Source organism: Streptomyces sp. NPDC026515 (assembly GCF_055567595.1).
In genome coordinates this window covers 241,537-299,207 of the sequence record NZ_JBVHQD010000002.1, presented here as the reverse complement: position 1 = coordinate 299,207, position 57,671 = coordinate 241,537, and the positions used below count along the sequence as shown (strand labels likewise).

The window sequence follows — 57,671 nt, the reverse complement described above, 5'->3', positions numbered from 1 at the left end:
CCGGATCCAAAAGGATCCGGGCCTTCGACTTCAGTAGCGGGGACAGGATTTGAACCTGCGACCTCTGGGTTATGAGCCCAGCGAGCTACCGAGCTGCTCCACCCCGCGCCGTTGTGTTCAAACCGTACCACGGCGCGGGGCGGTCCCGATCATCCGCCCGGACCGGGGCTGCCGCCGGCGGTGGGACTCGCGCTGGTCCCTGGGCTCGGACTGCCGCTCGGCGAGGTGCCGCCACCGGTCTTGCCGGCCTCGGACTGCGCCGCCTCGGCCCGGCCGAGCGCGTCCCGCAGCTCATCCTGGGCCTTGCCGTACGCCGTCCAGTCGCCCTTCTTCAGCGCCTCCTGCCCCGCCTCGAAGGCCTTCTGGGCGTCGTTCAGCGCCTGTTGGACCGTCGGGTTGCCGGACGTCGGCGGCGTGGTGGTCCCGGTGTCGGAGGACCCCGTGTCCGAGGACCCGGTGTCGGTGCCGTCCGAGCCGAAGACCTTGTCGAGTGCCTCGTCGAGGGTGTTCTCGAAGGCGGTCCGGCCCTCGTACGTCACCAGCACCTTGCGCAGCAGCGGGTACTTGACCCCGGCGCCGCGGACGTAGACGGGCTCCGCGTAGAGCAGGCCCCCGTCCAGTGGCACGGTCAGCAGATTGCCGTACTCGACCTCGGAGTCGCCGCCCTTCAGGAGTTTGATGGCGGCCGCGATGTCCTGTTCGGAGTTGAACTGGCTCTGTACCTGTTTGGGTCCGTCGACGGTCGTACTGGTCGGCAGTTTCAGGATTCTGATCTTGCCGTAGTCCTTCGAACCGGCCTCGGAGTCCACCGACATGAACGCGCTGAGGTTGTCCCGGCCGTTGGGCGTGAACGTCGTCGACAGCGAGAACGTCTGCGCGCTCTGGTCCGGCATCTTCATGCTCAGGTAGTACGGCGGCACCGCGTCGCCCGACTTGTTGGTCGGATCGTCGGGCACCTGCCACACCTCGCTGCCGGTCAGGAACGTCTGGGCGTCCGTCACGTGGTAGCGGGTGAGCAGTTCGCGCTGCACCTTGAACAGGTCCTGCGGGTACCGGAGATGGTCCATCAGGTCCCGCGAGACGGCACTCCTCGGCTGCACCGTGCCCGGGAAGGCCTTCATCCAGGTCTTCAGCACCGGGTCCTCGGTGTCCCACTGGTAGAGCTTGACCTCGCCGGTGTACGCGTCGACGGTCGCCTTCACCGAGTTGCGGATGTAGTTGACCTGGTTCTGCTGGGCCACCACCGCACGCGAGTTGTTGTTCGCGGTCAGCGAGTCCGCGGTGGTGTCACCGAGGGTCGTACGGGAGGCGTAGGGATAGCCGTTCGACGTCGTGTAGGCGTCGACGATCCACTGGATCCGGCCCTTCACCACCGCCGGGTACGCGTCGCCGTCGATGGTCAGCCAGGGGGCGACCGCCTCCACGCGCTCCTTGGGCGTGCGGTTGTACAGGATCCGCGAGCCCTCCCCGATCGCGCCGGAGTAGAGGATCTGCGGCTCGTTGAACGCCACCGCGTACGCGGCCCGGTTGATCGGGCTGGAGAGACTCACCCCGCTCCTGCCCGCGTAGCTGGTGGTCTTCTCACCGCTGTCGTCGGAGTAGTCGATCTCCTTCTGGGGACCGCCGACGATCGAGTAGGTGTTGGTCTTCTCGCCGTAGTAGATCCGCTGCTGGTAGGTCCCCAGGTCGCCCGTGGACGGCAGGTCGGACTCGGTGAAGACCGGCTGGCCCTGGCTGTCGGCCTCGGTGCCCTTGGCGGCGACCACGCCGTAGCCGTGCGTGTAGCGGAAGTGGTCGTTGATCCAGTTGTTCTTCGGGATGCCGGCGAGGTTCAGCTCACGCAGGCCGATGACGGTGTCCTGGACCTTGCCGTCCTTGGTGTAGCGGTCCACGTCCAGATTGGTCGGGAACGCGTAGTAGTTCCGCATCTGCTGGAGCTGCTGGAACGTGGGCGAGACGATGTTCGGGTCCATGATCCGGATGCTCGCCGTGGCGCCGACGTCGTCCCGGAGCCTGGTCTTGTCCGTGGTCGTGCTCTTGCCCTTGTACTCGGTGACCTGGGTGTCGTCGATGCCGTACGCCTCGCGGGTCGCCTTGAGGTTCTTCTGGACGTACGGCGCTTCCTTGGCCTGCTCGTTCGGCTGGACCTGGAACTTCTGGACGATCGCCGGGTACAGGCCGCCGATGAGGATCGCCGACAGGACCATCAGGCCGAAGCCGATGACGGGCAGCTGCCAGGTGCGCCGCCACAGGGTGGCGAAGAACAGCAGCGCGCAGATGACGGCGATGCAGAAAAGGATCGTCTTGGCCGGCAGGTACGCGTTCGCGTCGACGTACCTGAGGCCCGTCCAGTTGTCGGTGGCCTTGAAGTCGCTGGATTTGACGGCCAGTCCGTACCGGTCGAGCCAGTAGGCGACCGCCTTGAGGGCGACGAAGAAACCGAGCAGCACCGAGAGGTGACCGGTGGCGGCACCGGTGGCGCGCGCGCCGGGGCTGGTGACGCGCAGCCCGCCGTACAGGTAGTGGGTGAGCGCGGCCGCGATCAGGGAGAGGATCGCGGTGGCGAAGCCGAAGCCCAGCAGGAACCGGTACCAGGGCAGGTCGAAGGCGTAGAAGGACACGTCGAGGTGGAACTGCGGGTCCTTCTGGTGGAAGGGCACCCCGTTCACCCACATCAGCCAGGTGCGCCACTGACCGGCCGCGGAGGCGCCGGCGATCAGCCCGACCAGCGCGGTGACCGCGAGCAGCAGCCACTTCTTGTACGGCGCGATGCCCATCCGGTAGCGGTCCAGGCTCTGCTGCTCCATGGACATGGCGCTCAGCGGCGGCCGCAGCCGGTGCGCGAGCCAGACGTTGAAGCCCACCGCGGCCGCCATCAGCAACCCGAAGACGAAGAACAGTCCGATCTTCGTCCACAGGGTGGTGGTGAACACCGAGGAGTAGTGCACCGACCGGTACCAGAGCCAGTCCGTCCAGAAGCCCGCGAACATGGTGAACGCCATGCCGAGTACGGCAAGGACGCCCAGTGTCAAGAGCAGGGTCCGGACGCGCCGGGACGGCCGGCCCGCTCTCATCCGCGGCCCCGTCGGGCCTCCGCCGCGGTCCGGCATCTGGAAAGCCAAGGTGCGCACCTCGAAGTTCGCTGTTTGATCCGCTGATGATCCGCTGTTGTTGCGTCAGACCCTCTGGTTCGGGGGCCGGACGTGGCCCCCCGTGATCGTGGGGCCACACCTATGCAACTTACTCACGACTTACTCGGTTCCCGATTCCGGCCATGAACGAGGCAGGATTGTGACCATGTCCAACACTCCCATGGCAGCGAACCCGCTCACCCGGGCCGTACTCGAGATCGACGAGTACGCCTCCGGCCTCGGCTGGGACCAGCCCGCTCGCCTCTTCGCCCTCGTCGACACCGCACGGCTGCGCACCCAGGAACCGGCTCTCGCCGCCCAGCTCGGTCTGGAGGACGAGTCCGCGACCACCGGTCTCACCCCGATCGAGCAGGACGAAGTGCCAACGGACAAAGCGCTGGACGAGTTCCTCGGTACCATCGCCTGGCCGGACGCGGTGGTCGGCTGCGCGCTCACGGTGGAGCGGCTGATGCTGCCGCCGTCCGCCGAGACCCAGGTGCCGGAGGGGCTGAGCGAGGCCAAGCTGGCCACGTGGGTGGCACAGCACCCCGACCGGCAGGAGGTCCGGATGACGGTCGGCGTGCTGCGGGACGGCAGCCGCGACTCGGCGGTCCGGCTGCGCGAGAAGGACTCCCCGACGGAGGTCCTCACCGGCCCGGACCTGGTCCCGGGCCTGGCGGAGGCGCTGAAGTCCACCTTCGCGGACTGAGCCCCTCGCACCCGGCCCGCACCCGGCCCGCACCCGGCCCGTGTGCGGCCGCATACGGCACCGGGGGCGCCCCTCGTCAGGAGGGGCGCCCCCGGGCCTTTCAGGTCCCCTGCGGGCCCTCAGCTCTTGGTGCTGCACTTCGGCAGGGCGGCGGTGTCCCCGTCGCGGATGTCCTTGAGGGCGCCGAGGGCGTCGTCGATCGTCTTGACCTTGACCAGGGTGAGCCCGCCCGGGGTGTCCTTCGCGGCCTCGGCGCAGTTGTCGGCCGGAGTCAGGAAGTACTGGGCGCCCTTGCTGCGCGCCCCGATCGTCTTCAGGGAGATGCCACCGATCGGGCCGACCGTGCCGTCGTCCGCGATCGTGCCGGTGCCCGCGACGAACTTGCCGCCGGTGAGGTCGCCCGGGGTGAGCTTGTCGTAGATGCCGAGCGCGAACATGAGGCCGGCGCTCGGCCCCCCGACGTCGGCGAGCTTGATGTCGATGGAGAACGGGAACGTGTGATCGGTCCCGGCGGAGATCCCGACGATGGCGCGCTTCTCGCCGCCGGTGGAGGTGGTCGTGGTCAGCGTGACCTGCTCGGTCTTGGTGGCCGTCCTGTGCGCCTTCTCGGCGGCGGCCTGTTCCTTGGCCGGTACGACCGTGAACACGACGTCCTCGCCGGGCTTGTGCTTGGTCACCAGCGTGGCGACATCGGCCGGCTGCCTGACCGCCGTACCGTCGACGGCCTTGATCACGTCGCCGGCGTGCAGCTTGCCCTCCGAGGGCGAGCCCTTGAGGACCGTCGAGACGATCACCCAGGACTTCACCGGGACACCCAGCTCCTTCAGGGCGGCGACCTTCGCGCTCTCCTGGGACTCGCTGAACTCCTCGGCGTTCTCCTGGGTGGACTGCTGCTCGGTCTTGCCGTCCGGGTAGAGCGTGTCGTGCGGCACGACCTTGTTGTCGTGCGAGAGCCACCCGTAGACGGCCTCCACGAGGTTCATCTTGTAGTCGGCGCTGGTGACCCGGACCGTTGTCATGTTCAGGTGTCCGGAGGTCGCGTAGGTCTTGTGGCCGGAGATCTGCAGCACCGGCTCGCCGCCGTGGTCCCCGAGCGTGTTCACGGTCGGGCCGGGGGACATCTCCGAGTACGGCACGGTGATGAGCACTCCGGCGCACAGGAGTGCGATCAGCATCAGGGTGGAGGCGAGCATCGTCGCGGTGCGGCGTGGCATGCAAAGACAGTACGGGACGTGTCTGTCAGCGCACCGTCAGGGCCACCCGCCGGGCACGCCTCAGCTGCGGGAGTGGGACCTCTCCATGGCCTCGCGGAACCGCGCGTATCCGTCGAGTTCGGGCCCGTCGCTGCGTGCTCCCCTGGTCCGGTTGGCCCAGCTGCCCCACAGACCGGCGGCGACCGCGGCCACAAGCGGAATCAGCAACCAGACAAGCGCCCCCATGCCGACCTCCCAACCCCATGACCGTCCGCGACTGACTGATCAGCAGATTAATCGTCTGCACTGACAACGCTCACGTGGGGGGTACGGTTACGCAACCGGAGGCCGGACAGGTGTTCTTCAGCAGGCCCCGACCCATTCCTCCGTCCCATCCGAGAACTTCTGGTGCTTCCAGATGGGCACTTCGTGCTTGATGTCGTCGATCAGCTTCCGACAAGCTTCGAAGGCGTCTCCGCGATGCGGACACGACACGCCGACGACCACGGCGAGATCACCCACCCGCAGGTCTCCCACCCGGTGCACCGCGGCCAGCGCCCGCACGGGGTACTCGGCGACGACCTTCTCGGCGATCCGCCGCATCTCGCTCTCGGCACTGGGATGACACGAATAGCCGAGCGCGTCCACGTCGGCGCCCCCGTCGTGGTTGCGCACGGTCCCCACGAACAGCGCGACACCCCCGGCCGCGTCGTCCCCCACGGCCGCGAAGACCTCGTCCACCGACAGCGCGTCCTCCCGGATCCCGATCAGCTTGACGGGATCTTCGGCACCCAGCTCACCGGGATGATCGTTCACAGCAGCCATACCCCCATCGTGCCGCACGCCCGGGAGTAGGGGGAATAAGCCCGACCACCGGCGCACGCGCGCGCACGTTTGGAGACTCCTACGAACTCCCGGCTCGCGGCCCGCGGCCCGCGGCCCGCGGTCAGATCCGCCGTCGGGCCTTGCGTGCCCGCCGGACCACCGCCGCCGCGCCCAGCAGGGCCACTGTGGCGCCCGCCGCGCCCGCGGCCGTCGCGTCCTTGCGGCCGAGCCGCCGCCCGACCACCGTGTGCCGTCCGGCCACCTCCTCCAACAGCTCGGCGAGGACCTCCTCGTTGGTCCATCGCGGCCGCCACCCGGCCTCGTGCAGCCGGCTGCCGCTCACCACCCACGGATACATCGTGTAGGCGAGATCCCCGGCGGGCGACGGCGTCAGCCCGATCCGGTGCAGCCGGGCCGCGGCGCCCAGCGCCACCGCCGAGGGCAGCTCCATCCGCCGGATCCCGCTGAGCTCCTCGACCTCTTCCTGCTCCAGCCATCCGTCGCAGCCGACGGCGAGCTCCCCGTCGACCTGCTCCAGGACGGCGTACTCCAGCGCGCTGCACAGGTCCTCGACGTGACAGAACTGCCAGGCGGGCCGCGAACCGGCGACGACAAGCAGCCGAGGCGACTCGAAATACCTGGTCAGCGCGGTGTCCGTGCCTCCGACCAGCACCGCCGGGCGCACGACGGTGACATTGAGCCCGGGGTGCGCGCGGGGCGCCCGGCGGGCGAGCCGCTCGATCTCCAGCAGGTCCCCCACGCCGGTCGCCTCCGCCGTGGCGCGCAGCTCCGCGTCCTCGGACAACGGCAGCTCGTTGTCCGGGAGCGCGCCGTAGACCATCGCGGAGGTGCACAGCACCACGCGGTGCACCCCGGCCGCCGCCGCCGCGGTCAGCACGGTCTGCGTGCCGCGCACGTTGTAGGCCGTACGGGCGGCCGGATCGGTCTCCAGATCCAGGTCGAGCGCGAGATGCACCACCACGTCCGCCCCGCGGAGCTTGTCCGCGATGGCCGGATCCCGCACGTCGAGGATGTGCCACTGGGCGTCCGCGCACTCCCCGCGCCGCTCGTCGATGGCGATGACCCGCTTGACCCCCTCGGACGCGGCCAGCCGCTCGGTGAGCAGCGCGCCGACCCCGGTCGCGGCGCCGGTGACGGCGACGACGGGCCCGCGCACGGCGGCAGGGGTTGACGGGTTTCGCGCTGCGCGAACCTGCGGATCTGGGGAACTCACCGGGCGTCTCCAGCGGTTGTCTTCAGTACGAGCGTGAGGGACGCGTACGTACCAGGTGGCATCCATCCTGCCGCAGGCCGACTGTCGGCGAAGCACCGAGGCCCGATCGGGTCGAGGTGTCTACGCTGGGTGGTGTTGTCGGGCAGCCGCGCCGCCGGGAGAGAACCGGTGGCCTTACCAGCCGAGGATTCCCGTGAGTGACACCCCATTCGGTTTCGGCCTTCCGCCGGAGGAGCCGGAAGACGGCGACGAGGGCAAGAAGAAGGACCAGCAGAGCGGTGGTGGGCAGGGACCGGCCAACCCGTTCGGTTTCGGCACACCCGGGGCCGGCGGCTTCGGCGGCCCCGGCGCCGACAATCCGTTCGCTGCCATGTTCGGTTCGCTGAACCCCACCGACCTGGGCGCCGCCTTCCAGCAGCTGGGCCAGATGCTCTCGTACGAGGGCGGCCCGGTGAACTGGGACATGGCCAAGCAGATCGCCCGCCAGACGGTCTCCCAGGGCACCTCGGACGGCGTCAAGGACGCGAGCGTGGGCCCTTCCGACCGCACGGCGGTCGAGGAGGCGGTCCGGCTGGCCGACCTGTGGCTGGACGACGCGACGTCGCTGCCGTCCGGTTCCGGCTCGGCCGTGGCGTGGTCGCGCGCCGAGTGGGTCGAGGCGACGCTGCCCGCCTGGCAGGAGCTGGTGGACCCGGTCGCCGAGCGGGTCGGCGCCGCGATGGGCGACGTCCTGCCGGAGGAGATGCAGGCCATGGCCGGCCCGCTGATCGGCATGATGCGCTCGATGGGCGGCGCCATGTTCGGCACGCAGATCGGGCAGGCCGTCGGGGTGCTCGCGGGCGAGGTCGTCGGCTCGACCGACATCGGCCTGCCGCTCGGCCCGATCGGCCGGGCCGCGCTGCTGCCGGCGAACGTCGAGGCGTTCGGCAAGGACCTCGGCGTCCCCAAGGAGGAGGTGCGGCTGTATCTCGCGCTGCGCGAGGCGGCCCATCAGCGCCTGTTCGCACACGTCCCGTGGCTGCGCTCGCACCTGTTCGGCGCGGTCGACGGGTACGCGCGCGGGATCAAGGTCGACACCGCCAAGCTGGAGGACGTGGTCGGCCAGTTCGACCCGCAGAACCCCGAGCAGCTTCAGGACGCGCTCCAGCAGGGCATGTTCCAGCCCGAGGACACGCCCGAGCAGAAGGCGGCCCTGGCCCGTCTGGAGACGGCGCTGGCCCTCGTCGAGGGCTGGGTCGACGCGGTGGTCCACGCGGCGGCCAAGCCGCGCCTGTCGTCCGCCGACGCGCTGCGCGAGACCCTGCGCCGGCGCCGTGCCACGGGCGGTCCCGCGGAGCAGACGTTCGCCACGCTGATCGGCCTGGAACTGCGCCCGCGCCGACTGCGGGACGCCTCCCGCCTGTGGGCCTCGCTCACCGACGCGCGCGGTGTCGACGGCCGGGACGGCCTGTGGGAGCACCCGGACATGCTGCCGACGGCGAGCGACCTCGACGACCCGGACGGCTTCGTGCACCGCGAGCAGCTGGACTTCTCCGAGCTGGACAAGATGCTCGGCGAGGCGGCCCAGAAGCCCGACCTGCGCAAGAAGGACGACCAGGCTGAGGGCGACCAGGCAGAGGGTGACGACACCGAATGAGCCTGTACGACGACGCGGTCCTCGTCCTCAAGGGGTACGAGGACCAGGAAGAGCTGCGTCAGGACTACCTGGACCACCTCGCCGCGCACCCCGACGGCATGTGGAAGGCGTGTCACGCGGGGCATGTGACGGCGAGCGCGCTGGTCGTCGACCCCGAGCAGGGCCGGGCGCTGCTGACCCTGCACCGGAAGCTGCGGATGTGGCTGCAGATGGGCGGCCATTGCGAACCGGGCGACGCCACGCTGGCCGCGGCGGCCCTGCGGGAGGCGACCGAGGAGTCCGGGATCCCCGGGCTGACGCTGCTGGACGGCGGTCCGGTGCGCCTGGACCGGCACCCGATCCCGGCGCCGTGCCACTGGCACTTCGACGTCCAGTACGTGGCCGTGGCCCCGCAAGGCGCCATCCATGCGATCAGCGACGAGTCCCTGGACGTGCGCTGGTTCGCCTACGACGAGGTCGCCGAGGTCGCCGACGGTTCGGTCGTACGCCTGCTGGAGGCGGCCCGAGCGCGGCTCTGAGCGGCGGAGCCGCGCGGGCCTGTGCCGAGGCCTGGGTAAGGGGCGCCCGCCGAGGCGTGCGCCCCTTACCCTGGGGCGTCAGCTCCAGGCGTTCCCCTGGTTCATGCCGCGCGCGCCCTGCTGGCCCATCCCGAACTGGGCGGCGAGGCCCTGGCCGATCTGGGCGCCCTGCGGAGGCAGCAGTTCACTCGGCTGGACCAGCGCGAAGCCACTTCCCATGAAGCTCAGCTCCCAGCCCTCACCGGTGCTGCCGCGACGCCGCCACACGCCCGAGGAGTGCGTCTGGGCCTGCATCTGGACACGCAGCCCGGTGGACCAGGCGACGATCGCGTCGGCGTCGCAGTTGACGTACTTGTCGGGGGTGACCTGCATCAGCAGCGGCGCGCCCGAGGTCATCAGGGCGACCTTGCCGCGTCCGGTGATGTTGAGCTGGTACTTCCCGGAGCCGGAGATGCCGTAGAGGCTGTCCACGGCGACCACCTCGTAGTGCAGCGAGGAGTCCATGGCGAGGACGTAGCCGCTGTCCACGGTCAGGCCCTCCTGCTCCACGTCCAGGACGTGCACGTGCTGGGCGAGGTTGGCGAGGTAGACCGTGCCCTGCCCGTGGCAGCGCATCAGGTCCAGGCCCTCGCCGGTGTACGCGCGCGCGCGTGACTGCTGGTTGTTCGTGTACTCGGCGTCGAACTCGACGAGCCCCTGGTAGGCGACCATCGTGCCCTTGCGGGCGAGGACGTCGTCGTGGCCCTCCAGGACGACCCGCAGCATCTGCTTGTTCTGCAGGCTGTAGCGGTCCCGGGCCTGGGAGTCGTTGAACGCGAAAAGCGGGCTCTGCATGATTCTCTGGCTCCCCCTCAGCCCCGGAAACGAAGGCGGTCGGTGCTGTCCTCGCTGGGCTGGACGACGACGATGCCCTGCCCGGAGAAGGCCATCTGGAAGGCCTCGCCGGAGCCCCGGCCGATCAGGGACTGCGCCTTGAAGCTGCGCTTGCCCTTCACCTTGAGGTTCGGCGACCAGGCGACCAGCGCGTCCGGGTCGACGTACGTCTCGTCCTCGCCGCCGCCGCAGTCGACGACGATCGGCTTGCCCCGGGAGGTCAGCGCGACCCAGCCCTGCCCGGAGATCTTGGTGTTCCACAGGCCCTGGCCGGCGAACTTCGCGAGCCCCTTCACGCGCTCCACGCCCCACGTGAGGTGAGCGTCGAAGGCGAGCAGGTTGGTGGCGTTGACGGAGATGCCGTCGCCGTCGAGGTTGATGACGACGACGTTCGCGCCGTAGTCGGCGAGGTAGAGCAGTCCGTCGCCCGAGCACTTCATCAGCGGCGCGCCCTCGCCGGTCATCCAGTCGCGCGCGATCTGGCGGACGGCCGGCGGGTTGGGCTCGTACTGGACGAAACCCTCGTAGGCGACCATCGACCCCACGCGCGCGAGGAGGTCGCTGCCGGTCTGCATGGCGACCTTCAGCATGTGGTCGCCGTGGTTCTCCATACGGGCGGTGACGGGTGCGGGGGCGTAGCCCGCGAGCGGCTGGTTCATGACGGGCTCCCTCAGACCTCGTACGGCTGGACCACGATGAAGTTGCCGGGGGCGCCCCGGAACTGCAGGTTGACGCTCTCACCGGTGTCGCCGGGATAGGCGTTGCGGCGCATCCGGACCTGGCTGGAGACGATCACCTGGGAGGCCGCCGACCAGGCGACCACGGCGTTGCAGTCGGCGAACGTCGTCGGTGTCACGGGCAGCACGACGGGCGTGCCGTGCGTCTTGACGACGATCGTGCCGGTGCCCTGGAACTGCATCGTGAACAGCGCGCCGCCCGGAATGCCGTGCCCCTCGATGCGACGGACCTCGTACTGGAGGCTCTCGTCGAAGGCGAGGACGCTTTCGGCGGAGACACAGATCGCGTCGCCCTGGAGCTCGATGGGGTGCAGATAAGCGGAGTTCTCGGCGAGGAACACCTGGCCGTTGCCGGTGCAGCGCATCAACTGCATCTCCTGGCCGGTCGCGTTGCCCACGATCCGGCCGGCGAACCCGGCGCCCTTGTAACCGAAGTCGACCTTGCCCTGGTAGAGCACCATGCTGCCCTGCCGGGCCAGCGCGGGCTGGCCGCCCATGCCGAGGTCGACCCGGACGAGCTTGCTGTTCTGCTGCGTCCAGCGCTGCCCGGTGGGCGTCTCCTTGAACTTCTGGAGCGCCGCGCCCACTCCGGCACCGCCCTGGGGAGTGCCTTGCGGGACTCCATAGGTCTGCTGGCCGGGCACCTGCCCGAACGGCGGCTGCTGGCCGTATCCCGGGGGCGGGGCCGGAGCCTGCGGGTATCCGGGCTGCGGCGGCGACGGAGGCTGGCCGTAGCCGGGCGGCACGGGCGCGCTCGGGGCGGGCGGCTGACCGTAGGGCGCCGGGGGCGGCACGGTGCCGGGGCCGGGCGGGGCCAGCGGGGCGATGACGGTGGGCGCGCCGTGCATGTTCGCAACCGGCGCGGGGCCGGGTGCCGGGGGCGGGGCGAAGCCCTGGGGCGCGGGAGCGGGCGCGGGGGGTGCCGGGGCGGGCGCCGGGGCCGGGGCGGGGGCGGGGGCGGCGAACGCGGGCGGCGCGAATCCGGGCGCGGTCCCGGTCTGCGACGGCTGCGGCTGGGGCGCGGCGGGCTCCTCCTCCGCCACCACCTCGCCACCGAAGTTCTTCAGCAGCGCCTCCAGACCGCCGTCGAAGCCCTGCCCGACGGCGGCGAAGCGCCACACGTCCTTCAGGTAGAAGTCGCCCAGCATCACGGCGCGTTCGGTGGAGAACTCCGAGCCGTCGAAGGAGTAGCGGGCCACCTCCTCGCCGCCCGCGACGATCCGGATGTATCCGGGGGCGACCTGCGACATCTGTCCGGCGCCGTCGAGGGTCGCCGTGAACGCCAGCTTCTGGATCTGCGGCGGGATCCGGTCCAGCGTGACCCGGAAGGACTCCGTGTCGCCCGCCTGGGCACCCAGCAGCTGGATGGACTCCTCGGGGGACTTCGGCTGGTTGAAGAAGACGAAGTACCGGTCGTCCGAGAGCCGTTCGTCGGCGTCCAGCCCGAAGCAGCTGATGTCGAAGGACAGTCCGGGCCCGGCGATCTGCACACCTACGTACAGATCCGTGCCCGCCGTCAGGTCACTGATCCTGGCCTTGTGGCCGCGTTGGAATTCCCTGGCCATGCGCTACGACCGTCCCCCATCCCGAATGTGAGTGCGTCGCGCCAGGCTAACGGCTAACGCGGACATCGGAGGAAGTCGGTACAGACCCGGTACACAACCGGACTCGGCAGGCGCCGAAGGGAACGCCTGCGAGGCGTGTCACTCGTCGCGGACGCCGGGCGGGTGGGGGAGCCGGTCGGCGGCTACCACTCCTTCGAGGTAGCCCCGGGCCCGCTCGGTGCGCGGATACGCCTCCAGGAGCCGCCAGAAGCCGGGACCGTGCCCCGGTACCAGCAGATGTGCCAGTTCATGGCAGAGCACATAGTCGACGACGTACTCGGGCATGCCCTGGAGCCGGTGCGACAGGCGGATGCTGCCCTCGGCCGGGGTGCAGGAGCCCCAGCGGGTGTTCTGGTTGGTGACCCAGCGCACCGAGGCGGGGCGGGCCCGGCCGTCGAAGTACTGGGCCGAGAGCCGCTCGGCACGCTCGGTCAGTTCGGCGTCGCCCAGCACGCGCTTGCTCTCCTGGGCGGCGAGCTTGTTGAGCATGACGGTGACCCAGCGTTTCTCCTCCGCTTCGGACATCCGGGCGGGGATCAGTACGACGGTGCGATCGCCCTCGCGGTACGCGGAGACCGTCCGGCGGCGCCGGGCGCTTCTGCGGACCTCGATCGCGCTCACCCCCAAGCCGCTGGGCGGCTGGCTCGTCATGCTGCGCTGTGGGTTTCCGGCGCTGTGCAGTGGGTCGGCGGGCACGCCCCGACGTTACCCGCTGCACAAGGAGGAAGTCCCGGGTCCGGGACGGTTCGATCCCGATCCCCCACCATGCGTTTGATTTGTACGACGAACACCCACCGCCTGTGGACAACTTTCGGCGGCCGCCGAACGGGCCGGGCATGCTGGCAGACGTCGGGGGAGCGTGACCGGCTCCACCCGCAGACGGGGATCTTCCATGACCTTTCGACATCCACGGGGGACCGGCATGAGCTACCACGGAAACTGGCGAGAGCTGCGGGGAACCGGCGCGAGCTGCGGGGGTCCGTCATGCATCCGCTGGTGAAGCCCGCGCTCCGGCGCGGCTGGCGTGATCTCAACACGGTGCAGTTCGGGATGACGCCGGCGCACGCGATGACGCTCGGACCGATGGACACCGCCACCGGCAGCTTCCTCGACCTGCTCGACGGCGCCCGCGGGCTCGCGCTGCTGCGTGCCGAAGGACGGCGCATGGACCTGCCGGACGGGCACGTCGACGCGCTGGTGGAACGGCTGTCACGGGCCGGGCTCGTCGACGACGCGCACGGCGGCGGGCAGGCCGCGGCGGCGCTGCGCGCGAAACAGGAGGTCCTGGACCGGCTCGGTCCCGATCTCGCCTCGCTGTCCCTGATCACTCCGGAGCCGGGCGGGGCGATCGACCGGCTGGCGGCCCGGCGCGTCCTGCGGGTGCAGGTGCGGGGCGCGGGGCGGGTCGGTGTCACGCTGGCCGCGCTGCTGTCGGGGGCGGGTGTCGGTGAGGTGGACGTGCGGGACGTGGGCCGCGTCGAGCAGTGGGACGTGGCGCCGGGCGGCCTGCCCGCGGAGGCGGTCGGCGAGCGGCGGGACGAGGCCGCCCGCAGAGTCGTCCGCCGGGCGGCCCCGGGCCGCGCGCCGCGCCGTGCGGAGCCCGCCGACGAGGAGCCCGGCCTCTCCCTGGTGATCATCGCGCCGCGTGACGACGTCCTGGTGCACGCCCCGGACGAGCGCGCCGCCGAGCCGCTCATGGCCTCCGGGACACCGCACCTCTACACGGGTGTCGTGGAGGGCACCGGCGTCGTCGGCCCGCTCGTCCTGCCCGGCGGGACCGGCTGTGCCCGCTGTCTGCACGAGCACCGCTCGGACCGGGACCCGGCCTGGCCACGCCTGATCGCCCAGTGGCGGTCCGGGCATGCCCGCCGGGTGGGGGCTTGTGATCTGACGCTGGCGACAGCCGTCGCGGGGCTGGCCGCCGCGCATGCCCTGGCCTTCCTCGACGGGGAGTCGCCGTCCGGTACCGGAGTGCGCTGGGAGGCCTCCGTGCCGGCCCTGCACTGGCATGCGCGGCCGGTCCGGCCGCATCCCGCATGCCCGTGCGGAACGGCGGAGAAAGCTAAAGGGGAGCACTCATCAACCAACGAGGCTCCACACGAGACAATGGTGGTGCAACGGCCGTCGGCGGACCGGTGAAGCCACACGGACGCAGCGCGGCCGACTGGGACTTGGAGGGCGCATGTCTGATCTTCCCCGGAAGGCGGTCACCCGGACCGCCAAGCTCGCCGCGCTCCCGCTCGGCATCGCCGGCCGGGCGACCTGGGGTCTGGGCAAGCGCATCGTGGGTGAGTCCGCGGAGATCGTCGGCCGCGAACTGCAACAGCGCACCGCGGAACAACTCTTCAAGGTCCTCGGCGAATTGAAAGGCGGGGCGATGAAGTTCGGGCAGGCCCTGTCCGTCTTCGAGTCCGCCCTTCCCGAGGAGGTCGCCGGCCCCTACCGCGCGGCCCTCACCCGGCTCCAGGACGCCGCACCGCCGATGCCGACCCGCACCATGCACGCGGTGCTCGCCGAGCGCCTGGGCGAGGACTGGCGGGAGCTGTTCCTGGAGTTCGAGGAGAAGCCCGCGGCGGCCGCCTCGATCGGCCAGGTGCACCGGGCGGTGTGGCACGACGGCCGTGTGGTCGCGGTCAAGGTGCAGTATCCGGGTGCCGGCGAGGCCCTGCTGTCCGACCTCGGGCAACTGAGCCGTTTCGCCCGTCTGTTGGGTCCGCTGATCCCGGGTATGGACATCAAGCCCCTGATCGCGGAGCTGCGCGACCGGGTCTCCGAGGAGCTGGACTACGCCCTGGAGGCGCAGGCCCAGTCGGCGCACGCGGAGGAGTTCGCGGACGACCCCGACGTGGTGGTCCCCGCGGTGGTGCACCAGTGCGACCAGGTCCTGGTCACGGAGTGGATCGACGGAATACCGCTCTCCGAGATCATCTCGGAGGGCACCCAGGAGCAGCGCGACCGGGCCGGTCAGCTGCTGGCCCGGTTCCTGTTCTCGGGCCCGGCCCGCACCGGTCTGCTGCACGCCGACCCCCACCCGGGCAACTTCCGGCTGCTGCCCGGTGGGCCGGAGGACGAGGAGGAGTGGCTCCTGGGTGTGCTGGACTTCGGCACGGTCGACCGTCTCGCCGGCGGCCTGCCCGCCCCGATCGGCGACTCCCTGCGGATGACACTGGACGGTGATGCCGAGGCGGTCTACGAGCTGCTGCGCGCCGAGGGGTTCGTCAAGGACTCCATAGAGCTGGACCCCGACGCGGTCCTTGACTATCTGCTGCCGATCATCGAACCGGCGCAGGTCGACGAGTTCACCTTCACCCGCACCTGGATGCGCAGCCAGGCGGCCCGTATCGCGGACCCCCGCAACCCCGCCCACCAGCTGGGCAAACAGCTCAACCTGCCGCCTGCCTACCTGTTGATACACCGGGTGACCCTGAGCACCATCGGCGTGCTGTGCCAGCTGGGCGCGACGGTGCGGTTGCGGGAGGAACTGGAGGGGTGGCTGCCCGGGTTCGTGCCCGAAGAGGCCGAAGAAACGGAAGACGTCGCCGATGCCGTGGCGGCCGAGGTGGTGGAGGCGGCCGCGGAGGCCCAGTAGAAGGAGCGCGGGGCGGTGTGATCACCACCAGGACGAGTCGTGCCGGCCCTCGATCGCTCTGAGGTGCTCCCGGGAGCAGGCGTCGCACAGGAACTCGCGCACGCCGTTCTCCACGGAGCAGGTCCTGGTGGCGGGCGAGGGCCGTCGGCCCGGGGTGCCGCAGCGGGCACACACCGGGGTGGGGGCTCCGTCGCGGAGCCATCGTGATCACTGTCTCCGGGAGGACTCGCCACCCGGCGACGGCAACGCCGCGGCATCGGATCCGCGGGCACAACGCACCGCGGGGGCCGGTCCGTTCGGACGGACCGGCCCCCGCGGGAAGCTTTCTCCTCCCGCAGCCGGGAGGCCACCGCTTCAGGTGTTCGGGATCACTGCATGACGGCCATGGCGAGCGCACGGCGGGCGCGCATCGAGGCGCGCTCGGCCCGGCGCTGCATCCGGCGAGCGGTCGCCAGGCGCGCGGCCCGGTTTTCCCGCTCGGCCTCGTGCAGTCGCTCGCGCATATGCGCACGAGCCAGGGCTTCTGGGATGAGTTGCATTTCGCGGGTCCTGTTCTGACGCGAACCGGTGGTCGTACCGGCGTGGGTGAAGTCTGGGATCGCGGAGCCGGTGGGCTCGCTGACGGACGGCTTCATCGGGGCCTGCTTCTTGGGATCGTGCGTGAGGGGACGGTCGATCGTTCCGTGGATGTTCATGCCGAGACCGGGTTCTTGCGCGGGCGGCCACGCGGCCGCTTGCGGGCGACGACAACACCCTGGACGAACAGCTCGCCACCCCAGACACCCCAGGGCTCGCGCCGCTCCTTGGCGCCGGCGAGGCAGGCCTCGATCAGCGGGCAGGTGCGGCAGAGGGACTTGGCGTACTCGACGTCCGCCGGCGACTCCGCGAAGAAGACCTCCGGGTCGTAGGAACGGCAGGGGACGGGCACGCCGAGGTTCTCGATGGCGTCGTCGAGCGCGGTGAGCGCGGTGAGGGGGATCAAGGTGGAGTCCTCCGTGGAGCCGGGCGGCGGGTTCGTTTGGGAAGGCGGTACGGACGGGGCGTGCGCTTCGAGTTGCACGGCTGTTGTTCCTCGTCTGGTCGTGCCGGTCGGGTTGGACCGGTTGGCGGCTGGTACCGGGTTCTGCTCGTGCCCGAGGCTCCTTCGCCGTTCGTCCCTGTGGTGGGGACAAACAGAAGGGCCGCGGATCCCGGATGGGGTTCCGCGGCCCTGAAGGCGCCGGCCTGATCGATTCAGGCTGGATCACTCCAGGGTTCTGGCCCACGGAAGGCCCACATCAGGTGGTGCTGCGTCGTCTGCTTCCGGCTTCCGGCACCGGCCGCCGTAAAGGCATAGGCCTGGGCCCGTGCCACTACTGCTTCCAGTGCCTCAGTCGGTCGCTCATTGCGCTCACGGACGGGAAGGCCCGCGAGGGAAACGGAGGAGGACGCCGGACGCACGGCAGGAATGCCGGACAGACCGGTGCCCAGGTTCGAGACGCCGAGCATGCACGCGGAGACGGCCGAGAGATCGGTCATTTTGGCCGCACTGATGTTGGTCTTGATGCTGATCACTGGACTCGCCTCCTCTCGGCGTCTGGGGGGACTGGGATGAGCCAGTCCACTCGGATATGCAAGTACAACACGGAACCGGGCCTTCGAGAAGGCCGCCGTTTCCGTGCCTAGAACCTATGGGGATTGCCGGGGCATGCGCAAACTATTTTTTCGACGAGTTGGCATCAGTCCCCCGCTACGGCTCCCCCGGGCTGCCGACCTGCGCAGATGGCCAGAACATCGGCGCCGTAACGGTTGAGCTTGCGCATGCCGACGCCAGGGATCCGGGCCAACTCCCGGTCGTCGTCGGGCGCGTTCTCGGCGATCGCCATCAGCGTCCTGTCGGTGAAGACGCAGAAGGCGGGCTGGCCGCTGAGCCGGGCCTGGTCCGCGCGCCACTCCCGCAGCCGCTCGTAGAGGCCCTCGTCCATGTCGGAGGGACAGTCGTCGCAGCGCATCAGTTTCATCTCACCGGCGTCGGTGAGGGTGCGTCCGCAGACCCGGCATCGGGCGGGGGTGCGCTGCGTACGGCGGGGCGCGGCCACGGGAGCGCCGGTGAAACCGCGCTCGACGCCTCCGGGGCCGGCGCCCGGACCGCGGCCGACGGTGCCGGTGGAGCCGGGACGCAGTCCGTCCAGGAAGTGGCTGGGCTTGCGGCTGGGGCGGCCGCCAGGGGTGCGGGAGAGGGACCAGGAGACATGGAGCCGCTCCCTGGCACGCGTCACGCCGACATAGAGGAGACGGCGTTCCTCCTCGATCTGCTCGTCGGTCTTCGCATAGGTGATCGGCATCATCCCCTCGGCGACACCGACCAGGAAGACGACGTCCCACTCCAGTCCCTTGGCCGAGTGCAGAGAGGCGAGGGTGACACCCTGGACGGTCGGGGCGTGCTGGGCACCCGCGCGCTCGTCGAGTTCCGTGACGAGGTCCGCGAGGGTGGCTGCGGGCCGGGCGGCCGCCACGTCGTGCGCCAGGTTCACCAGGGCGGCCAGTGACTCCCAGCGCTCCCGGACCGCGCCGGAGCCGGCCGGCGGCTCCGTGGTCCAGCCCTCCCCCGAGAGCACCGCACGCACCTGCGACGGCAGGTCGACGGTGTCGTCGAGCAGTGCGTCGTTGCCGCCGAAGCGGGCCGCGGCGCGCAGGGCGACACCCGCCTTGCGCACCTCGGCCCGGTCGAAGAACCGCTCGGCACCGCGCAGCTGGTAAGGCACGCCGGCGTCGGCGAGGGCCTGCTCATAGGTCTCGGACTGGGAATTGGTGCGGAACAGGACGGCGATCTCGGCGGCCGGGACCCCGGCGTGGACGAGTTCACGGATCCGGCGGGCGGCGCCCTCGGCCTCGGCGGGCTCGTCGGTGTACTCGGTGTAGACGGGTTCGGGTCCCGCGGGCCGCTGGGAGATCAGCTCCAGGCGGTGGTCGGCGGCCCGGCCGTGCGCCTGGGCCAGCAGGCCGTTGGCGAGGTGGACGACCTGGGGTGTGGAACGGTAGTCGCGGACCAGCTTGACGACGGTGGCCCCGGGGTGGCGGGTACGGAAGTCGAGCAGATGGTCGGGAGTTGCTCCTGTGAACGAGTAGATGGTCTGGCTGGCGTCGCCGACGACGCACAGGCTGTCGCGGTCGCCGAGCCACAGCTCCAGCAGGCGCTGCTGGAGGGGGCTGACGTCCTGGTACTCGTCGACGACGAAGTGCTGGTACTGGGCGCGGACCTGCTCGGCGATGTCCTGCCGGTCCTGCAGGACGGCGACGGTGAGCAGCAGGACGTCCTCGAAGTCGATGACCCTGCGGTCCCGTTTGAGGTCCTCGTACACCGAGTAGATCTGGGCGATCTCGGCGGCGTCCCGGGGGGCTTCGCGGCCGGCCTTCACGGCGGCGGGCTGATAGTCGGCGGGGACGGTCTGGGTGACCTTGGCCCACTCGATCTCGCCGGTGACGTCCCGCAGCTCGCCCCGGTCCAGGCGGATGCGGCAGGCGGCGGCCGCGTCGGCGACCAGCTGGACCTTTCGGTCGACGAGCCGGGGCAGCGAACCACCGATGGCTTTCGGCCAGAAGAACTGGAGCTGACGCAGTGCGGCCGAGTGGAAGGTGCGGGCCTGCACCCCCTGGGCGCCGAGCTGGCGCAGTCGGCCGCGCATCTCTCCGGCGGCACGGTTGGTGAAGGTGACGGCGAGCACGCTGGACGGCTGGAGGATGCCGGCCCGTACCCCGTAGGCGATCCGGTGGGTGATCGCCCGGGTCTTGCCGGTACCCGCTCCGGCCAGCACGCACACCGGCCCGTGCAGGGCGGTCGCCACCTCGCGCTGCTCGGGGTCGAGCCCGTCGAGCACCGCGTCGGCAGAGTCCGGTACCTGCGGGAAGAGGGAGGAATGCGTTGCTGCTGTCACACGGCCATGCTGCCAGGTCGCCGGAGAATGCCGTGCCGGTTGTCCACAGGCGACCCCTCGCAGTCGTACTAATACGGCAGACGTCACCCGGGGCCGGTGCTGCGGGAATGGCGGACGGGCCGCGTACGTTCCCCTCCTGGACGAACTTCCCCGACCTGCCGAAGGAGCGCGAGCGAGATGCAGGGCACTGTGACGATGTACAGCACCACGTGGTGCGGCTACTGCCGCCGGCTGAAGAGCCAGATGGACCGCGAGGGCATCGCGTACACCGAGATCAACATCGAGCAGGACCCGGATTCGGCCGCGTTCGTGGAGAAGGCGAACGGCGGAAACCAGACGGTCCCGACGGTGCTCTTCGACGACGGCTCGACGCTGACGAACCCCTCGCTGGCCCAGGTCAAGCAGAAGATCAGCGCGTAGTCCCTCTTCGCAACTCCCGCGTTTCCGCGCGTTGTTCTTCGCGTTCTTCGCGCAAGGCGGTCCCTGATCCTGTTCAGGGACCGCCTTCGTGTGTCCCGTCCGGCTTGTCCCACACGAGGGTGTAGCGCCACAGCAGCCGGCGCCGGTACCGGCGTCCGGGAAGCACGTGTGCGGTGGCCCGCCGGACCTCTCTCCAGTTCATGATCGGGTCCTTCACGGGCATGCCGGACGGCTCGCGCTCGCCGCCGCGCCTGAGCGCCCGCAGCGCCAGCGCCACCGGGACCCCGCATCCACTGATCACCCGGTCCAGGAGGGTGCGGTTGTGCGCCAGGCCGACGACGACCAGCCGGCCGCCGGGTGCGAGCAGCCCCACCAGCCGGTCGATCGCGTCGTCGAAGGGGGCGTGGTGGACGACGGCGACCGCGCTGACGAAGTCATAGCTCCCCTCGTCGAGGAGCGAGCCGTCGAGATAGTCACCCTCCAGGAAGGTGACGGTTCCCGCGTCGTCCCGTTTCCGCGCCAGCCGGATCATCTCCGGTGACCGGTCCACGCCGGTCACCGACTGCGCCCTGGCCGCGAGCCCGGCGGCCAGCAGGCCGTCGCCGCAGCCGACGTCCAGGGCGGAGCGGCAGCCGGGCGGTACCGCGTCCAGCACCACCGGGTGGTAGTGGACGTTGTGGTTCCAGTAGGTGTCGTGGGTGTCGGTCATCAGCCGGACCGCCGTCTCAGACGAAGCTCCTCGTCGGCAGCGGCTTGCCGTACCACATCTCGATCAGACGGGCCGCGATGGAGATCCCGTACGGCGGCAGGACGTCGCCGGAGTCGAAGGCGGCGCCCAGTTCGTCGCGGGAGAACCAGCGGGCCTCGTGGATCTCGTCACCGTCGACGTTGATCTCGGTCGAGGTCGCGCGGGCCATGAAGCCGAGCATGAGGCTGGACGGGAACGGCCAGGGCTGGCTGGCGACGTACTCGACGGGGCCGACGGTGACCCCGGCCTCCTCGAAGACCTCCCGGCGTACCGCCTGTTCGATGGACTCGCCGGGCTCCACGAAACCGGCGAGCGTGGAGAAGCGGCCCTCGGGCCAGTGCACCTGGCGGCCGAGCAGGATGCGGTCGTCCTCGTCGGTGACAGCCATGATCACGGCTGGGTCGGTGCGCGGGTAGTGCTCGGCGCCGCAGGCGGGGCAGCGGCGGATGTGACCCGCTGCGGCGATCACCGTGCGCTCGCCGCAGCGGGAGCAGAAGCGGTGGGTGCGCTGCCAGTTCTCCAGGCCGACCGCGTGCACCATCAGGCCCACGTCACGCGGCGACAGCAGCAGTCCGGCCTCGCGCAGCCCGGCCGGGCGCGCGGACTGGTCGATACGGCCGGGCAGGGCGTCCTTCTGGAGCGCGAAGTAGCTGACGCCGTCCTCGTCGGTGCCCAGGAAGTAGCGGTGCGCCTCGGTGAGGGGGGCCTCGAAGGAGGGGGTCATGACGAGTTCGGTACGGCCCTCGGGCGTCTCGTCGATGAGGACCTGACCGCCGGAGACCACGAAACAGCGGGTGTCGGGGTGGCTCCACGCCGCAGCGAGCCAGGCCTCGTCGAGCCGGTGGTGGGCGGCGCGGTCGATGCCGCTCGGGGCGGTGAGCGAGACGGGTCGGTCGGCGGTGTGGTCGGTCCAGGTGGTCACGGGTGCTTCCAACTCCCCCAGTGCAACGGATGTTTCAGCGGGCGGTTCAGCGGGACGAAGGGCGGGAGGAGACCGGGTCGGGCGGGGACGGGGTGGGCGGGGACGGGGTGGGCGGGGCGGCCCTTCCAGTGTGCCCCGCCCGCGGTGCCGCTCCGGACGGCGCCGACGGGTCAGGGGGCATGGCGCCAGTTCTCGGCCAGGTCACCCCACAGGTAGGCGCTGGTCTCGACGCCCTTGAGGAGAAGGTCCAGCTCAACCTTCTCGTTCGGGGCGTGCCAGCCGTCGGAGGGCACGGAAATGCCCAGGAAGAGAACGGGTGCGCCGAGCACGTCCTGGAGGTCCGCGGCGGGCCCGGAGCCACCTGAACGGGTGAACCGGACCGGACCCTCGAAGGCGCGGCCCATGGCGCGCGCCAGTGACTGCAGGGCCGGGTGGTCGAGCGGGGTCAGGCAGGGGCGGGTGGCCGGCAGGAAGGTGATCTCGGCGCGGATCCCGGCGGGGACGCGTTCGGTGGCCCAGGCACGGACGGCCTTCTCGACGTGGTCGGGCTCCTGGCCGGCGACCAGCCGGAACGACAGCTTGACCATCGCCGAGGACGGGATGATCGTCTTGCTGCCGGGGCCCTGGTAGCCGCCGCCGATGCCGTTGACCTCGGCGGTGGGCCGGGCCCAGATGCGCTCCAGGGTGGTGTGCCCGGCCTCGCCCTCGGTGGCGTACGAGTGGGCCTCGCGCAGCCAGTCCTCCTCGTCGAACGGCAGCTCGGCCCACAGCCGTCGCTCGCGTTCGCCGAGCTCCACGATGCCGTCGTAGAAGCCCGGGATCGCCACGCGCGCGTGCTCGTCGTGCAGCGCGGCGACCAGCCGGGCCGCGGCGGTGGCCGGGTTGGGGACGGCACCGCCGAAGGCACCGGAGTGGATGTCCTGGTCGGGGCCGTGCAGGACGATCCCGCACTCGACCAGCCCGCGCATGCCCGTGCACACCGTGGGGGTGTCCTCGGACCACATTCCGGTGTCGGAGACGATCACGATGTCCGCGGCGAGCAGATCCGCACGTTCCTCGACGAGCGCCCGGAAGTGCGGGGAGCCGGACTCCTCCTCGCCCTCGATCAGCAGCTTCAGGTTGACGGCGGGTGCGGTGCGGCCGGTGGCGGCGAGGTGGGCGCGGACGCCGAGTGTGTGGAAGAACACCTGGCCCTTGTCGTCGGCCGCCCCCCGCGCGTGGAGGCGGTTTCCCCGGACGACCGGCTCGAAGGGGTCGCTGTCCCAGCCGTCCGCGCGGGCGGCGGGCTGCACGTCGTGGTGGCCGTAGACGAGGACGGTGGGCGCCTCGGGGTCGCCTGCGGGCCATTCGGCGAAGACGGCCGGGGCGCCCGGTGTCTCCCAGACCTCGGCGGTCGGGAAGCCCGTCCTCCCGAGTTCGGCGGCGAGCCAGTCGGCGCTGCGGCGGACATCGGCGGCGTGCTCGGGCTGGGCCGAGACGGAGGGGATGCGCAGCCACTCCGCGAGGTCGTCGAGGAAGGCGGCACGGTGCTGCTCGATGTACGAACGGACAGCGCTGTCCGGGGTCTGGCTCATGGTCACGAGCCTATCCGCCCGCGCCGACATCCTCGGCGGGCGGTTCGTCACACTCGCCCTGCCCGATGATCAGCCTTTCCAGGGTGGCCCGGTCCGGCAGATCCTCCGGCCGCTCGACCTCGCCGGTGCGCACGTGCACGAAGGCGGCGGTGACCGACTCGGGCGCCACGCCCTGCTGCTCGGCCCAGCCGATCCGGTAGATCGCGAGCTGGAGCGGGTCGGCGGGGCGAGAGCGGCTGGTCTTCCAGTCGACGATCTCGTACGCCGTCCCGTCGCCGTGCCCGGTCCGGTAGACGGCGTCGATCCGGCCCCGCACGACCCGCCCCGCCAGGGCGAGCTGGAAGGGGGCTTCCACCCGGTAGGGCGTGCGGCGGGCGTACTCGGTGCGTTCGAAGGCCTCCTTGAGGGCCTCCAGGTCGCGTTCGTCGGCGATCTCGGCGTCGCTTCCGGGCAGTTCGTCGGGCTCCAGCATGGGCAGCGTGAGCTCTTCGAAGCGGGCCTCGACCCAGGCGTGGAAGCGGGTGCCCCGGCGTGCGGCCGGTTGTGGGGGGCGTGGCATGGGGCGCGCGAGTTCCTGCGCGAGCCCGTCCGGATCCTCGGCCAACCGCATCAGCTGGGTGGCGGAGAGCGTGGCCGGCAGGGGCACGTCGATGACGCTGCGCCGGGCGCGCAGCAGTTCGCCGGTGAGGGCGTCGAGGTCGCGGTCCCAGGAGGCGATGGTGCGGGCCTCCTCGGGGGTGACGCGGGCCTCCTCGGGGACACCGGGGGCATGCTCCGGCGGGCGTGCCTGCGCCGGCGGGCGCGGGGGCGTGCGTTCCGCGGACGTGGCCTGGTGCGGGACCACGGGGCGGTCGGCGCTCAGGGATTCCCAGTCGGCAAGGTCCTCGTCCGGGGCGTCGTCCTCGTAGGGGCCGGGCTCGTCGCCGTAGGGGCCGGGCTCGTCGTCGGGCGGCGGGGGCCAGTCCGGGTCCTCATGGCCCGCGGGGTCGTGGGCGGCCGCCGGGTGGCCGTCCTCCCCTGCGGTGAGTGCGTCCAGGTGGGCGAGGACGGTCTCGGCGGCGGCACGGCGGCGGGCCAGGGCGGCCTCGTCGAGGGGCAGCGGCCACACCTGGTCGGCGCTCACCGTGTGCAGGGCCGGGTTCTCCTCGTCCTCCTCCGGTTCGGCGGCCCAGGCCTCGATCTCGCCGTGTCCGGTGGCGCAGTGGTCGTACAGGGCCTGGAGGAAGTCGGAGGGGCCGCGCGGCTTCTTCTGGCTGGGACCCCACCAGTGGCCGGAGCCGAGCAGCAGGGAGCGCGGACGGGTGAAGGTGACGTAGCCGAGGCGGAGCTCCTCGGTGTGCTGGTGGTCCTTCATCGCCTCGTGGAAGGCCTTCATGCCCCGCGAGTCCCAGGCCTCGACGTCGGGCAGGGTGTCGGTGTCGCCGCGCAGGGCGTGCGGGAGCACCTTGGCCTGGGCGGTCCACTTCTCGCGGCCCTGACCGCTCGGGAAGGTGCCCTTGACCAGGCCCGGGACGACCACGACATCCCACTCCAGGCCTTTGGACCGGTGCGCGGTCAGCACCTTGACGGTGTTCTCGCCGCCTGGCAGGGCGTTGTCGAGACCCTTCTCGTACTGGGCGGCGGTGCGCAGGAAGCCGAGGAAGGCGAGCAGGGTCGCCTCCTGGTCGCCGGCCGCGAAGGAGGCGGCGACGTCCAGGAAGTTGGAGAGCGTCTCCCGGCGGCGGGCGGCCAGTGCGTGCGGGGAGGCGGACAGCTCCACCTCCAGGCCGGTGACCGCGAGGACGCGGTGCAGGACGTCCATCAGCGGGTCGGACAGGGAGCGGCGCAGCTCGCGCAGTTCGGTGGCCAGGCGGGCGAAGCGCACGCGCGCGTCCGGTGAGAACGGCAGGCCGTCGTCCTGCCGCCCGGTGTCGAGCGGCAGCTCCAGGAAGGTGTCCAGGGCGTCCGCGAGCGATATCACCTCGGCCGGGTCGACGCCCTCGACGGCCTCGGCGAGTCTGCGGTCCGGGTCGTCGGCGTCGCCCACGCGCGCGTAGGACACCAGCAGCCGGGCACGACGGCCCAGGAGGGCGAGGTCGCGCGGGCCGATGCGCCAGCGCGGGCCGGTCAGCAACCGGACCAGGGAGGCGTTGGCTCCGGGGTCCTGGAGGACCTCGCAGACGGCGACGAGATCGGCCACCTCGGGCAGGTGCAGCAGCCCGGAGAGGCCGACCACCTCGACGGGGACGTCCCGTGCGACGAGTGCGCCCTGGATCTCCGCGAAGTCGGTCGCCGTACGGCACAGGACCGCGATCTCGCCGGGTGCCGTGCCGGTGCGGACGAGGTGGGCGACCGAGTCGGCGATCCAGTCCATCTCGTCGGCGTGGGTGGGCAGCAGGGCGCAGCGGACCATGCCGTCGCGTTCCGCGCCCGGGGCCGGGCGCAGGGCCGCCACGCCCGCGTGCATGGCGCGCAGCGGCTCGGCGAGGCCGTTGGCGAGGTCGAGGAGACGGCCGCCGCTGCGGCGGTTCTCGCTGAGCGCCTGGCGGGTGGCAGGGCGGCCGTCGGCGTGCGCGAAGTGCTCGGGGAAGTCGTCCAGGTTGGCGACGGAGGCGCCGCGCCAGCCGTAGATGGCCTGGCAGGGGTCGCCGACGGCGGTCACGGGGTGGCCGGTGCCGCCGCCGAACAGACCCGCGAGGAGCACCCGCTGGGCCACCGAGGTGTCCTGGTACTCGTCGAGGAGCACGACCCGGAACTCGTCGCGCAGCAGCCGTCCCACCTCGGGGATGCCGGCCAGCGCGGCGGACAGCGCGATCTGGTCGCCGAAGTCGAGCAGGTCCCGCTCGCGCTTGGCGCTCCGGTAGCGCAGGACGAGTTCGGCCAGTTCACGGCGGGCGGCGGCCGTCTCGGGGACCTTGCGCAGGTCGGCGTTGCCGAGCTTGACGGAAGCGAGGGTGTTCAGCAGGCCGGCGTCCCAGGCTCGCAGGTCCTCCGGGCGTACGAGGTGTTCGGCGAGCTCGGAGTCGAGGGTGAGCAGGTCGCCGACCAGGTCGGCGAAGGAGCGGGTGAGGGCCGGATAGGGGCCGGGGGCCTCGCGCAGCACCCGCGCGGCGAGCTGGAAGCGGGTGGCGTCGGCGAGCAGCCGGGAGGCCGGCTCCAGGCCGATGCGCAGACCGTGGTCGGTCAGCAGGCGGCCCGCGAAGGCGTGGTACGTCGAGACGACCGGCTCGCCGGGCGGATTGTCGGGGTCGATGACATCGGGGTCGGTGACGCCGGCCCTGACGAGCGCCTTGCGGACGCGTTCGGCGAGTTCGCCGGCCGCCTTGTTGGTGAAGGTCAGCCCGAGGACCTGCTCGGGGGCCACCTGTCCGGTGCCGACCAGCCAGACCACGCGGGCGGCCATCACCGTCGTCTTGCCCGACCCGGCTCCGGCCACGATCACCTGCGGGGCGGGCGGCGCGGTAATGCAGGCCGTCTGCTCCGGGGTGAAGGGGATACCGAGGAGCTCCTTGAGCTGCTCGGGGTCGGTGATGAGGGCGGGCATGAAGGGAAAGGCTAGCGGCGGGCACTGACAATCGATGAACCAGCGCTCACTCCACCACGTGCCGCCCCTCGGGCCGTGCGCTGCACGACGCCCGGAAGGCACAGTGCGTGCAGTGCTGTCCGGTGGTCGGCGTGAACCGCTCGTCGAGGACCTTGCCGGCGGCGGTGGCCAGCAGGTCGCCGACCCACTCCCCCTCCAGCGGTTCCTGGGCCTGCACCTTGGGCAGGGTCTCGCCGCCGTCGCGCCGGGCGGCGCCCTGCCGGAGGTGGACCAGTTCGGCGCCGCCGGCCTCGGGGCGCACGCCGTCGAAGGCCTCGTCGACGGCGCCCTCGCGGACCGCGAGCTGGTAGACGGCCAGCTGCGGATGCCGTGCGACCTCGGCGGCGCTCGGGGCCTGCTTGCCGGTCTTGAAGTCGACGACGTAGGCGCGCCCCTCGCCGTCCGTCTCCACGCGGTCCATCTGGCCGCGGATGCGCACCTCGTAGCCGCCCGCTTCGAGGCGGACGTCGAAGTCCTGTTCGCTGGCGACGGGGGTGCGTGCGGTGCGGTCCAGGACGTGCCACTTCAGGAAGCGTTCGAGCGCCACGCGCGCGTTGTCCTTCTCCTGGGCCGACTTCCAGGGGGCGTCGAAGGCGAGCGCGTTCCACACCGACTCCAGGCGCTCCATGAGGACCGCGAGGTCGGCCGGGGTACGTCCGGAGGCGACCTCGTCGGCCAGGACGTGCACGACGTTGCCGAAGCCCTGGGCGGTGGTGGCGGGCGCGTCGGCCTTGACCTCACGGCCCAGGAACCACTGCAGGCTGCAGGTGTTGGCGAGCTGGTCGAGGGCGCTGCCGGAGAGCACGACGGGCTGGTCGCGGTCGCGCAGCGGCACCTTGCTCTCGGTCGGCTCGAACATGCCCCACCAGCGGTAGGGGTGGGCGGAGGGCACCAGGGGACGGCCGTCCTCGTCGGCGAGCGCGGCCAGCCGGGCCAGGCGCCGGGCGGCGGCTTCCCGCAGCGTGCCGGACGCGCGCGGGTCGACCGTGGTCGCGCGCAGCTCGGCGACGAGGGCGGCCACGGAGAGCGGGCGCCGGGGCCGTCCGGTGACGTCCTGGGGTTCGGTCCCCAGTTCGGTGAGGAACCGGGAGGGCTGGTCGCCGTCGTCCGCGGGGGCCTTCACGGCGGTGACCACGAGGCGTTCCCGCGCGCGTGTGGCGGCGACGTAGAACAGGCGGCGCTCCTCGGCGAGGAGCGCGCCCGGGGTGAGCGGTTCGGCCAGGCCGTCGCGGCCGATGCGGTCGGCCTCCAGCAGCGAGCCGCGGCGGCGCAGGTCGGGCCAGAGACCCTCCTGGACGCCGGCGACGACGACCAGGCGCCACTCCAGGCCCTTGGCACGGTGCGCGGTCAGCAGGCGGACGGCGTCGGGGCGTACCGCGCGCCCGGCGAGGGTGTCGGCGGCGATGTCCTCGGCCTCGATCTCCGCCAGGAAGTTCAGCGCGCCCCGGCCGCCGCTGCGCTCCTCCGCGCGGGCCGCGGTGGCGAACAGCGCGCACACGGCGTCCAGGTCACGGTCGGCGTTGCGGCCGGCCGCGCCGCCGCGCCGGGCGGCGCGCTCCAGGCGCGAGGGCCAGGGTGTGCCGTTCCACAGGTCCCACAGCGCCTCCTCGGCCGTACCGCCGCCCGCCAGGCGCTCCCGGGCCTTCCTGAGCAGGCCGCCGAGCCGCTGCGCCCCGCGCGCGTACCCGGGGTCGTGGACCGCCAGCCGCTCGGGTTCGGCGAGGGCCCGCGCGAGCAGGTCGTCCGAGGGCGGGGGCAGCGCGTTGCCGGCCGCCCGTTCCTCGTCGCGCAGGGCGCGGCCGAGGCGGCGCAGGTCGGCCGCGTCCATGCCGGCGAGGGGGGAGGCGAGCAGAGTGAGCGCGGTCTCGGTGCCGAGCCAGCAGCGGGCTCCCGCGGTGCCGTCGTGCCCGTCGCGGCTCGCCGCCTCGCTGCCCGTGCCCGCGGCCGGGTGCGCCGCCTCGGCCGCGGCCACCGCCCTGAGGGCCGTCAGCAGGGGCGCCACCGCCGGTTCGTGGCGCAGCGGGACGTCGTCGCCGTCGATGTCCAGGGGTACGCCGGCCGCGGTGAGGGCCCGGCGGACCGTCGGGATGGTGCTGGACCCGGCGCGCACCAGGACGGCCATGTCGCTCCAGCGCACGCCGTCCTCCAGGTGCGCGCGCCGCAGGATGTCGGCGATGTTGTCCAGCTCGGTGCCGGACGTCGGGTAGGTGTAGACCTCGACGGCGCCGCCGTCCCGCGCGGCGGTCAGTTCGCGGTGGGCCCGCACCTTGTCGGCGGGCAGCCTGGTCAGGGGCATCCGCTGGGTCAGCAGCCGCGTCGCGGCCAGCAGACCGGCGCCGGAGCGGCGGGAGGTGCGCAGCACCCGGACCGGCGCGGGCCGGCCGTCCACGCGCGCGAACGCCGACGGGAAGTCCAGGATGCCGTTCACGTCGGCGCCCCGGAACGTGTAGATCGACTGGTCCGGGTCGCCGAACGCCACCAGCGTGCGGCCGCCGCCGGCCAGGGCGTGCAGCAGCCGTACCTGCGCCGGGTCGGTGTCCTGGTACTCGTCGACGTACACGGCGTCGTAGCGGCCGGCCAGGTCCAGGGCGACCTCGGGACGCTGGGCGAGCAGCACCGCGCGGTGCACGAGTTCGGCGTAGTCGAGGACGCCCTGGAGGTCGAGGACGTCCAGGTACTCGGCGAGGAAGGCGGCCGCGGCCCGCCAGTCCGGACGGCCGAGACGGCAGGCGAAGGCGTCCAGGGCGGCGGGGTCGAGGCCCAGTTCACGGCTGCGGGCGAGGACCGCACGGACCTCGTCGGCGAAACCCCGGGTGGTGAGGCAGGCGCGCAGTTCGTCAGGCCAGCGCACCGGGTCGAGTCCGAGCCGCTCCAGCTCGGCCTGGCCGGCCAGCAGCTCGCGGACGGTGACATCCTGCTCGGGGCCGGAGAGCAGCCTCAGCGGGTCGACGAACAGGCCGCTTTCCTGGTGGGCGCGGACCAGCGCGTAGCAGTACGAGTGGAAGGTGGTCGCCCGGGGCGCGCCGGCCGCGCCGACGCGCAGGGCCATGCGGTCGCGCAGCTCGACGGCGGCCTTGCGGCTGAACGTCAGGACCAGGATCCGCTCGGGGTCCCCGCCGCCGGCGATCCGCGCGGCCACCGATTCCACGAGGGTGGTGGTCTTCCCGGTGCCGGGACCCGCCAGGACGAGCAGCGGGCCGGCCCCGTGGTCAACCACGGCGCGCTGTGCCGCGTCCAGAGGAGGGGGATCCGTGTCGGCGGCCGGAGTCCGCACCAGTCGGTAAGCGCCACGGTTCCCCTGTCGTACCCGGAGGTGCGACAGGCGCCTGGTGGAGGAAGAGGAGCTCACGTGGTTCGCCGGTCCTGGTGGGTGTGCTGGTTGGCTCGCGGTCGCGCGGGCAGTGCGGTGGCCGTGGGGTGAGCGGGACACGCGCAGCCGACGCTACGCCGACGAACCGGGCGGAAGCAGGGCTTCCGCTTCTTCCCGTCAGCCTCGGGTGGCACTCGTGGCACGCGCGCCCCACATCCCACGAACGTACGTCATGCCACGGACGTCCCCTGTGTCCCTCGAACGGGCCACGGGTTCCCCCCGAGCGCCTCGAATGGCGGAAGCTGTCAGGTGTGAGCCTCCGAGTCCGCGTCGCCGTCCCACCGCGCCCGCTTCATGTCGAGCCGCGGCAGATGGCCCTCCGCGGCCCTGCTCGCCTCCTTCAGCGCGGTGCCCTCCGCGCGGTAGTGGTCCAGGGCGCTCAGCTCGTGCCCCGGCAGCAGCACCCCGTCGGCGCGCACCACCCGCCACCAGGGGACGGAGCCGCCGTAGAGGGACATCACCCGCCCCACCTGGCGCGGCCCACCCTCCTCCAGCCACTCCGCGACATCGCCGTACGTCATCACGTGCCCGGGCGGAATCCGCTCGGCGACCTCCAGGACCCGCTCGGCGTACTCGGGCAGCTCGTCCGCGTACCCCTCTCGGGTGTCCTCGGAAAGGTTCCGCTCGCTCATTCGCCCCATCCTGCCGCACCCCACCGACAACCGGTGCGGTCCGCGCCAGGTCTCGTTCTCGCTCCCGGAGGGCCCTTGGGGCAGACTGTGCGCCCCCGCATCTGCACCCTGATGCCCTCGTGTGTCGGTGGGGCATGCCACCATCGTGCGGGCGGTGACTGGTGATACGAGATCAAGAAGAGACGAGCGAGCAGCAGGGCGTGCACCCCGGCGGGGCGACGGGCACCCCTGACGCCGCCGCACGCCCGGACGCGCCCGAATCCGGCGCCGTACCCGCGGAATCCGCGCGCGCGGACGCCGTGGAGCCGGACGCCGTCCCCGACGTCTCCGAGGCGGAACACGTGCCGGACGAGCTCCACACGGACGAGGTGGAGGGCGACGAACCGCTGCTCCCCGCGCGCGTGCACCGCCCCTCCGACCTCATGCGTCTCCTCGTCGGCGTGCTGGCCGTCGCCGTGCTGCTCGGGATCGCCGCGTTCGCGCACGGCACCACCTCCGGGCTCGAACAGGACATCAACAAGGGCACCGGGCAGGCGCCCGACCTGCTGATCAAGATCGCGGGACTGGCCTCCAGCATCGCGATCCTGCTGGTGCCGGTCGCGTTCGCCATCGAGCGGCTGATCAAACGGGACGGGCTGCGCATCGCCGACGGCGTGCTCGCGGCCGTCCTCGCCCACGGCGTGACCCTCGCCACCGACCTGTGGGTCGCCCGGGCCGCCCCCGGCTCCATCCAGGAGGCGCTCACCCAGCCCTCCCCCGGTGACATCCACGCCCTCACCGACCCGGTGCACGGCTATCTCGCGCCCGTGATCGCCTATATGACGGCCGTCGGCATGTCCCGGCGGCCGCGATGGCGTGCGGTCCTGTGGATCGTGCTGACGCTCGACGCGTTCTCCATGCTCGTCACCGGCTACACGACACCGTTCTCGATCATCCTCACGGTGCTGATCGGCTGGACCGTCGCCTACGGCACGCTCTACGCGGTCGGCTCCCCCAATGTGCGCCCCACCGGCCGGACCCTGCTGGCGGGGCTTCGGCACGTCGGCTTCCACCCGGTGGGCGCGGCCCGCGAGGAGGCCCTGGACAGCGAGAACGGCGACCGGGGCAGACGCTACTTCGTCACCCTGGAGGACGGCCCGCCGCTGGACGTCACGGTCGTCGACCGGGAACAGCAGGCTCAGGGCTTCTTCTACCGCGCGTGGCGCAACCTGACCTTGCGCGGCTTCGCCACCCGCTCCAGCCTCCAGTCGCTGCGCCAGGCGCTGGAGCAGGAGGCGCTGCTGGCGTACGCGGCGATCGCGGCCGGCGCCAACGCGCCCAAGCTCATCGCCACCTCCGAGCTGGGCCCGGACGCCGTGATGCTCGTCTACGAGCACACCGGCGGCCGCACCCTCGACTCGCTCGCCGACGAGGAGATCACCGACGAACTGCTGCGCAACACCTGGCACCAGGTGCAGGCGCTGCAGTCCCGCCGGATCGCGCACCGCAGGCTCGCGGGTGACGCCATCCTGGTGGATCGTTCCGGCAAGGTGATCCTCACGGACCTGCGCGGCGGTGAGATCGCGGCCGGCGAACTACTGCTGCGCATGGACGTGGCCCAGCTGGTCACCACGGTCGGTCTGCGGGTCGGCGCCGAGCGGGCGGTGGCCTCGGCGGTCGGCGTCCTCGGGCCCGACGCCGTCGCCGACTGCCTGCCGATGCTCCAGCCGATCGCGCTCACCCGCTCCACGCGCGCGACGCTGCGAAGACTGGCCAGAGAGCGTGCCCAGCGCGAACGCGACGCGGTCCTGGAGGCGTCCCGGCAGGCCAAGCAGGCGCGCGCGGAGGAGACCGAGAAGCCCGACAAGAAGACGGTGCGCGCCGAGCAGCGGGCCGAGAAGCGGGCCCTGGACGACGCGCTGGAAGAGGCCCGCGAGGAGGACCTGCTCACCCAGATCCGCCACCAGGTGCTCAGGATCAGGCCGCAGGCGCCCGTCGAGCCGGCCCGCCTGGAGCGGGTGCGGCCGCGCACCCTGATCAGCGTCATCGCCGGCGCGATCGGCGCGTACTACCTGCTGACCCAGCTCACCCACATCGAGTTCGGCCCCCTGGTCGCGAACGCCCAGTGGGGCTGGGTGATCGCCGCGGTGCTGTTCTCGGCGCTCAGCTACGTCGCCGCCGCGATGGCACTGCTCGGGTTCGTGCCCGAGCGGGTGCCGTTCGTGCGGACCACCGCGGCCCAGGTCGCCGGATCGTTCGTGAAGATCGTGGCACCGGCGGCGGTCGGCGGTGTCGCCCTCAACACGCGCTTCCTGCAGCGCGCCGGGGTGCGCCCCGGCCTCGCGGTGGCGAGCGTCGGCGCCTCCCAGCTGTTCGGGCTCGGCTGTCACATCCTGATGCTGCTGTCCTTCGGCTATCTGACCGGCACCGAGAAGACCCCGTCGCTGTCGCCGTCCCGCACCGTCATCGCGGGCCTGCTGACCGTCGCCGTGCTGGTCCTGGTGGTGACCTCGGTCCCGTTCCTGCGGAAATTCGTCTCCACGCGCGTGCGGTCGCTTTTCGCGGGCGTCGTACCGCGCATGCTGGACGTGCTGCAACGGCCGCAGAAGCTCGTCACCGGCATCGGCGGCATGCTGCTGCTCACCGCCTGCTTCGTGATGTGCCTGGACGCCTCCATCCGCGCCTTCGGCAACGAGGGCGCCTCGCTCAGCATCGCCAGCGTCGCCGTCGTCTTCCTCGCCGGAAACGCGCTCGGCTCCGCGGCGCCGACCCCGGGCGGAGTCGGTGCGGTGGAGGCGACCCTGACCGTCGGCCTGATCGCCGTCGGCCTGCCCAAGGAGGTCGCCGCCCCCGCCGTCCTGCTGTACCGGCTGCTGACCCTGTGGCTGCCGGTCCTGCCCGGCTGGCTGGCCTTCAACCACCTCTCCCGCAAGGGAGCGCTCTAGCCACGGCGGCAGCGCCGCGACGACGAGGCGCCCCGGCCGGCGCAGCGCGCGTCACGCAGCACGCCGTATGCGGCACGGCCGTACCCGGGTCGTACCTCGTACGGCTCGCGCCCCGCGCGCGGGGCCGCGCGCGACCCCAGGATGGGAAACATGCCGAACCCCTTCCGGATCCGTGCCGCCGCCCTGACCACCGTCCTGGTGGCGTCCTGCCTGCTGAGCGGCTGCAGCGACGGTGTCAAGGACGGGGATCTGGCGACACAGAAGCTGGACTGGACGGCCTGCCCGGCCCCCGACGAGGCCGAGGGCGGTGGCGACGCCCCGTCGCCGCTGCCCGGCGGCGGGACCTGGCAGTGCGCCACCATGAAGGCGCCGCTGGACTGGTCCAAGCCGAAGGGCGCCACCATCGGCCTCGCTCTGATCCGTGCCAAGGCCAGCGGCGACGCGAGCAAACGGATCGGCTCCCTGATCTTCAACTTCGGCGGGCCCGGCGGCAGCGGCGTCACCACGCTGCCCGCGTTCGCCGGGGACTACACGGCCCTGCGCACCCGCTACGACCTCGTCAGCTTCGACCCGCGCGGAGTCGGCCGCAGCGACCCGGTCGAATGCGAGGACGACGAACAGCTCGACAACTACTTCCAGCAGGACGCGACGCCCGAGACCAGCGCCGAGCGCACCCAGCTGATCAACCGCACCAGGCAGTTCAACGCCGCCTGCGAGAAGAACTCCAGGACGATCATCCCGCAGGTGCGCACCACCGACGCCGCCCGCGACATGGACCTCATGCGCCAGGTCCTCGGCGACCGGCAGCTGCACTACTTCGGCATCTCCTACGGCACCGAACTCGGCGGCGTCTACGCCCACCTGTTCCCGAAGAACGTGGGCCGGGCCGTCTTCGACGGCGTCATCGATCCCACCCAGAACACCGAGCAGAGCTCCCTGGGACAGGCCAAGGGTTTCCAGCTCGCGCTCGACAACTTCGCCGAGGACTGCACGTCCAAGAAGACCGAGTGCCCGATCGGCGACACCCCGCAGGACGTGAAGGACCGTATCGGCAAGCTCCTCGCGGACCTCGACAAGAAGCCGATCCCCGGTATCCTCCCCCGTCAGCTGACCCAGACCGCCGCCATCAACGGCATCGCCCAGTCCCTGTACTCCAAGGACTTCTGGGAGTACCTCACCGAAGGACTCGAAGAGGCGTACGACGGCGACGGGAAGATCCTGATGCTGCTGTCCGACTCCATGAACGGCCGCAGCCAGAACGGTGAGTACAGCAACATCACGGCGGCGAACATCGCCATCAACTGCGCTGACGAGAAGCCCCGGTACACCGCCGACTACGTGCAACAGAAGCTGCCCGAATTCCGCGCCGCCTCACCGCTGTTCGGCGACTACCTCGCGTGGGGCATGGTCAGCTGCACGAGTTGGGCGGTGCCGGGCGCCGCGGACCATCCAGACGTCAGCGCGCCCGGGTCGGCACCGATCCTGGTCGTGGGCAACACGGGCGACCCGGCCACGCCGTACGAGGGTGCGAAGAAGATGGTGGAGGCACTGGGGAACGGCGTCGGTGTCGAGCTGACGTACCAGGGGCAGGGGCACGGGGCCTACGACAGCAAGAACAAGTGCGTGCAGTCGGCCGTGAACGGCTACCTGCTCGACGGGAGGGTGCCGAAAGCCGGCGCGGTCTGTTCGTGAGCGCGGGACCGGACGGCCGCACTACCTCGGCAGGTTAGGAAACCGCAGGTCACGCTGTTATCCACAGGCCGCAACAGCCTTCGCCGGATCTGCCTACTATGACCTGACCGCTTTCCGCGACGAACCTGCGGAGAGCCTGTGTGGGGGGTGTGCGCATGGTGCGTTCTGTACGGTGGGCGGCCGCTGTCGCGGCCGCGTTGCTCGTGGCCGGGTGCGGCAGTGGGTCGTCGGGCGGGGGCGAGGACGAAGGGAAGACACGGTCCGAAGGGCCGTCGTCCTCGTCCACCGCCTCCGCCGCTCTGCCCTCCTCACTGACCTCGCAGAAGCTCGACTGGGGCCGCTGCACGGGCACTTCGGACTCCGCGGCACCCGGTGGCGAGTGGCAGTGCGCGACGCTCAGGGTGCCGCTCGACTGGTCGAAGCCGGACGCGAAGACGACAGGGCTGGCACTGATCCGGGCGAAGGCGAGCGGGGGGCCGGGCAAGCGGATCGGCTCGCTGCTGTTCAACTTCGGCGGTCCCGGAGGCTCGGGCGTCTCGATGATGCCGTACTACGCCACCACGGCCTCCGCACTGCGCGAGCGGTACGACCTGGTGAGCTGGGATCCGCGCGGGGTGGGCGCCAGTGAGGGGATCCGGTGTCGCAGCGACAAGGACCTGCGGTCCGCCGAGTCGGTCGACGCCACCCCGGACACGCCGGCCGAGGAGTCGGCGTACTTCCAGGACGCCGCGGCCTTCGGCAAGGGCTGCGAGACGGCGGCCGGCGAGCTGATCGGGCACGTCTCGACGACCGACACGGCCCGGGACATGGATCTGATGCGCCAGGTGCTCGGTGATACGCGGATGCACTACTTCGGCATCTCCTACGGCACCGAACTGGGCGGCGTCTACGCCCACCTGTTCCCGAAGAAGGTGGGCCGGCTGATCCTGGACGCGGTGGTCGACCCGACCGCGGACTCGGTCGGCCACGCGAAGAACCAGGCCCGGGGATTCCAGCGGGCGCTGGACGACTACCTCAAGTCCACCGGGCAGGACTCGGAGCAGGGCTCTCAGAAGATCGTGGACCTGCTGAAGAAGATCGACACCGAGCCGCTGCCGACGTCCTCCGGGCGGAAGTTGACCCAGACCCTCGCGGTCACCGGTATCGTCCTGCCGCTGTACAGCCAGGACAGCTGGCCGACGCTGACCGGCGCGCTGCGCGCGGCCGAGGACGGCGACGGCTCGGCGCTGCTGTCGCTCGCGGACCAGTACAACGAGCGGGACTCCTCGGGGCACTACGGCACGACCGCCCACTCGCAACGGGTCATATCGTGCCTGGACGACAAGCAGCGGCCCACGCCCGCCCAGACGAAGAAGCTGCTGCCCGACTTCGAGAGGATCTCGCCCGTCTTCGGCGACTTCCTGGGCTGGGACACGGCCGGCTGGTGCCACGACTGGCCGGTGGCCGGGGAGTACGACACCCCTCAGGTGAGTGCCCCGGGCGCGGCCCCGGTCCTGCTGGTCGGCAACACCGGCGACCCGGCGACTCCCTACGAGGGCGCCCGGAGAATGGCCGACGAGCTGGGCAAGGGCGTCGGTGTCGAGCTGACCTGGAAGGGCGAGGGCCATGGGGCCTACGGCAGCGGGAGCGACTGTGTGGACTCGACGGTGAACGCCTACCTGCTGGACGGCACGGTCCCGAAGGACGGCAAGGTCTGCTCATGACGAAAGCGGGGGCCCGGGATGCCTGCCGCACCCGAGTCCCCCGCCCGTCGCGGAGACTGCGCTCAGTAGACCGGCTTGTGCGGCTCGATCTGGTTGACCCAGCCGATCACGCCGCTGCCGACGTGCACGGCGTCCGCGAAGCCCGCGGACTTCAGGACCGCGAGGACCTCCGCACTGCGGACACCCGTCTTGCAGTGCAGGACGATCTTCTTGTCCTGGGGCAGGCCCTCCAGGGCGGTGCCGAGGAGGAACTCGTTCTTCGGGATCAGCTTGGCGCCCGGGATGGAGACGATCTCGTACTCGTTCGGCTCGCGGACGTCGATGATCTCGATGTTCTCGCCGTCGTCGATCCACTCCTTGAGCTGCTTGGGAGTGATCGTCGAACCGGCGGCCGCCTGCTGGGCCTCCTCGGAGACGACGCCGCAGAAGGCCTCGTAGTCGATGAGTTCGGTGACGGTCGGGTTCTCGCCGCAGACGGCGCAGTTCGGGTCCTTGCGGACCTTGACCTGCCGGTACTGCATCTCCAGGGCGTCGTAGATCATCAGGCGGCCGACGAGGGGATCGCCGGTGCCGGTGAGGACCTTGATGGCCTCGGTGACCTGGATGGAGCCGATGGACGCGCAGAGCACGCCCAGCACGCCGCCCTCGGCGCAGGAGGGGACCATGCCCGGCGGCGGGGGCTCCGGGTAGAGGCAGCGGTAGCAAGGACCGTGCTCGGACCAGAAGACCGAGGCCTGGCCGTCGAAGCGGTAGATCGAGCCCCAGACGTACGGCTTGTTCAGCAGCACGCAGGCGTCGTTGACCAGGTAGCGGGTGGCGAAGTTGTCCGTGCCGTCGACGATCAGGTCGTACTGGCTGAAGATGTCCATCACGTTCTCGGCCTCGAGCCGCTCTTCGTGAAGGACCACGTTCACGTAGGGGTTGATGCCGAGGACGGAGTCACGGGCGGACTCGGCCTTGGAGCGGCCGATGTCGGCCTGGCTGTGGATGATCTGGCGCTGCAGGTTCGACTCGTCGACCTCGTCGAACTCCACGATGCCGAGGGTGCCGACACCGGCCGCGGCGAGGTACATCAGCGCCGGCGAACCCAGGCCGCCGGCACCCACACAGAGCACCTTGGCGTTCTTCAACCGCTTCTGCCCGTCCATCCCCACGTCGGGGATGATCAGGTGGCGGGAGTACCTGCGGACCTCGTCTACGGTGAGCTCAGAGGCTGGCTCGACCAGGGGTGGCAGCGACACGGGGACTCCGTTGATCGGTCAATCACTACAGTTGTTCTCCGTGTAACACTGCCACGCCCCTCATCATTCCGAGACACCCGTCCCGACCCGCGAGACGATGTCGTCCCAGTAGCCGGGCATGTTCTCCCAGGGATCCACCCGGCCGCCGTGATCCGTGCGGTCCGTGAAGTAGATGGTCGCGGCGCCCTGCCAGCGGGCGATGCGCAGTGCCTCGTCGAGGTGGCCGCGCGGCACGCTGTGCACGAAGTGGCAGAAGCGGTCCGGCGGATAGTCCGCGGTCCACTCGGCGACGTGGGACCAGCGGTAGTCGCTCCACGGCCCGGCGAAGGTCACCAGTTGGTCGGCGTTCTCCGCGTAACCCGGATGGGGGTGGGTGCCGTGGCCGAGGACGATGTGCGGGTCGTCACCGATGGTGCGCAGGGTGGCGACCGCGCGGCGGATCTCGGGCAGCGCCGAGCGTTCGCCGGGGCAGCGCTCCAGCAGGAAGCCGTCCACGCGGTACCAGTCGTGATAGCGGCGGGCGTCCAGGACCAGGTCGCCGTGGGGGCGGGCGCCGTAGGTGGCGTCCAGGCGGCCGAGGACGCGGACGCCCGCGTTGCGGAGCCGGCCGGCCGCCTCCAGGCAGTGCGGGTCGGGGCGGCTGCCGGGTCCGTTCGCCACGTTGAGGACGACCCAGTGCAAAGGGGTGCCCGGGCGCGTGAGCTCGGCCCACTGCGCCGGGGCGAGAAGGGGGTGGGCGTAGCCCGGGATGCCGAAGGCGGTGCCGAGGCCGGTGGTCGCGGCGCCCGGTGTGGTGCTGGTCAGATGCGGCATGCCGCCTCCATCCAGATGTCCGCGAGGGACTCTTCGAGGTTGATACGGGGCCGCCAGCCGAGCCGGTCACGGGCGCAGCGCACGTCGGCCTGCTGCCAGCTGCCGCAGCCGTCCGGGTAGGGGTAGGCGACCGGGGCCGCGTGGTCGGGGTCCATGCGGGGGTGGCCGATGGGGCTGCGCATCGGGCCGGGCGGGCCGTCGAGTTCGTGCAGGGCGCCGCCGTATCCGGCGACCCGGGCGAGGACGGCGGCTGCGTCGCGGAGGCGGACGGCGCGGCCGGAGCCGATGTTGATGACGCCCTGGGCCGCGGAGAGCGAGGCCGCGTGGACGGCGCGGGCGACGTCGCGTACGTCGATGAAGTCACGCTGGGCGCCGAGGCCGCCGAGTTTGAGCTCGCCGTCGCCGGACTGCATGGCGCGCCGCATGGCTTCGGCCAGGCGGCCGAGCGGGGAGCCGGCCGGGGTGCCGGGCCCGGCCGGCGAGAAGACGCGCAGGACGACGGCGTCCAGGCCCGACCCGAGGACCAGTTCGGTGGCGGCCAGCTTACTGACGCCGTACGGGCCGCCTGGGCGCGGTACGGCGTCCTCGGCCGTGGAGGAGCCGGGCTGGCTCGGGCCGTACTCGGCGCTGCAGCCGATCTGCACCAGGCGTGCGCTGCAGCCGCTGCGGCGCAGGGCCTCGCAGATGGTGGCGACGGCGACGGTGTTGTGCCGGGTGAGTTCCCGGGCACCGCCGCGGGTGGCGCCTGCGCAGTTCACGACGACGCCCGGGTGGACCGCGTCGAGGAACCGGGTGAGCGCACCGGGGCTGCCGGTGGCGAGGTCGAAGCGGACGTCGGCGTCGTCTCCGCGGCCGAGCGCGGTGAGCTGGACGGCCGGGTCGGCGAGCAGCCGGTCGGCGACGAAGCGGCCGAGGTATCCGTTGGCTCCGATCAGCAGAACCCTCATCGCGCGGCTCCCGGGGTGTCCGCTCCGGCGGCTCCGGTGGTTCCGGACGCTCCGGGTCCGGGTCGGGAGGTGGTCATCTGGTGGTCTCCTTCAAGGGGTGGTGCGGTTGCCCCCGGCGGGGTGCCGGGCGCCTGCCGCCGCGACGGCACGGCGAGGCAGGCGAAGAGAACGGGGGCTCTGCTCACTCCGGGTCTCCCGTCGGCGCGTGGGCCGCGGCCCGCGTGAGGGTGCGGGTCGCCTGGAACAGCAGCGCCAGGGCCGCGGTGCCGCAGACGAGTGCCGGGACGCTGTCCGCGCCCCACGCGTCGACCAGGGCCTCGACGGGGCTCGCCAGGAAGGCGCAGCCGGGCAGCCGTCCGGCCAGCACCAGCCCCACGGCGGCCGCTTCGGCGGCCGCGGCGAGGGCGAGGGCGGGGCGGGGCGGGACGTTGTGGACGGTGAGCAGGCGGGCGAGCAGGAGGAGGGCGCCGAGAGTGAGGCCCTCCGGGTAGCCGGCGGGTTCGCCCAGGACGACCCCGCACAGGGCGAGCAGGGCGGTGAGGACGCCCAGGTAGAGGGCGAACGCGCCGAGCAGCAGAGGCTGTACGGCTCCGGTGAACTCCGCCAGGCCCCGGCTGCCCGTGAGCCTGCGCCGGGCAGCCGTCGTGAAGAGGTGGGCACTCCAGGCGGCCGGGGCGCAGGCCAGGGTGAGGGCGAGGACCGGCGCGGTGGTCACCGGCCAGGAGCTGTGCGCGGCGCCGGTCGGGAGGCCGTCGGGGCCGCCGTCCAGGACGGCAAGGAGCAGGCCGTTGCCGAGGAGGGCGTAGCCGAGCAGCCAGCAGGTCCATACGCGGGTACCGGTGAGGGTGTGCCGGGCGAGGGCACCGGCGGGCACGGCGAGGGGACCGCGGCGCAGGGCCAGCCCCGCGGCCATCGCGAGGGCGAGTACGCCGACGGCCACCGTCAGCAGGCGCGGCCGGCCCTCGGTGAGCCGCACGCCGGTCACCAGCGCCGCGCCGACCGTGCCCGGCAGGAGCGTCAGCAGTGCCCGGTCGGCGCGCACGCGGGGCGTGGGCCCCGGTTCCGGGCACGGATGCCGGTCGCCGTCGCGGGGCACGCGCGCATAGAGCTCCTCGGCGAGGGAGAAGACGTCACGGTGCCGGAAGCGGGCGGCGGTACGGTCGGTGACGCCGTGCGCTTCGAGACCGGCCGCGATCTCCAGCGGGTCGACGGCCTGCACGCAGAGTGCGCGGTGGCGGTGCATCAGCGCTTTCACGGGATCGGCGGCGCCTCGGCGCGGGGCGGATCCGCGGTTGCCCTCGGCGGCCCGGGCGGTCCGGGCGGCCCGGGTGCGGAGCCGGCCGGCGACCGCGGCCGCCCGCGGAGGCCCGCTCCCGGGCAGGGCGTCCTCGGAGCCGTCGTCCGCCGCGCCCAGGAGCCATTTCTCCGACCGCGCGTCCCAGGCGTCGGCCCCGCCGGGGCGCCCGGGCCGGTCCGGTTCCCGCGGACCGCCGGTGACCGCGCCGTCCGCGTCGCCGTTCACAGGGCGCCCTCCGGGGCGGTGAGCGGGGTGGCCCGTACCGGGGTCGGCCACGGTGGGGTACCCAGGGCCCAGCCCGGACCGCCCGGGCTCGCGACGCGGGCCGTCGGGCCGGTCCAGCGGCCGGGGACGTGGGCCTCGGCCGGAGCGGCGAACGGCAGCGGCTCGCCTGCCTCGTCGAGGACGACCCGGCGTACCGGACAGTGCGAGACGATCTCCAGGTAAATGCCGTGAAATGCCGCGATGTTCTGCTCGACGGTGAACAGTTCGAGTGCCCGGGCTCGCGCGGCGGCTCCAAGGCGCTCACGGCGCTCGGGGTCGCGCAGCAGCGCCACGCACGCCTCCGCGAGCGCCCGCGGATTGCGCGGGGGGACGACGAGACCGGTGCCGCCGATGACCTCCACCACGGCGCCGACGTCGGTGGAGACGGTCGCGCGGGCGCAGAGCATCGCCTCGACGAGACCGGTCGGGAAGCCCTCGACGACGCTCGAGAGGACGACGACCGAACCGGACGCGTAGGCGTCGGCGAGGGTCGGCGCCTCCGGGCCGCCGATCTCCTCGAAGGAGACCGGGTTGTCGCCGACGGCGTGCACTCCCTCCGCCTCGTCCGGGAAGAGCTGGGCGGCGAGCGCCTTGCAGTGGCCCAGGTAGGCCCGGCCCTCCCCGCCGACCGGTGCGCCCACGACCCGCAGCCGCGCCTTGGGCTCCTCCTTGCGGACCTCCGCGAACGCGTGCAGCAGCGACACCAGGTCCTTGGACGGTTCCGCCCTGCCGACCCACACGAGCGTGTCCGGATCGGCGCGGTCCGGCGCCTCGCCCACCTCGGCGAAGCGGGCGGCCTCCATGCCCGGGTGGACGGTACGGATGCGGGACCGGTCGGCACCGCAGCGCTCCTGCCAGCGGCGGGCGTGCGCGTTGCCGGGGGTGACGATCGCGGCGCGGCCGTAGACCTCGGCGGCGAGCCGGCCGTGAAAGGCGGCCAGCAGGGTGCGCACGGCCGGGGTGGCCGCGTCGGGACCGGAGGCGAGGTAGTGCGAGCGCAGCTGCACGCCGTACTCGGTGACCAGCAGCGGGACGTCGCAGAAGTGGCGGGCGAGCAGCCCGGGCAGGGCGGCCGGGCCGCCGGCGGTGGCGTGGCAGAGATCGGCGGCACCGAGGCCGTCGTCGCCGTACCAGTCGAGCGAGAGGGGGCGCAGGGTGCGTTCGAGGTGCGCGGCGACGGCGAGCAGGTCCGGCACGCGCGCCTCGCGCACCGTACCGACTGCGCCACGTGCACGACAGGCGCGCTCCAGTGTGCGCACGGCGCTGTCGGAGCGGAGTGCGCCGACCAGTCCGCCCTCGTCACGGGCGAGTTCGGCGAGTCCGTAGAGCGCGCTGCCGAAACGGTCCGCCAGACGACCTGACCCGGTATCGGAGCCGCCAGCGCTGTCCATGGCGCCCGCACCGCCCGAGCCGTCCCCACCGTGCGAGCCGCCGGAGCCGCCTGCGCCGTGCGGGCCTGGATCTGCCGGGCCGCCGATGCCCGGACCGGCGCACAGTACGGCCGCCAGTTCCCCGTAGCTCTCGACGAAGCGCCGACGCGCGCGCCGTCCGTACCCGACCCCGTCCTCCTCCGCGGCCCACAGGGGAGCCGTCCGCACCCGGCTGACGTGCGGTGGCAGCGGGAGCCGGCCCTCGTCCTCCTGGCGCCTGCTGCGGCTGAGCGCGTAGATGTCGAACTCGTGCCGCCCGAGCCCGCGTACGAGCCGGTCGCACCAGAGTCTGGCGTCACCGCTCACATACGGATAGCTACCCTCCGTAATCAGTCCGATGCGCACGTGTGCACCCCCGATCGATCTCCCGTGGGAGCCACCGTTGCCTCGGCGGCTCGCAGCGGGACGAACGTATGCGGACAAGGCGGTGGCGCGATGGACGGTTGTCCATCGCGCCACCAAAAGGGGTGAACGGTCGTAACTTTCCCGTGCGGACCGCGTTCGGTCGCGCTAAGAGATCAAAAGACGGCGCAACGTCACATCAGGAGGGCGCCGGGAGCTGCTGAAACGTCACGCCGACGCCAGCTCCCGCCGGGCTGCCCGGCGCCGGGCCGCGACCTCGGGGTCGAGCGCGGGTACGGCGGCGAGAAGTTGCCGGGTGTACGGGTCCTGGGGGCTGTCGTAGACCTCGTCGGCGGGTCCGGTCTCGACGATCAGGCCGCGCCGCATCACCGCGACCCGGTCGCTGACCTGACGGACGACGGCGAGGTCGTGTGCGACGAAGACGAGCGCCAGGCCGAGTTCCCGCTGGAGCTCGCCCAGCAGGGCGACGACCTGGGCCTGGGTGGTGACGTCCAGCGCGGAGACCGGCTCGTCGCAGACGATGACACGCGGGTCGGCCGCCAGCGCCCGCGCGATGCCCACGCGCTGGCGCTGACCACCGCTGAACTCGTGCGGATAGCGCTCGTAGTGTGCCCCTTCGAGCCCCACGCGCTCCAGCAGTTCGATCACGCGCCGCCGGATGCGCCCCTGATCCCTTTCGCCGCGCGCCCGGAGCGGATCGGCTATCGACTCGCCCACGCTGCGCCGGGGATTGAGGGACGACACCGGGTCCTGGAACACCATCTGGACGGCCGGCCGCACGCCCCTGCGCGCGCTCCCCTCGTAACGGACCTCTCCCGCGGTCGGCTCCAGCAGCCCGACCAGCATCCGGCCCAGCGTCGTCTTGCCGCTGCCGCTCTCGCCGACGACGCCGAGCGTCTCGCCCCGGTGGATGGTCAGCGACACGTCGTCGACGGCCGTGAACGCCGCCTTGCCGCGCCCGAATTCGCGCCGCAGGCCGGATGCCTCCAGCACGACCTCCCCGGACGCCTGTGAGGGGGCGCGTACCGCGTCCACGCGCGGGACGGCAAAGAGCAGTTCGCGCGTGTACGGCTGTGCGGGCGCCCCGAGCACGGCGGCGACCGGGCCCTGCTCGACCACGCGCCCGTGTCGCATGACGAGGACCTGGTCGACGCTCTCGGCGGCGACGCCCACGTCGTGCGTGACGAGCAGCAGGCCCATGCCGGTCTCCTCGCGCAGGGTGTGCAGCAGGTCGAGGATCTGGGCCTGGACGGTGACGTCGAGGGCGGTGGTGGGCTCGTCGGCGATCAGCAGACCTGGCTCGCAGGCGAGCGCCATGGCGATCAGCGCGCGCTGGCGCATGCCGCCGCTGAACTCGTGCGGACGGGACCGGGACCGGCGCGGTGCGTCCGCGATGCCCACCCGGTCCAGCACCTCGACGGCACGCGCGCGAGCGGCCCGTCGCGACACGCGCGCGTGCACGCGGTACACCTCGGCGATCTGGTCGCCGATCGCGTGGTACGGGTCGAGGGAGGACAGCGGGTCCTGGAAGACCATGGCCGCCCCGGCGCCGCGCAGCCGCCGCAGCTCCTCCTCGGAAGCGGCCTGCACGTCGGTGCCGGCGACCTCGATCGTGCCGCCGACCCGCGCCCCCGTGTCGCGATGCAGCCCGAGCAGGGCCGAGGCGACGGTGGACTTGCCGGAGCCGGACTCGCCGACCAGGGCGAGCGCGGCGCCCGCCGCCAGTTCGAAGGAGAGTCCGTCCACGGCCCGCAGGTCGCCGAACTCGACGGTCAGATCAGTGACTCGGACGAGACTCACGTCAGTACCACCCGTCGGTCGGCCACCGCGTACAGCACGTCCGCGACGGCGTTGGCGAGGACCACGAAGAAGCCGATGACCAGGACCATGCCGACCACGACGGGCAGGTCGACCACGGTGACGGCGTGGACGAGTTCCTGGCCGATTCCGGGCAGGCCGAAGAGGGTCTCGATCAGGACGGCGCCGCCCACGGCACTGCCGAAGTCGTTGGCGTTCAGGGCGATGATCGGCGCCAGGGCGCCGCGCAGGGCGTGCCGGCCGACGATCGACCGTTCGCCCACGCCATAGGCCCGGAAGGTCCGGATGTGGTCCTCGGCGAGCGTCTCCAGCATCGACGCCCGGGTCATCCGGGCGAAGTAGGCGGCCTCGGCGAGCGCGAGGGTGAACCACGGCAGCAGCAGGTTCCACGCCCACTGCTCGGGGTCGTCCGAGAAGGGCACGTACTCCGGGAACGGCAGCAGCTCCAGTTGTCCGCAGATCACGATCATCAGGACGAGCCCGATGACGAAGACCGGCGTCGACATGCCCGCCAGGGTGAGCCCGGTGAGGGCGCGTTCGGTGAACCGGCCGCGCCGCCAGGCGGAGAGGATGCCGGTGCCGACGCCGAGGATCAGCCACAGCACCATGGCGCCGAACACCAGGGACAGGCTGACCGGCAGCTTGGTCAGGATGATCCGGGTGACCTGCTGGTCGCTCCGGTACGAGAGTCCGAGGCACGGCGCCGGGCAGTGCGCGACGGACGTGCCGGTCGAGTAGTCCTGGCCGGCGAAGATGCCCGACAGGAAGTGCCAGTACCGCAGGTACAGCGGGTCGTCGAGCCGGAGCTGCTGGGAGACCTGGTGCACCTGTTCCGGTGAGCAGCGCGGACCGCAGGTGATCTGGGCGACGTTGCCGGGGGTGACGTAGAAGACGACGTAGACGATCACCGAGATGGCCAGCAGGGTGATCACCGCGCCGACGGCACGGCGCAGCGCGAATCCGGCGAAGCCGGTCATGAGCGGGCCTCCTTCGCGGTGGCCGCCTCCGTCGCGGTGGCCGTGTTCGCCTCCTGCTTGCGTCCGGTGCCCACGCGCAGCCGGGAGGCCGAGCGCGGGTCGAGGGCCGTGCGGATCCCGTCACCGAGGACGGTGAGCGCGAGCACGGTCAGGAACAGGGCTCCGGCCGGCAGCAGCAGGTACTGCGGGGCCGCCTGGTACCAGACGTTGGCGGAGGTCAGCATCTGTCCCCACGACGGGGTCGGGGGCTTCACGCCGACGCCGAGGAAGGACAGCGAGGCCTCGATGGAGATGTTCGCCGGCACCATGAGCGCGGCGTAGGTGATGACGGGCGCGGCGAGGCCGGGCAGCAGTTCCCGGCGGGCGATCCGCCAGGTGCTCCAGCCGCTGAGCCGCGCGGCGGCCACGTAGTCGAGGTTCTTCAGGGAGAGCGTCGCGGCCCGGCTGATCTTGCCGATGGTGCCCCAGGCGACGAACCCGATGATGAGCGAGACCAGGACCGGCCGCGGGAAGCCCGCGGGCACGACGGCCAGCAGCGCCAGCGCCATGATGATCAACGGCATGGCGACGATGATGTCGGTGACGCGGCTCAACAGTTGATCAACCCATCGGTTGCCGAGCGCGGCCGTGACGCCCACGACGACACCGATGACGACCTGCACGGTGGTCGCGGCCAGCGCGACGCCCAGGGAGACCCGGGCCCCGTAGACCAGCCGCGCGAACAGGTCGCGCCCGGTCTGCGGTTCGACGCCGAGCCAGTGGTCGCCGCCGACGCCGCCGAAGGAGCCGACCGGGACGCCGCCGCGCGCGGAGTCGACGAGGGACGGGTGGTAGGTGGTCGGGTCCTGGCCCTCGATCGCGGTGAGCAGGGGCGCGGCGAGCGCGACCAGGACGAGCAGCGCGACGACGGCGGCCGCGACGAGGGCGGCGCGCTGGGTGCGCAGCCGCCGCCAGAACTGACGAGCCCCCGAGGCCCCCGAGGCGGGCGCCTCGGGGGCCTGGGTGGCGAGAAGTGCCTCGCTCACGGCGCTACTTCACCGCGACCTGGGAGACGTCCAGGACGCCGGTCCAGTCGCTGATCACGACGTTCCTGATGTCCTTGCCGACCAGTCGCTTGTAGACCGGGTGGAACAGCGGCACGGTGAGAGCCTGGGCGCCGATCTTCTCGTCCAGGGCGCCCCACCGCTTGGCGGCCGCGTCAAGGTCGGTCAACTTGTTGATCGCGTCAATCTCGGCATTGACCGAAGCATCGTTGAGCTGGGCAGAGTTGAAGTTCGAGCCGTCCTTGACGATCTGCCGGCCGTCGAAGATCGGGGCGAGGAAGGGGCCGCCGGAGGGCCAGTCGGCACCCCACGCGGCGAGGAAGAAGCCCGGCTCGGTCTTCACGTCGTGGATCGTGTCCGAGTAGTTGTTGTCCTCCAGTCCCTGGAGCCTGACCGTGATGCCGGCCTTCTTGAGGGCGTCCTGGATGGCGGTCGCGATCTCGGGGCTGGTCCTGAAGTTCTGGGCGTTGTCGTGGGTCAGCGTGACGGTGAGCCCGTTCGGGTAACCGGCCTCCTTCAGCAGCTCCTTGGCCTTGGCCGCGTTGCCGGTGTCGCCCGCCGGGAAGGGGTCGTACGGCGTGTAGCCGAAGGACTTCTGGCTGGGCAGGTACGTGGTGGCGGCCTCGGCCAGCGCGCTGCCGCCCGCGGCGTTGACCACGGACGACCGGTCGACCGCGTACGAGATCGCCTGCCGCACCTTGGGATTGTCGAACGGCTTGACCTTCGGGTTGAACGCTATGTAGTTCGTGTAGCCGAAGTGCCCGGTGCCCACGCGCGAGGCGAGTTCCTTGTCGCCGGTCACCTTGGCGAGTTCGGCCGGGCCGAGGTTGGTGTCCGTGGTGACCGCGGAGGCGTCCGTCCCCTGGGAGGCCGACAGCCGCTGGTTGATCACCGCCGAGTCCAGCCCGGACTTGACGTCGATCTTGTCCGGGTAGGCCTTGCGCTGGTCGTCGACGGCCGCGGACCAGTAGGTGTTCCGTTCCAGGACCAGGTGCTCACCGTCGTTCTCGTTCATGACGACCTTGTAGGGGCCGGACGAGACCGGGTGCTCCTCGTACTTGGTGCCGGTGTCCTTGGCCTTCGGGACGGGCGTGAACTGCGTCTGGGTGGCCAGGTACGGGAACTCGCCCTCGGGCTTGTTCAGGTGGAAGACGATCGTGCGGCTGTCCGGCGTCTCGATCGCCGAGAGCCCCTTCCTGTCCTTGTACGGGCCCTGGTAGTCGGCGGCGCCCGCCAGCCAGTCCCGCAGGTAGGGCGCGCCGCCGGAGAGTTCGGGGGCGAAGGAGCGCTCGATGCCGTACTTGATGTCGGCGGACGTGATCGCCGTCCCGTCCTCGTACTTGAGGCCCTTCTTCAAGGTGTACGTCCACACGGTCGCGTTCTCGCTCGGGCGCCCGGTGTCGGTGGCCAGGTCGGGGACGACCTTGGCGCCGGCCGCGCCGTCGGCGCGGTTGCGGGTGGTGAGCGTACGGAAGACCAGGGAGGGCACGTTGCCGCCGCCGGAGGTGTACAGACGGGCGGGGTCGAAGTCCGACTGGGGGTCGGAGTTCAGGACCGCGAGCGTGCCGCCCTTGTGCGGCGTGGAGTCGCCGCCGGAGCCCTTGGCATCGTTGTCCTTCGGGCCGCAGGAGACGGCGCCCGCTGCCACGACCAGGCTGACGGATGCCACGGCCATGCGGCGCGTTATGGCGGACGGTTGACGCATCGGAATGACGACCTCTCGGAAGGCTTGTCTCGAAGGGTGAGACAGATTGACGAGGAGTGAGACGAAGGCGAACAGACGTCTGCCCGGGCGTCAGGTCGTCGAAAGAGCCGTGACCGGGGTCACGGCAAAGGGAAGAGATCGCGACGCGAACGCCCAGGGGCGAGGGTCAGCGACAGTGGATGTCGGCCACGCAGAGCGCGGTCACGCCGATGAGCGCCAGCTCGATGGCGGCGCGCGCGGAGGCGTGAAGGGACGACATGCCCAGAAATATGGATGAACTTTCTGCCCATGTCAATGTGACGTATGAGCCACCTGTCAACTCTTGGGGAACGGCCAGGGGTTGGGCAGGCAGTGGATTCCGTCGTGGTCGAGGAACTTGGTCTGCTGCTGCATGACCGGCGCGAGAGCGCCGTCCTTGTCGCAGGTCACATGGCCATAGCCGAGCCGGTGGCCGACCTCGTGGTTGATCAGCATCTGCCGGTAGGCGTGGATCTCGTCACCGTACGTCGTGCTGCCCCGCGCCCACCGGTACGCGTTGATCATGACGCGTTCCGTGGAGGCCGAGTCGCAGGACACGTTGTCCTCGGTCGTGTCGAGACCGGACTTGGCGCACCACTTGGCGGTGGTGCCGGGGCTGGCGAGGGTGATCACGAAGTCGGGCCTGCCGGAGGAGACGCGCGCGAAGGTACGGGCACCGTCGTGGGCCCAGCTGCGCTCGTCGTTGAGCGTCTTCTGCACGGCCTCGGCGAACAGTTCCCCGTCCAGCCCCAGCCCCTCCTCCACGTCGACGCGGTAGGTGTACCTCTGCCCCTTGCCGGGCGCCTTTGCGGCCCCGGGGACGGCGTCGAACTTCCCGGACCCGGCCAGTCTGGCGCCGAGCGGGTACTTCTTGTCCATCGCCTGCTCGTACGAGAGCGTCGCCACGCGGGGCGAGGCGGAGACCGACGGTGTCGTACGGCCGTTGCCGCGGGAGGCGGAACCGTCGGTGATCCGTCCGTCGCCGGCGGCCGACTGTGACCGTACGGAGCCGTCACCGCTGTCGGCGACCTGCCCGGCGACGATCACCGCGAGCACGGTGGTGACGGCGGCGGCCGCGACGCCGGTGAGGGCCCGCCCCTTGCCGCTCCTGGGCTGTGCGGGTTCACCGGTGGGCGGCGCGTCGTCATCGCCGTCACCGCTCCCGTAGGGCTCGGAGGCGAGCGGGGACGCCTGCGGGCCGGAGCCGAGGCGCCGGGCGGCCGGACCGGAGCCGGGCGAGTGCGTCTCCGCGCGCCGGCCGCCGACACCGGTCCCCGTGCCGGGGCGCGGCGTGAAGACGTCGACGTCCTCGGCGAAGGCGTCGACGTAGTCCTGCCGTGGCCCACCGGGCCCGCCTCGCCGCTGTCGCGGTACCGCCGGCCCGGCCGGCCCGGAGGCGGCGGCACCGGCCGGTCCGCCCACCTCGCCCCAGCCCCCGCCCGGCTCCCGCTGCTGGGGATGACCGCCACGGGCCCGGGGCACACCGTGGGCGGGTGTCCCGTCGGCAAGGCGCGGCACACCGTGCGCCGGGGTGCCGTCGGGCAGCCGGTGCCCGCCGTGGGCCGGAGTGCCGTCCGGGAACCGGGACACCCCGCGCACGGGGGTGCCGTCGGGAGAGGGAGGCATGCCACGCGCGGGTGTGTCGTCCGGCAGACGTGGGAAACCTCCCCCGGGCGTGCCGTCCGGCAGGCGCCGGGACTCCGCGGGGGCGCCCCGGGCCGGGCGCGGTACGCGTCCGGTGCCTTCGCGTTCGGCCGGCCCCGGCTCCCTGTTCCGGGCCGCTCTTATGTCACTTGTGTCGGCGGCGTCGCCCTTGGGCGCCGGACCGCGGCGGCTGTGACGTCCCACCCGGCCCTCAGCTCCCCGCGCCCGGCGCGCCCGCTCCGGCGCCCGACTTCTCGGCCTGCGCGAGGAGTTCACGGAACGCCCCGGCGACCGTCTCCGGATACTCCATCATCGCCACGTGCCCGGCGTCCGGCATGGACAGCAGCCGGGAGTGGCGGAAGCTGCGTGCGGCCTTCCGGGCCATGCGGTAGCCGACCAGCTGGTCGCGGCCGCCGTAGATCAGCAGGGTCGGGGCGAGGACGCGCTCGGCCTGACGCCAGAGCCCGTGCTGGCCGCCCAGGGTGTAGGCGTTGACGATCCCGCGCGCGGACCGCGCCATCGCGTCCCAGAAATACGGCAGCCGCAGCCGCCGCTCCAGCTCCTCCACCGCGTACTCGAACGCCTCGGGCGTGACCCGGCCGGGGTCGCCGTAGCAGAGGGCCAGCACGCCCCGTACCCGCTGTTCGGCGGTCCACTTGCCGGTCGTGCGGGTGAGCAGTCCGGCGACGCCGGGCAGGCCGAGCAGCACCGTCGGCACGGCCGTGCGCTGCACCCACAGCTCGGGCAGGGCCGGTGAGACGAGCGTGAGTGTGCGGACCAGGTCGGGACGGACGGCGGCGACGCGGGTGCTGACCGCGCCGCCGAGCGAGTTGCCGAAGAGGTGGACCGGACCGCGGCCGAACGCGTCGAGGTAGCGGATGATCGCGCGCGCGTGCCCGGTGACCGAGTAGTCGCCGTCGTCCGGTGGCGGGGAGTCGCCGAAGCCGGGCAGGTCGACCGCCTCGCCGTCCACGACGCCTTCGAGCCGCTGCATCAGGACCGACCAGTTCTGCGAGGAGCCGCCGAGCCCGTGGACGAACAGGGCCGACGGCAGGCCCGGTCGCACAGGAGGCCTGGCCCTGATCGTGAGGGTGACGCCGGGCAGCCCCACCGACCGCAGCCGCTCGCCCTCCGCGACTCTGACAGCCGTCGCCTTCGGGAGCACGCTGGTGGGCGGCACTGACGGCAGCTCGGTCGAAGACATGGGCCAATGTTACGAGACGATCACACCGTGGTTCGTGTGTTCGCCGTCACAGGGCCGCCGCGGCGGGCCGCGGGTCCCCGCACCGTCCGCGGACGGCCCGTCGGCGACCGCCCGGCAGGCCGTGGCGCCGGCCGGCCACTGCGTAGCGTCCGCATCCGGTGTCTCCTACGCTCATAAAGAGGGCACCCGTTTATGGCCCCCTGCTTCTGACAGGGACATTCGATGGAAGGGAGCCCACCATGGCCTATGAACCCACCGACCCCGACGTGCTCGACGATCTGCAGCCGGAGGAGGAGCAGGACGCCCCGGAGATCGACGTCGAGGCCCCGGAGAGCGACGCTGCCGAGCAGCACACGGACGTCACGCCGTCCCACGACGACCCGCTCACCGGTGTGGACGACGACCGCGCGAACGAGGCCGATCTCATCGAACAGGCGCGCGTGGTCGCCCTTGACGAGGACGACTACCGCTGATCGCGCGGGCCCCGGCGGGCCCACCTGGCCTGTCCGCATTTCCCGGTGCGGCTTTCGCCGCCGTCCGGTACGTGAAATTCTGCGCTCGCACCGCGCACAGCACGGTTACCGAAAAGTACGATGGCCGGGCGGCGTAATCCGCATGTGGACGATTTTGGGAGGCGGCGTGACAGCCATCGAGCAGACAGAGGCGGCGCGCCCGCGGGGCACGCGCCTGCCGCGCCGTGCCCGTCGGAACCAGTTGCTGGGCGCCGCCCAGGAAGTTTTCGTCGCGCAGGGCTACCACGCGGCCGCGATGGACGACATCGCCGAACGCGCGGGGGTCAGCAAGCCGGTGCTCTACCAGCACTTCCCGGGCAAGCTCGACCTCTACCTGGCTCTGCTGGACCAGCACTGCGACGCCCTGATCCAGGCGGTGCGCAGCGCGCTCGCGTCGACGACCGACAACAAGCAGCGCGTCCGGGCGACCATGGACGCGTACTTCGCTTACGTCGAGGACGACGGCGGCGCCTTCCGTCTCGTCTTCGAGTCCGACCTGACGAACGAGCCGGCGGTACGCGAGCGCGTCGACAAGGTCACCACCGAGTGCGCCGAGGCGATCTGCGACGTGATCGCCGAGGACACCGGCCTGTCGCGGGCCGAGTCGACGCTGCTGGCCTCCGGCCTCGGCGGCCTCGCCCAGGTGGTGGCGCGCTCCTGGCTGCACAGCGACCGCAGCGTCCCGCGCGACCAGGCGGTGCAGTTGCTCGCCTCGCTGGCGTGGCGGGGCATCGCCGGTTTCCCGCTGCACGGCACAGACCACCACTGAGGCGTCGTGGACCGGTGGGCACGGCATTCCCGTTCGCTGTTCGCTCCTGGCGTGCCCGCCCACAGCGTGTACGTCCCCTCACCGGGCTAATGTGTGCTGCGTACGGCGCGGAAGGCCGCGCACTTCACTGACCGTCGGAGGGACATAGCCGTGGAGGTCAAGATCGGCGTGCAGCACGCGCCCCGCGAGATCGTGCTGGAGAGCGGTCTGAACGCCGAGGAGGTCGAGCGCCTCGTCGCCGACGCCCTGGCCGGCAAGTCGCAGGTGCTGTCCCTGGAGGACGAGCGCGGCCGCAAGGTACTGGTCCCGACGGACCGCCTGGCGTACATCGAGCTCGGCGAGCCGACGGTGCGCAAGGTGGGCTTCAGCGCGGTCTAGCCACAGCGGCACGGAGGGGCCCGGCGCAGGTGTGTCCGCCGGGCCCCTCCGTCGTGTCCGGTCTCCACATCCGGTCCACAAGTCACCCACAGGGGAGGATTGCATTCCGCAGGTCACGGGTATGACGGCCTACGACCGTGAAGTACCGGCCGGCCGTGGGAGGGACCCCTCGTGATGCTGCTGGAAGTCCTAGGATCCGCACTGCTCGGCGTGGCCCTGTCGTGGGCCGCGGCCAGCCGCCTTTCCCACCGTCTTCCGGCTCGTCCTCTGGTGTTCTCGACGGGTGTCGCGGGAGCCCTCTTCGGCGACTTCGTCACCCACAGCGCGCTCGGCCCCGGCACCGTCCTGGTGAGCCTTCTGGGCGCCGCGATCGTCGCGGCGGCGTCCCTCTCGCTGCTGCTCCGCCCGGCGGGCCGCCATCTGCGCCGACGATCGATCCCGGCGTGAGCACGCCGACGGAGCGCGCGGAACTGCGCGACCGGTGACCCCGCGGCCGCGCAACTCCCCCTGGATCCAGCCCCGCAGGGTCAGGCGGCCAGGCCCAGCGCAGCCATCCGCTTCGTGTGCGCCTCGGTGATCCGCGAGAACATCCGCCCCACCTCGGCGAGATCGAACCCGTCGGCCACCCCGCCCACCAGCATGGTCGACAGCGCGTCACGGTCGGCGACCACCCGCTGGGACTGCGACAGCGCCTCGCCCATCAGCCGCCGCGCCCACAGGGCCAGCCGGCCGCCCACGCGGGGGTCGGCGTCGATGGCCGCCCGCACCCTGTCCACGGCGAACCCGGCATGCCCCGTGTCGTCGAGCACGGCCAGCACCAGCTCGCGCGTGTCCGTGTCCAGCCGGGCCGCGACCTCCCGGTAGAAGTCACTGGCGATCGAGTCGCCGACGTACGCCTTGACCAGGCCTTCCAGCCAGTCCGACGGGGCGGTCTGCCGGTGGAAGCCGTCGAGGGCCGCGACGAACGGCTCCATCGCCTGCGTCGCGTCCTCGCCGATCTCCGTCAGCCGGTTCCGCAACCGCTCGAAGTGCTGGAACTCGGCCGACGCCATCTTCGCCAGCTCGGCCTTGTCCACCAGCGAGGGCGCCAGCTTGGCGTCCTCCGCGAGGCGCTCGAACGCGGCGAGCTCGCCGTACGCGAGGGCGCCGAGCAGGTCCACGACCGCGGCACGGTACTGCGGGTCGGCGGCCGCCCGCGCCCAGTCCTGGGCGGCGACACCGGTCGGTTCGGCGGAGGCGGTCTCAGGCTTGTCAGAGCTCGTCATGAAGCGCACAATAGCCCGCCCGCGGCCCCGGGAACCCCCGGGAAGGCTCACGGAACCCTGGGGCAAGCCCCGGGAAGTCCCCCGACAAGTCGGCGTGAAGTCGCTGGTCAGCCACTGTGACTACCACGACGTGACCGAATCGGCCATCGCATGTGCACGATTCCGGGGTATGGTGGTAATGCGCCTGCTGGTACGCCGTCGTATTCGGACGTATCTCGACAGGCCGCACGTATGAGGATGCCCGGTCGGTGGCCCGATCGGCTCCGACCCGACAGCCCTCCCGGCGCGTACGGCACATCGCGTACGACGACCGGAGGGACACCTCAGCGGTACGAGCGCTCGAGCGTCGGCAGAGGTCCCGTGTCATACGGCGTGCCCCACACGGCCCGCCCGTAAGGCAGCCGACGTCCCCCGGCACGGTCCGTCAAAGACCCCCGCGCTCGCCTCGGACCGCGACACACAGAAGAGGCAGCACCCTGACTACGACGTTTCGTGAACTCGGAATCCTTCCCGAGACCGCCGAGGCCCTGGAAGCCGTCGGCATCATCACCCCCTTCCCCATCCAGGAGATGACACTCCCGGTCGCCCTCTCCGGCACCGATGTCATCGGCCAGGCCAAGACCGGCACCGGCAAGACCCTCGGCTTCGGTCTGCCGCTCCTGGAGCGCGTGACCGTCCCTGCCGACGTGGAGGCCGAACGCGCCACCCCCGAGGCCCTCACCGACGCCCCGCAGGCGCTCGTCGTCGTCCCCACGCGCGAGCTGTGCACCCAGGTGACCAACGACCTGCTGACGGCCGGCAAGGTCCGTAACGTGCGCGTGCTCGCCATCTACGGCGGCCGGGCCTACGAGCCGCAGGTCGAGGCCCTGAAGAAGGGCGTCGACGTGGTCGTCGGCACCCCGGGCCGGCTGCTGGACCTCGCGGGCCAGAAGAAGCTCGACCTGAAGCACATCAAGTCGCTCGTCCTCGACGAGGCCGACGAGATGCTCGACCTGGGCTTCCTGCCCGACGTCGAGAAGATCATCAACATGCTTCCGGCCAGGCGCCAGACCATGCTGTTCTCGGCGACCATGCCGGGCGCGGTCATCGGCCTCGCCCGCCGGTACATGAGCCAGCCCACCCACATCCGCGCCACCGCGCCGGACGACACGGGCGCGACCGTCGCGAACATCGCGCAGTTCGTCTACCGCGCGCACTCCATGGACAAGCCGGAGATGATCGCCCGCATCCTCCAGTCCGAGGGCCGCGGACTGGCGATGATCTTCTGCCGCACCAAGCGCACCGCCGCCGACATCGCCGAGCAGCTCCAGCGCCGTGGTTTCGCCTCCGGCGCCGTCCACGGCGACCTGGGCCAGGGAGCCCGCGAGCAGGCGCTGCGCGCGTTCCGCAACGGCAAGGTGGACGTCCTCGTCTGCACCGACGTCGCCGCGCGCGGCATCGACGTCGAAGGCGTCACCCACGTCATCAACTACCAGTCCCCCGAGGACGAGAAGACGTATCTGCACCGGGTGGGCCGCACCGGCCGCGCGGGCGCCTCGGGCACGGCGATCACCTTCGTCGACTGGGACGACATCCCGCGCTGGCAGCTCATCAACAAGGCGCTGGAGCTCGGCTTCCACGACCCGGTGGAGACGTACTCGACCTCCCCGCACTTCTTCGAGGAGCTGAAGATCCCGGCCGGCACCAAGGGTGTCCTGCCGCGTGCGGAGCGCACCCGCGCCGGGCTCGACGCGGAGGAACTGGAGGACCTGGGCGAGACCGGCGGCCGCGGTGGCCGCGGTCGCGGTGGCCGGGGCGACCGGAACGACCGCGGTGACCGGAACGAAACCCGTTCCGAGGAGCGCGAGCGTCCGGCCCGTACCCCGCGCCGCCGCCGTCGTACCCGCGCCGGCACGTCGATGGACCCGGCGGCCGGTACGCCGTCCGCGACCCCGTCCGCGGAGTCCGCGTCCCCCGCCGCCGAGTCCGTCACGGCGTCGGAGCCCGCGGGCACCCGCACCCCGCGCCGTCGCCGTCGTACGCGCGCCGGGGCGGCACCGGAGCCGGTGGCGGCCGCGGCCGCCACCCCGCAGACCGTGACGCCCGAGGCGGTCGTGGAGACCGTCGAGGCCGTCGTGGAGGCCGTCGCTCCGGAGAAGCCTCGTCGCCGTCGGACCCGCAAGTCCGCGGAGGCCGCGGTGACGCCGGCCGAGGTCGTCGAGGTCACGGAGGCTCCGCAGGAGACCGCCGAGACCGTCCAGGCCGTCGAGGCGCCGGTGACACCGGCCCGCCGCCGTACCCGCAAGGCCGCCGCGCCGGCCGAGGCGGCGGTGACCGTGGCCGAGCCCGAGGTCACCGAGGAGCCGAAGCCGCGCCGGACCCGCAGGACGGCAGCCGCCGCCGAAACGGCTGTGGACACCGCCGAGGCCGTCGAGGCCAAGCCCCGCCGCACCCGCAAGACCGCGGCCGCCGCCGAAACGGCTGTGGACACCGC

General features: G+C 71.9%; 46 protein-coding genes and 1 tRNA gene. 14 read left to right on the top strand and 33 right to left on the bottom strand.

Going from position 1 to position 57,671, the window contains the following annotated elements:
• Window positions 1–34: 34 nt before the first annotated feature.
• Window positions 35–108 (bottom strand) — tRNA-Met (locus ACZ4O3_RS04775).
• 41 nt (window positions 109–149) lie between these two features.
• Window positions 150–3,131, bottom strand: coding sequence for a UPF0182 family membrane protein (locus ACZ4O3_RS04770; protein ID WP_467721168.1), 2,982 nt, complete (start codon window positions 3,129–3,131; stop codon window positions 150–152).
• 160 nt (window positions 3,132–3,291) lie between these two features.
• Between ACZ4O3_RS04770 and ACZ4O3_RS04765 the strand changes: the two genes are divergently transcribed.
• Window positions 3,292–3,840, top strand: coding sequence for a PPA1309 family protein (locus tag ACZ4O3_RS04765; RefSeq protein WP_467721167.1), 549 nt, complete (start codon window positions 3,292–3,294; stop codon window positions 3,838–3,840).
• 119 nt (window positions 3,841–3,959) lie between these two features.
• Here the strand turns inward: ACZ4O3_RS04765 and ACZ4O3_RS04760 are convergent, their stop codons facing one another.
• The 4 genes from ACZ4O3_RS04760 to ACZ4O3_RS04745 all read right to left on the bottom strand — a co-directional run bounded on the left by ACZ4O3_RS04760 (window position 3,960) and on the right by ACZ4O3_RS04745 (window position 7,092).
• Complete coding sequence (locus tag ACZ4O3_RS04760; RefSeq protein WP_467721166.1) at window positions 3,960–5,054, bottom strand: YlbL family protein; 1,095 nt, start codon at window positions 5,052–5,054, stop codon at window positions 3,960–3,962.
• A gap of 60 nt (window positions 5,055–5,114) precedes the next feature.
• On the bottom strand, window positions 5,115–5,279 hold the full coding sequence (locus ACZ4O3_RS04755; RefSeq protein WP_362723011.1) for a hypothetical protein: 165 nt from the start codon (window positions 5,277–5,279) through the stop codon (window positions 5,115–5,117).
• Between the two features lie 117 nt (window positions 5,280–5,396).
• On the bottom strand, window positions 5,397–5,858 hold the full coding sequence (locus ACZ4O3_RS04750) for a molybdenum cofactor biosynthesis protein MoaE (protein WP_362723008.1): 462 nt from the start codon (window positions 5,856–5,858) through the stop codon (window positions 5,397–5,399).
• Window positions 5,859–5,979: 121 nt separating this feature from the next.
• Window positions 5,980–7,092 carry an SDR family oxidoreductase gene (locus tag ACZ4O3_RS04745; RefSeq protein ID WP_362723005.1) on the bottom strand — a complete coding sequence of 371 codons (1,113 nt, stop codon included), beginning with the start codon at window positions 7,090–7,092 and terminating at the stop codon, window positions 5,980–5,982.
• 193 nt (window positions 7,093–7,285) lie between these two features.
• Here ACZ4O3_RS04745 and ACZ4O3_RS04740 point away from each other — a divergent pair, with 193 nt between their 5' ends.
• Window positions 7,286–8,728 (top strand): zinc-dependent metalloprotease, encoded by a 1,443-nt coding sequence (locus ACZ4O3_RS04740; protein ID WP_362723002.1) that lies wholly within the window; start codon window positions 7,286–7,288, stop codon window positions 8,726–8,728.
• Entirely contained in the window at window positions 8,725–9,246 is a 522-nt protein-coding gene (locus tag ACZ4O3_RS04735) for an NUDIX hydrolase (RefSeq protein ID WP_384991337.1), read from the top strand. Before ACZ4O3_RS04740 ends, ACZ4O3_RS04735 begins: the two co-directional genes overlap by 4 nt.
• A gap of 78 nt (window positions 9,247–9,324) precedes the next feature.
• On the opposite strand, the gene ACZ4O3_RS04730 is transcribed toward ACZ4O3_RS04735, so the two are convergent.
• The 4 genes from ACZ4O3_RS04730 to ACZ4O3_RS04715 all read right to left on the bottom strand — a co-directional run bounded on the left by ACZ4O3_RS04730 (window position 9,325) and on the right by ACZ4O3_RS04715 (window position 13,156).
• Window positions 9,325–10,080, bottom strand: coding sequence for an AIM24 family protein (locus ACZ4O3_RS04730; RefSeq protein ID WP_362722996.1), 756 nt, complete (start codon window positions 10,078–10,080; stop codon window positions 9,325–9,327).
• Between the two features lie 17 nt (window positions 10,081–10,097).
• A complete protein-coding gene (locus tag ACZ4O3_RS04725) occupies window positions 10,098–10,778 on the bottom strand; it encodes an AIM24 family protein (RefSeq protein WP_467721164.1) in 681 nt (226 codons plus the stop codon).
• An 11-nt stretch (window positions 10,779–10,789) separates the two neighbouring features.
• The gene (locus ACZ4O3_RS04720) at window positions 10,790–12,421 is read right to left on the bottom strand and encodes a TerD family protein (RefSeq protein WP_467721162.1); all 1,632 of its coding nucleotides are present in this window, start codon (window positions 12,419–12,421) and stop codon (window positions 10,790–10,792) included.
• A gap of 138 nt (window positions 12,422–12,559) precedes the next feature.
• Window positions 12,560–13,156: a M48 metallopeptidase family protein gene (locus tag ACZ4O3_RS04715; RefSeq protein ID WP_467721161.1), complete on the bottom strand. Its 597-nt coding sequence runs from the start codon at window positions 13,154–13,156 to the stop codon at window positions 12,560–12,562.
• A gap of 288 nt (window positions 13,157–13,444) precedes the next feature.
• On the opposite strand from ACZ4O3_RS04715, the gene ACZ4O3_RS04710 reads away from it, so the two are divergent.
• Entirely contained in the window at window positions 13,445–14,599 is a 1,155-nt protein-coding gene (locus tag ACZ4O3_RS04710; RefSeq protein WP_467721160.1) for a TOMM precursor leader peptide-binding protein, read from the top strand.
• Between the two features lie 43 nt (window positions 14,600–14,642).
• Window positions 14,643–16,049 (top strand): ABC1 kinase family protein, encoded by a 1,407-nt coding sequence (locus ACZ4O3_RS04705; RefSeq protein ID WP_362731675.1) that lies wholly within the window; start codon window positions 14,643–14,645, stop codon window positions 16,047–16,049.
• A 368-nt stretch (window positions 16,050–16,417) separates the two neighbouring features.
• Here ACZ4O3_RS04705 and ACZ4O3_RS04700 read toward each other — a convergent pair whose 3' ends face one another.
• The 4 genes from ACZ4O3_RS04700 to ACZ4O3_RS04685 all read right to left on the bottom strand — a co-directional run bounded on the left by ACZ4O3_RS04700 (window position 16,418) and on the right by ACZ4O3_RS04685 (window position 19,963).
• Window positions 16,418–16,744: a hypothetical protein gene (locus tag ACZ4O3_RS04700; protein WP_362720436.1), complete on the bottom strand. Its 327-nt coding sequence runs from the start codon at window positions 16,742–16,744 to the stop codon at window positions 16,418–16,420.
• Window positions 16,741–17,109 carry a WhiB family transcriptional regulator gene (locus tag ACZ4O3_RS04695; protein ID WP_362720439.1) on the bottom strand — a complete coding sequence of 123 codons (369 nt, stop codon included), beginning with the start codon at window positions 17,107–17,109 and terminating at the stop codon, window positions 16,741–16,743. The genes ACZ4O3_RS04700 and ACZ4O3_RS04695 overlap by 4 nt, the downstream gene beginning before the upstream one ends.
• 173 nt (window positions 17,110–17,282) lie before the next feature.
• A complete protein-coding gene (locus ACZ4O3_RS04690; protein ID WP_384991509.1) occupies window positions 17,283–17,567 on the bottom strand; it encodes a hypothetical protein in 285 nt (94 codons plus the stop codon).
• 200 nt (window positions 17,568–17,767) lie between these two features.
• On the bottom strand, window positions 17,768–19,963 hold the full coding sequence (locus ACZ4O3_RS04685; protein WP_467721158.1) for an ATP-dependent DNA helicase UvrD2: 2,196 nt from the start codon (window positions 19,961–19,963) through the stop codon (window positions 17,768–17,770).
• 177 nt (window positions 19,964–20,140) lie between these two features.
• Here ACZ4O3_RS04685 and ACZ4O3_RS04680 point away from each other — a divergent pair, with 177 nt between their 5' ends.
• Complete coding sequence (locus ACZ4O3_RS04680) at window positions 20,141–20,383, top strand: mycoredoxin (protein WP_467721157.1); 243 nt, start codon at window positions 20,141–20,143, stop codon at window positions 20,381–20,383.
• A 73-nt stretch (window positions 20,384–20,456) separates the two neighbouring features.
• On the opposite strand, the gene ACZ4O3_RS04675 is transcribed toward ACZ4O3_RS04680, so the two are convergent.
• The 6 genes from ACZ4O3_RS04675 to ACZ4O3_RS04650 all read right to left on the bottom strand — a co-directional run bounded on the left by ACZ4O3_RS04675 (window position 20,457) and on the right by ACZ4O3_RS04650 (window position 31,191).
• Entirely contained in the window at window positions 20,457–21,092 is a 636-nt protein-coding gene (locus ACZ4O3_RS04675) for a class I SAM-dependent methyltransferase (protein ID WP_362720450.1), read from the bottom strand.
• Between the two features lie 16 nt (window positions 21,093–21,108).
• The gene (nudC, locus tag ACZ4O3_RS04670) at window positions 21,109–22,053 is read right to left on the bottom strand and encodes an NAD(+) diphosphatase (protein ID WP_362720453.1); all 945 of its coding nucleotides are present in this window, start codon (window positions 22,051–22,053) and stop codon (window positions 21,109–21,111) included.
• A gap of 170 nt (window positions 22,054–22,223) precedes the next feature.
• Complete coding sequence (locus ACZ4O3_RS04665; protein WP_362720455.1) at window positions 22,224–23,627, bottom strand: dipeptidase; 1,404 nt, start codon at window positions 23,625–23,627, stop codon at window positions 22,224–22,226.
• Window positions 23,628–23,637: 10 nt separating this feature from the next.
• Window positions 23,638–27,150 carry a UvrD-helicase domain-containing protein gene (locus ACZ4O3_RS04660; protein WP_467721155.1) on the bottom strand — a complete coding sequence of 1,171 codons (3,513 nt, stop codon included), beginning with the start codon at window positions 27,148–27,150 and terminating at the stop codon, window positions 23,638–23,640.
• A 46-nt stretch (window positions 27,151–27,196) separates the two neighbouring features.
• A complete protein-coding gene (locus ACZ4O3_RS04655; RefSeq protein WP_467721154.1) occupies window positions 27,197–30,538 on the bottom strand; it encodes an ATP-dependent helicase in 3,342 nt (1,113 codons plus the stop codon).
• Between the two features lie 266 nt (window positions 30,539–30,804).
• Window positions 30,805–31,191: an MGMT family protein gene (locus ACZ4O3_RS04650; protein ID WP_467721153.1), complete on the bottom strand. Its 387-nt coding sequence runs from the start codon at window positions 31,189–31,191 to the stop codon at window positions 30,805–30,807.
• A gap of 161 nt (window positions 31,192–31,352) precedes the next feature.
• Here ACZ4O3_RS04650 and ACZ4O3_RS04645 point away from each other — a divergent pair, with 161 nt between their 5' ends.
• From ACZ4O3_RS04645 to ACZ4O3_RS04635, 3 genes are all read left to right on the top strand, one after another.
• Window positions 31,353–34,115, top strand: a complete 2,763-nt coding sequence (locus tag ACZ4O3_RS04645; protein WP_467721151.1) for a lysylphosphatidylglycerol synthase domain-containing protein — start codon at window positions 31,353–31,355, stop codon at window positions 34,113–34,115.
• A gap of 150 nt (window positions 34,116–34,265) precedes the next feature.
• Window positions 34,266–35,807 carry an alpha/beta hydrolase gene (locus ACZ4O3_RS04640; RefSeq protein ID WP_467721150.1) on the top strand — a complete coding sequence of 514 codons (1,542 nt, stop codon included), beginning with the start codon at window positions 34,266–34,268 and terminating at the stop codon, window positions 35,805–35,807.
• Window positions 35,808–35,962: 155 nt separating this feature from the next.
• Window positions 35,963–37,510, top strand: a complete 1,548-nt coding sequence (locus ACZ4O3_RS04635; protein ID WP_467721148.1) for an alpha/beta fold hydrolase — start codon at window positions 35,963–35,965, stop codon at window positions 37,508–37,510.
• A gap of 62 nt (window positions 37,511–37,572) precedes the next feature.
• Here ACZ4O3_RS04635 and moeZ read toward each other — a convergent pair whose 3' ends face one another.
• The 12 genes from moeZ to ACZ4O3_RS04575 form a co-directional block, all read right to left on the bottom strand.
• Window positions 37,573–38,751 (bottom strand): adenylyltransferase/sulfurtransferase MoeZ, encoded by a 1,179-nt coding sequence (gene moeZ / locus ACZ4O3_RS04630; RefSeq protein WP_362719720.1) that lies wholly within the window; start codon window positions 38,749–38,751, stop codon window positions 37,573–37,575.
• Between the two features lie 63 nt (window positions 38,752–38,814).
• On the bottom strand, window positions 38,815–39,564 hold the full coding sequence (locus ACZ4O3_RS04625; protein WP_467721147.1) for a spherulation-specific family 4 protein: 750 nt from the start codon (window positions 39,562–39,564) through the stop codon (window positions 38,815–38,817).
• Complete coding sequence (locus ACZ4O3_RS04620) at window positions 39,552–40,511, bottom strand: NAD-dependent epimerase/dehydratase family protein (RefSeq protein WP_467721146.1); 960 nt, start codon at window positions 40,509–40,511, stop codon at window positions 39,552–39,554. The genes ACZ4O3_RS04625 and ACZ4O3_RS04620 overlap by 13 nt, the downstream gene beginning before the upstream one ends.
• A gap of 181 nt (window positions 40,512–40,692) precedes the next feature.
• Window positions 40,693–42,033 carry a hypothetical protein gene (locus tag ACZ4O3_RS04615; protein ID WP_467721145.1) on the bottom strand — a complete coding sequence of 447 codons (1,341 nt, stop codon included), beginning with the start codon at window positions 42,031–42,033 and terminating at the stop codon, window positions 40,693–40,695.
• Window positions 42,030–43,808: a glycosyltransferase gene (locus ACZ4O3_RS04610; RefSeq protein ID WP_467721144.1), complete on the bottom strand. Its 1,779-nt coding sequence runs from the start codon at window positions 43,806–43,808 to the stop codon at window positions 42,030–42,032. The genes ACZ4O3_RS04615 and ACZ4O3_RS04610 overlap by 4 nt, the downstream gene beginning before the upstream one ends.
• A 264-nt stretch (window positions 43,809–44,072) precedes the next feature.
• Window positions 44,073–45,665 carry a dipeptide ABC transporter ATP-binding protein gene (locus tag ACZ4O3_RS04605; RefSeq protein ID WP_467721143.1) on the bottom strand — a complete coding sequence of 531 codons (1,593 nt, stop codon included), beginning with the start codon at window positions 45,663–45,665 and terminating at the stop codon, window positions 44,073–44,075.
• Window positions 45,662–46,660: an ABC transporter permease gene (locus tag ACZ4O3_RS04600; RefSeq protein ID WP_467721142.1), complete on the bottom strand. Its 999-nt coding sequence runs from the start codon at window positions 46,658–46,660 to the stop codon at window positions 45,662–45,664. The genes ACZ4O3_RS04605 and ACZ4O3_RS04600 overlap by 4 nt, the downstream gene beginning before the upstream one ends.
• Window positions 46,657–47,685, bottom strand: a complete 1,029-nt coding sequence (locus ACZ4O3_RS04595) for an ABC transporter permease (protein WP_467721141.1) — start codon at window positions 47,683–47,685, stop codon at window positions 46,657–46,659. Before ACZ4O3_RS04595 ends, ACZ4O3_RS04600 begins: the two co-directional genes overlap by 4 nt.
• A gap of 4 nt (window positions 47,686–47,689) precedes the next feature.
• Window positions 47,690–49,408: an ABC transporter substrate-binding protein gene (locus ACZ4O3_RS04590; protein ID WP_467721140.1), complete on the bottom strand. Its 1,719-nt coding sequence runs from the start codon at window positions 49,406–49,408 to the stop codon at window positions 47,690–47,692.
• Window positions 49,409–49,574: 166 nt separating this feature from the next.
• Window positions 49,575–49,667, bottom strand: a complete 93-nt coding sequence (locus ACZ4O3_RS04585) for an Ms4533A family Cys-rich leader peptide (RefSeq protein WP_351321593.1) — start codon at window positions 49,665–49,667, stop codon at window positions 49,575–49,577.
• 56 nt (window positions 49,668–49,723) lie between these two features.
• Entirely contained in the window at window positions 49,724–51,274 is a 1,551-nt protein-coding gene (locus tag ACZ4O3_RS04580; protein ID WP_467721139.1) for a DUF3152 domain-containing protein, read from the bottom strand.
• A 7-nt stretch (window positions 51,275–51,281) separates the two neighbouring features.
• A complete protein-coding gene (locus ACZ4O3_RS04575) occupies window positions 51,282–52,274 on the bottom strand; it encodes an alpha/beta fold hydrolase (protein ID WP_362725628.1) in 993 nt (330 codons plus the stop codon).
• A 239-nt stretch (window positions 52,275–52,513) separates the two neighbouring features.
• Here ACZ4O3_RS04575 and ACZ4O3_RS04570 point away from each other — a divergent pair, with 239 nt between their 5' ends.
• The 4 genes from ACZ4O3_RS04570 (at window position 52,514) to ACZ4O3_RS04555 (ending at window position 54,380) form a co-directional block, all read left to right on the top strand.
• Window positions 52,514–52,747: a hypothetical protein gene (locus tag ACZ4O3_RS04570; RefSeq protein ID WP_467721138.1), complete on the top strand. Its 234-nt coding sequence runs from the start codon at window positions 52,514–52,516 to the stop codon at window positions 52,745–52,747.
• 166 nt (window positions 52,748–52,913) lie between these two features.
• A complete protein-coding gene (locus tag ACZ4O3_RS04565; protein WP_362725633.1) occupies window positions 52,914–53,555 on the top strand; it encodes a TetR/AcrR family transcriptional regulator in 642 nt (213 codons plus the stop codon).
• Between the two features lie 150 nt (window positions 53,556–53,705).
• Window positions 53,706–53,933 (top strand): DUF3107 domain-containing protein, encoded by a 228-nt coding sequence (locus tag ACZ4O3_RS04560; protein ID WP_046730492.1) that lies wholly within the window; start codon window positions 53,706–53,708, stop codon window positions 53,931–53,933.
• A gap of 174 nt (window positions 53,934–54,107) precedes the next feature.
• A complete protein-coding gene (locus ACZ4O3_RS04555; RefSeq protein ID WP_362725636.1) occupies window positions 54,108–54,380 on the top strand; it encodes a hypothetical protein in 273 nt (90 codons plus the stop codon).
• An 80-nt stretch (window positions 54,381–54,460) separates the two neighbouring features.
• Here the strand turns inward: ACZ4O3_RS04555 and ACZ4O3_RS04550 are convergent, their stop codons facing one another.
• Complete coding sequence (locus tag ACZ4O3_RS04550) at window positions 54,461–55,207, bottom strand: ferritin-like fold-containing protein (protein ID WP_384991272.1); 747 nt, start codon at window positions 55,205–55,207, stop codon at window positions 54,461–54,463.
• Between the two features lie 560 nt (window positions 55,208–55,767).
• Between ACZ4O3_RS04550 and ACZ4O3_RS04545 the strand changes: the two genes are divergently transcribed.
• A partial coding sequence (locus tag ACZ4O3_RS04545; protein WP_467721137.1) for a DEAD/DEAH box helicase occupies window positions 55,768–57,671 on the top strand: 1,904 nt, incomplete at its 3' end.

What these genes read in the sequence shown, in the direction of transcription:
- ACZ4O3_RS04755 (WP_362723011.1), bottom strand. Translation starts at nt 5,279, where the DNA reads ATGGGGGCGCTTGTCTGGTTGCTGATTCCGCTTGTGGCCGCGGTCGCC.
- ACZ4O3_RS04680 (WP_467721157.1), top strand. Translation starts at nt 20,141, where the DNA reads ATGCAGGGCACTGTGACGATGTACAGCACCACGTGGTGCGGCTACTGC.
- ACZ4O3_RS04665 (WP_362720455.1), bottom strand. Translation starts at nt 23,627, where the DNA reads ATGAGCCAGACCCCGGACAGCGCTGTCCGTTCGTACATCGAGCAGCAC.
- ACZ4O3_RS04700 (WP_362720436.1), bottom strand. Translation starts at nt 16,744, where the DNA reads ATGAACATCCACGGAACGATCGACCGTCCCCTCACGCACGATCCCAAG.
- ACZ4O3_RS04710 (WP_467721160.1), top strand. Translation starts at nt 13,445, where the DNA reads ATGCATCCGCTGGTGAAGCCCGCGCTCCGGCGCGGCTGGCGTGATCTC.
- ACZ4O3_RS04660 (WP_467721155.1), bottom strand. Translation starts at nt 27,150, where the DNA reads ATGCCCGCCCTCATCACCGACCCCGAGCAGCTCAAGGAGCTCCTCGGT.
- ACZ4O3_RS04760 (WP_467721166.1), bottom strand. Translation starts at nt 5,054, where the DNA reads ATGCCACGCCGCACCGCGACGATGCTCGCCTCCACCCTGATGCTGATC.
- ACZ4O3_RS04585 (WP_351321593.1), bottom strand. Translation starts at nt 49,667, where the DNA reads ATGTCGTCCCTTCACGCCTCCGCGCGCGCCGCCATCGAGCTGGCGCTC.
- ACZ4O3_RS04575 (WP_362725628.1), bottom strand. Translation starts at nt 52,274, where the DNA reads ATGTCTTCGACCGAGCTGCCGTCAGTGCCGCCCACCAGCGTGCTCCCG.
- ACZ4O3_RS04555 (WP_362725636.1), top strand. Translation starts at nt 54,108, where the DNA reads ATGCTGCTGGAAGTCCTAGGATCCGCACTGCTCGGCGTGGCCCTGTCG.
- ACZ4O3_RS04635 (WP_467721148.1), top strand. Translation starts at nt 35,963, where the DNA reads ATGGTGCGTTCTGTACGGTGGGCGGCCGCTGTCGCGGCCGCGTTGCTC.
- ACZ4O3_RS04590 (WP_467721140.1), bottom strand. Translation starts at nt 49,408, where the DNA reads ATGCGTCAACCGTCCGCCATAACGCGCCGCATGGCCGTGGCATCCGTC.
- ACZ4O3_RS04570 (WP_467721138.1), top strand. Translation starts at nt 52,514, where the DNA reads ATGGCCTATGAACCCACCGACCCCGACGTGCTCGACGATCTGCAGCCG.
- ACZ4O3_RS04625 (WP_467721147.1), bottom strand. Translation starts at nt 39,564, where the DNA reads ATGCCGCATCTGACCAGCACCACACCGGGCGCCGCGACCACCGGCCTC.
- ACZ4O3_RS04735 (WP_384991337.1), top strand. Translation starts at nt 8,725, where the DNA reads ATGAGCCTGTACGACGACGCGGTCCTCGTCCTCAAGGGGTACGAGGAC.
- ACZ4O3_RS04650 (WP_467721153.1), bottom strand. Translation starts at nt 31,191, where the DNA reads ATGAGCGAGCGGAACCTTTCCGAGGACACCCGAGAGGGGTACGCGGAC.
- ACZ4O3_RS04640 (WP_467721150.1), top strand. Translation starts at nt 34,266, where the DNA reads ATGCCGAACCCCTTCCGGATCCGTGCCGCCGCCCTGACCACCGTCCTG.
- ACZ4O3_RS04720 (WP_467721162.1), bottom strand. Translation starts at nt 12,421, where the DNA reads ATGGCCAGGGAATTCCAACGCGGCCACAAGGCCAGGATCAGTGACCTG.
- ACZ4O3_RS04600 (WP_467721142.1), bottom strand. Translation starts at nt 46,660, where the DNA reads ATGACCGGCTTCGCCGGATTCGCGCTGCGCCGTGCCGTCGGCGCGGTG.
- ACZ4O3_RS04730 (WP_362722996.1), bottom strand. Translation starts at nt 10,080, where the DNA reads ATGCAGAGCCCGCTTTTCGCGTTCAACGACTCCCAGGCCCGGGACCGC.
- ACZ4O3_RS04675 (WP_362720450.1), bottom strand. Translation starts at nt 21,092, where the DNA reads ATGACCGACACCCACGACACCTACTGGAACCACAACGTCCACTACCAC.
- ACZ4O3_RS04725 (WP_467721164.1), bottom strand. Translation starts at nt 10,778, where the DNA reads ATGAACCAGCCGCTCGCGGGCTACGCCCCCGCACCCGTCACCGCCCGT.
- ACZ4O3_RS04620 (WP_467721146.1), bottom strand. Translation starts at nt 40,511, where the DNA reads ATGAGGGTTCTGCTGATCGGAGCCAACGGATACCTCGGCCGCTTCGTC.
- ACZ4O3_RS04690 (WP_384991509.1), bottom strand. Translation starts at nt 17,567, where the DNA reads ATGACCGATCTCTCGGCCGTCTCCGCGTGCATGCTCGGCGTCTCGAAC.
- ACZ4O3_RS04705 (WP_362731675.1), top strand. Translation starts at nt 14,643, where the DNA reads ATGTCTGATCTTCCCCGGAAGGCGGTCACCCGGACCGCCAAGCTCGCC.
- ACZ4O3_RS04750 (WP_362723008.1), bottom strand. Translation starts at nt 5,858, where the DNA reads ATGGCTGCTGTGAACGATCATCCCGGTGAGCTGGGTGCCGAAGATCCC.